The sequence below is a fragment of the Gordonia tangerina genome (assembly GCF_021556435.1).
GTDB lineage: Bacteria > Actinomycetota > Actinomycetes > Mycobacteriales > Mycobacteriaceae > Gordonia > Gordonia tangerina.
The window spans coordinates 57672-115039 of sequence record NZ_JAKGCU010000013.1 but is presented as its reverse complement, the minus strand read 5'-3'; the positions used below and the strand labels follow the sequence as shown (position 1 = coordinate 115039).

General features: G+C 66.5%; 53 protein-coding genes (2 of these 53 cut by a window edge). 31 read left to right on the top strand and 22 right to left on the bottom strand.

Annotated features, from left to right (window positions below):
- The 9 genes from L1892_RS14895 to L1892_RS14855 form a co-directional block, all read left to right on the top strand.
- Positions 1-150, top strand: partial view of an MlaE family ABC transporter permease gene (locus tag L1892_RS14895; RefSeq protein WP_235724407.1) — the final stretch only. 669 nt of this gene lie to the left of the window's left edge; the window shows 150 of its 819 coding nt (coding positions 670-819); its start codon lies off the left edge, out of view; its stop codon occupies positions 148-150.
- A gap of 1 nt (position 151) precedes the next feature.
- Positions 152-1237, top strand: coding sequence for an MlaD family protein (locus L1892_RS14890; RefSeq protein WP_235724387.1), 1086 nt, complete (start codon positions 152-154; stop codon positions 1235-1237).
- Positions 1238-1239: 2 nt separating this feature from the next.
- Positions 1240-2247 carry an MlaD family protein gene (locus L1892_RS14885; RefSeq protein WP_235724386.1) on the top strand — a complete coding sequence of 336 codons (1008 nt, stop codon included), beginning with the start codon at positions 1240-1242 and terminating at the stop codon, positions 2245-2247.
- Positions 2235-3239 carry an MlaD family protein gene (locus tag L1892_RS14880; RefSeq protein WP_235724385.1) on the top strand — a complete coding sequence of 335 codons (1005 nt, stop codon included), beginning with the start codon at positions 2235-2237 and terminating at the stop codon, positions 3237-3239. Before L1892_RS14885 ends, L1892_RS14880 begins: the two co-directional genes overlap by 13 nt.
- 1 nt (position 3240) lies before the next feature.
- On the top strand, positions 3241-4329 hold the full coding sequence (locus tag L1892_RS14875) for an MlaD family protein (protein ID WP_235724384.1): 1089 nt from the start codon (positions 3241-3243) through the stop codon (positions 4327-4329).
- A gap of 20 nt (positions 4330-4349) precedes the next feature.
- Positions 4350-5351 (top strand): MlaD family protein, encoded by a 1002-nt coding sequence (locus L1892_RS14870; RefSeq protein ID WP_235724383.1) that lies wholly within the window; start codon positions 4350-4352, stop codon positions 5349-5351.
- Entirely contained in the window at positions 5348-6304 is a 957-nt protein-coding gene (locus tag L1892_RS14865; RefSeq protein ID WP_235724382.1) for an MlaD family protein, read from the top strand. The genes L1892_RS14870 and L1892_RS14865 overlap by 4 nt, the downstream gene beginning before the upstream one ends.
- A gap of 89 nt (positions 6305-6393) precedes the next feature.
- On the top strand, positions 6394-7125 hold the full coding sequence (locus L1892_RS14860; RefSeq protein ID WP_235724381.1) for a hypothetical protein: 732 nt from the start codon (positions 6394-6396) through the stop codon (positions 7123-7125).
- A gap of 50 nt (positions 7126-7175) precedes the next feature.
- Positions 7176-8246 carry an ABC transporter ATP-binding protein gene (locus tag L1892_RS14855; protein ID WP_235724380.1) on the top strand — a complete coding sequence of 357 codons (1071 nt, stop codon included), beginning with the start codon at positions 7176-7178 and terminating at the stop codon, positions 8244-8246.
- 14 nt (positions 8247-8260) lie between these two features.
- Here L1892_RS14855 and L1892_RS14850 read toward each other — a convergent pair whose 3' ends face one another.
- On the bottom strand, positions 8261-9112 hold the full coding sequence (locus L1892_RS14850) for an esterase/lipase family protein (protein WP_235724379.1): 852 nt from the start codon (positions 9110-9112) through the stop codon (positions 8261-8263).
- 190 nt (positions 9113-9302) lie between these two features.
- Positions 9303-9557, bottom strand: a complete 255-nt coding sequence (locus L1892_RS14845) for a hypothetical protein (RefSeq protein WP_235724378.1) — start codon at positions 9555-9557, stop codon at positions 9303-9305.
- Between the two features lie 138 nt (positions 9558-9695).
- On the opposite strand from L1892_RS14845, the gene L1892_RS14840 reads away from it, so the two are divergent.
- From L1892_RS14840 to L1892_RS14815, 6 genes are all read left to right on the top strand, one after another.
- Positions 9696-11177 carry an acetyl-CoA acetyltransferase gene (locus L1892_RS14840; RefSeq protein ID WP_235724406.1) on the top strand — a complete coding sequence of 494 codons (1482 nt, stop codon included), beginning with the start codon at positions 9696-9698 and terminating at the stop codon, positions 11175-11177.
- Between the two features lie 137 nt (positions 11178-11314).
- Positions 11315-11629, top strand: a complete 315-nt coding sequence (locus tag L1892_RS14835) for a hypothetical protein (RefSeq protein ID WP_235724377.1) — start codon at positions 11315-11317, stop codon at positions 11627-11629.
- Entirely contained in the window at positions 11626-12069 is a 444-nt protein-coding gene (locus L1892_RS14830; RefSeq protein WP_235724376.1) for a Zn-ribbon domain-containing OB-fold protein, read from the top strand. Before L1892_RS14835 ends, L1892_RS14830 begins: the two co-directional genes overlap by 4 nt.
- Positions 12066-13250 (top strand): thiolase C-terminal domain-containing protein, encoded by a 1185-nt coding sequence (locus L1892_RS14825; protein WP_235724375.1) that lies wholly within the window; start codon positions 12066-12068, stop codon positions 13248-13250. The genes L1892_RS14830 and L1892_RS14825 overlap by 4 nt, the downstream gene beginning before the upstream one ends.
- 45 nt (positions 13251-13295) lie before the next feature.
- Complete coding sequence (locus L1892_RS14820; RefSeq protein ID WP_235724374.1) at positions 13296-14735, top strand: aldehyde dehydrogenase; 1440 nt, start codon at positions 13296-13298, stop codon at positions 14733-14735.
- Positions 14736-14764: 29 nt separating this feature from the next.
- Positions 14765-17176 carry a CaiB/BaiF CoA transferase family protein gene (locus tag L1892_RS14815; RefSeq protein WP_235724373.1) on the top strand — a complete coding sequence of 804 codons (2412 nt, stop codon included), beginning with the start codon at positions 14765-14767 and terminating at the stop codon, positions 17174-17176.
- 9 nt (positions 17177-17185) lie between these two features.
- On the opposite strand, the gene L1892_RS14810 is transcribed toward L1892_RS14815, so the two are convergent.
- Positions 17186-18040: an alpha/beta fold hydrolase gene (locus L1892_RS14810; protein ID WP_235724372.1), complete on the bottom strand. Its 855-nt coding sequence runs from the start codon at positions 18038-18040 to the stop codon at positions 17186-17188.
- Positions 18041-18127: 87 nt separating this feature from the next.
- Here L1892_RS14810 and L1892_RS14805 point away from each other — a divergent pair, with 87 nt between their 5' ends.
- On the top strand, positions 18128-19576 hold the full coding sequence (locus L1892_RS14805) for an MFS transporter (RefSeq protein ID WP_235724371.1): 1449 nt from the start codon (positions 18128-18130) through the stop codon (positions 19574-19576).
- Here the strand turns inward: L1892_RS14805 and L1892_RS14800 are convergent.
- The gene (locus L1892_RS14800; protein WP_235724370.1) at positions 19566-20717 is read right to left on the bottom strand and encodes an acyl-CoA dehydrogenase family protein; all 1152 of its coding nucleotides are present in this window, start codon (positions 20715-20717) and stop codon (positions 19566-19568) included. The genes L1892_RS14805 and L1892_RS14800 overlap by 11 nt on opposite strands.
- A gap of 115 nt (positions 20718-20832) precedes the next feature.
- On the opposite strand from L1892_RS14800, the gene L1892_RS14795 reads away from it, so the two are divergent.
- A complete protein-coding gene (locus L1892_RS14795; protein ID WP_235724369.1) occupies positions 20833-21819 on the top strand; it encodes a GNAT family N-acetyltransferase in 987 nt (328 codons plus the stop codon).
- A 15-nt stretch (positions 21820-21834) separates the two neighbouring features.
- On the opposite strand, the gene L1892_RS14790 is transcribed toward L1892_RS14795, so the two are convergent.
- Complete coding sequence (locus L1892_RS14790; protein WP_235724368.1) at positions 21835-22623, bottom strand: SDR family NAD(P)-dependent oxidoreductase; 789 nt, start codon at positions 22621-22623, stop codon at positions 21835-21837.
- A gap of 121 nt (positions 22624-22744) precedes the next feature.
- On the opposite strand from L1892_RS14790, the gene L1892_RS14785 reads away from it, so the two are divergent.
- From L1892_RS14785 to L1892_RS14765, 5 genes are all read left to right on the top strand, one after another.
- Positions 22745-23716 carry a PDR/VanB family oxidoreductase gene (locus L1892_RS14785; RefSeq protein ID WP_235724367.1) on the top strand — a complete coding sequence of 324 codons (972 nt, stop codon included), beginning with the start codon at positions 22745-22747 and terminating at the stop codon, positions 23714-23716.
- A gap of 17 nt (positions 23717-23733) precedes the next feature.
- A complete protein-coding gene (locus L1892_RS14780) occupies positions 23734-24534 on the top strand; it encodes a crotonase/enoyl-CoA hydratase family protein (protein ID WP_235724366.1) in 801 nt (266 codons plus the stop codon).
- A 4-nt stretch (positions 24535-24538) separates the two neighbouring features.
- Positions 24539-25387, top strand: coding sequence for an enoyl-CoA hydratase-related protein (locus L1892_RS14775; RefSeq protein ID WP_235724365.1), 849 nt, complete (start codon positions 24539-24541; stop codon positions 25385-25387).
- Between the two features lie 196 nt (positions 25388-25583).
- Positions 25584-26054, top strand: coding sequence for an SRPBCC family protein (locus tag L1892_RS14770; protein ID WP_235724364.1), 471 nt, complete (start codon positions 25584-25586; stop codon positions 26052-26054).
- 167 nt (positions 26055-26221) lie between these two features.
- The gene (locus L1892_RS14765) at positions 26222-27106 is read left to right on the top strand and encodes an aldo/keto reductase (RefSeq protein WP_235724363.1); all 885 of its coding nucleotides are present in this window, start codon (positions 26222-26224) and stop codon (positions 27104-27106) included.
- A gap of 28 nt (positions 27107-27134) precedes the next feature.
- Here the strand turns inward: L1892_RS14765 and L1892_RS14760 are convergent, their stop codons facing one another.
- The 3 genes from L1892_RS14760 to L1892_RS14750 are packed head-to-tail and all read right to left on the bottom strand — an operon-like array spanning position 27135 to position 30100.
- On the bottom strand, positions 27135-27992 hold the full coding sequence (locus tag L1892_RS14760; RefSeq protein WP_235724362.1) for an LLM class F420-dependent oxidoreductase: 858 nt from the start codon (positions 27990-27992) through the stop codon (positions 27135-27137).
- 21 nt (positions 27993-28013) lie between these two features.
- Positions 28014-29033, bottom strand: a complete 1020-nt coding sequence (locus L1892_RS14755; RefSeq protein ID WP_235724361.1) for an aldo/keto reductase — start codon at positions 29031-29033, stop codon at positions 28014-28016.
- 17 nt (positions 29034-29050) lie between these two features.
- Complete coding sequence (locus L1892_RS14750) at positions 29051-30100, bottom strand: alcohol dehydrogenase catalytic domain-containing protein (RefSeq protein WP_235724360.1); 1050 nt, start codon at positions 30098-30100, stop codon at positions 29051-29053.
- 102 nt (positions 30101-30202) lie between these two features.
- Here L1892_RS14750 and L1892_RS14745 point away from each other — a divergent pair, with 102 nt between their 5' ends.
- Positions 30203-31096, top strand: a complete 894-nt coding sequence (locus L1892_RS14745) for an MmyB family transcriptional regulator (RefSeq protein WP_235724359.1) — start codon at positions 30203-30205, stop codon at positions 31094-31096.
- A gap of 2 nt (positions 31097-31098) precedes the next feature.
- Here L1892_RS14745 and L1892_RS14740 read toward each other — a convergent pair whose 3' ends face one another.
- From L1892_RS14740 to L1892_RS14715, 6 genes are all read right to left on the bottom strand, one after another.
- Complete coding sequence (locus L1892_RS14740) at positions 31099-31548, bottom strand: ester cyclase (RefSeq protein WP_235724358.1); 450 nt, start codon at positions 31546-31548, stop codon at positions 31099-31101.
- A 28-nt stretch (positions 31549-31576) separates the two neighbouring features.
- Positions 31577-32353 carry a maleylpyruvate isomerase family mycothiol-dependent enzyme gene (locus L1892_RS14735; RefSeq protein WP_235724357.1) on the bottom strand — a complete coding sequence of 259 codons (777 nt, stop codon included), beginning with the start codon at positions 32351-32353 and terminating at the stop codon, positions 31577-31579.
- Positions 32350-32934 (bottom strand): TetR/AcrR family transcriptional regulator, encoded by a 585-nt coding sequence (locus L1892_RS14730; RefSeq protein ID WP_235724356.1) that lies wholly within the window; start codon positions 32932-32934, stop codon positions 32350-32352. Before L1892_RS14730 ends, L1892_RS14735 begins: the two co-directional genes overlap by 4 nt.
- A gap of 168 nt (positions 32935-33102) precedes the next feature.
- Entirely contained in the window at positions 33103-34584 is a 1482-nt protein-coding gene (locus L1892_RS14725; RefSeq protein ID WP_235724355.1) for a phospholipase D-like domain-containing protein, read from the bottom strand.
- A 200-nt stretch (positions 34585-34784) separates the two neighbouring features.
- Positions 34785-36173 carry an amidohydrolase family protein gene (locus tag L1892_RS14720; protein WP_235724354.1) on the bottom strand — a complete coding sequence of 463 codons (1389 nt, stop codon included), beginning with the start codon at positions 36171-36173 and terminating at the stop codon, positions 34785-34787.
- Entirely contained in the window at positions 36170-37390 is a 1221-nt protein-coding gene (locus tag L1892_RS14715; RefSeq protein ID WP_235724353.1) for a CoA transferase, read from the bottom strand. The genes L1892_RS14720 and L1892_RS14715 overlap by 4 nt, the downstream gene beginning before the upstream one ends.
- 58 nt (positions 37391-37448) lie before the next feature.
- Here L1892_RS14715 and L1892_RS14710 point away from each other — a divergent pair, with 58 nt between their 5' ends.
- The gene (locus tag L1892_RS14710; RefSeq protein ID WP_372475093.1) at positions 37449-38501 is read left to right on the top strand and encodes an enoyl-CoA hydratase/isomerase family protein; all 1053 of its coding nucleotides are present in this window, start codon (positions 37449-37451) and stop codon (positions 38499-38501) included.
- A 23-nt stretch (positions 38502-38524) separates the two neighbouring features.
- Here L1892_RS14710 and L1892_RS14705 read toward each other — a convergent pair whose 3' ends face one another.
- On the bottom strand, positions 38525-38755 hold the full coding sequence (locus L1892_RS14705) for a hypothetical protein (protein ID WP_235724351.1): 231 nt from the start codon (positions 38753-38755) through the stop codon (positions 38525-38527).
- A 291-nt stretch (positions 38756-39046) separates the two neighbouring features.
- Between L1892_RS14705 and msrB the strand changes: the two genes are divergently transcribed.
- The 3 genes from msrB to L1892_RS14690 all read left to right on the top strand — a co-directional run bounded on the left by msrB (position 39047) and on the right by L1892_RS14690 (position 41125).
- Complete coding sequence (gene msrB / locus L1892_RS14700) at positions 39047-39535, top strand: peptide-methionine (R)-S-oxide reductase MsrB (RefSeq protein WP_235724350.1); 489 nt, start codon at positions 39047-39049, stop codon at positions 39533-39535.
- Positions 39532-40080 carry a peptide-methionine (S)-S-oxide reductase MsrA gene (gene msrA / locus L1892_RS14695; RefSeq protein WP_235724349.1) on the top strand — a complete coding sequence of 183 codons (549 nt, stop codon included), beginning with the start codon at positions 39532-39534 and terminating at the stop codon, positions 40078-40080. The genes msrB and msrA overlap by 4 nt, the downstream gene beginning before the upstream one ends.
- 88 nt (positions 40081-40168) lie before the next feature.
- Positions 40169-41125 (top strand): Gfo/Idh/MocA family protein, encoded by a 957-nt coding sequence (locus tag L1892_RS14690; protein ID WP_235724348.1) that lies wholly within the window; start codon positions 40169-40171, stop codon positions 41123-41125.
- 148 nt (positions 41126-41273) lie between these two features.
- Here L1892_RS14690 and L1892_RS14685 read toward each other — a convergent pair whose 3' ends face one another.
- From L1892_RS14685 to L1892_RS14670, 4 genes are all read right to left on the bottom strand, one after another.
- Positions 41274-42302, bottom strand: a complete 1029-nt coding sequence (locus L1892_RS14685; RefSeq protein WP_235724347.1) for a ferritin-like domain-containing protein — start codon at positions 42300-42302, stop codon at positions 41274-41276.
- Between the two features lie 368 nt (positions 42303-42670).
- Positions 42671-44008 carry an MFS transporter gene (locus tag L1892_RS14680; RefSeq protein ID WP_235724346.1) on the bottom strand — a complete coding sequence of 446 codons (1338 nt, stop codon included), beginning with the start codon at positions 44006-44008 and terminating at the stop codon, positions 42671-42673.
- Between the two features lie 37 nt (positions 44009-44045).
- Positions 44046-44921, bottom strand: coding sequence for a shikimate dehydrogenase (locus L1892_RS14675; protein ID WP_235724345.1), 876 nt, complete (start codon positions 44919-44921; stop codon positions 44046-44048).
- 146 nt (positions 44922-45067) lie between these two features.
- Complete coding sequence (locus L1892_RS14670; RefSeq protein ID WP_235724344.1) at positions 45068-45712, bottom strand: TetR/AcrR family transcriptional regulator; 645 nt, start codon at positions 45710-45712, stop codon at positions 45068-45070.
- A gap of 79 nt (positions 45713-45791) precedes the next feature.
- Between L1892_RS14670 and L1892_RS14665 the strand changes: the two genes are divergently transcribed.
- A complete protein-coding gene (locus L1892_RS14665; RefSeq protein WP_235724343.1) occupies positions 45792-47579 on the top strand; it encodes a bifunctional sugar phosphate isomerase/epimerase/4-hydroxyphenylpyruvate dioxygenase family protein in 1788 nt (595 codons plus the stop codon).
- Between the two features lie 59 nt (positions 47580-47638).
- Positions 47639-49015: a hydroxysqualene dehydroxylase gene (locus tag L1892_RS14660; RefSeq protein WP_235724342.1), complete on the top strand. Its 1377-nt coding sequence runs from the start codon at positions 47639-47641 to the stop codon at positions 49013-49015.
- On the opposite strand, the gene L1892_RS14655 is transcribed toward L1892_RS14660, so the two are convergent.
- Positions 49005-50306 carry a benzoate/H(+) symporter BenE family transporter gene (locus L1892_RS14655; RefSeq protein WP_235724341.1) on the bottom strand — a complete coding sequence of 434 codons (1302 nt, stop codon included), beginning with the start codon at positions 50304-50306 and terminating at the stop codon, positions 49005-49007. The genes L1892_RS14660 and L1892_RS14655 overlap by 11 nt on opposite strands.
- Before the next feature lie 263 nt (positions 50307-50569).
- Here L1892_RS14655 and L1892_RS14650 point away from each other — a divergent pair, with 263 nt between their 5' ends.
- Entirely contained in the window at positions 50570-54004 is a 3435-nt protein-coding gene (locus tag L1892_RS14650) for a serine/threonine-protein kinase (RefSeq protein ID WP_235724340.1), read from the top strand.
- A 15-nt stretch (positions 54005-54019) separates the two neighbouring features.
- On the opposite strand, the gene L1892_RS14645 is transcribed toward L1892_RS14650, so the two are convergent.
- Positions 54020-55165, bottom strand: coding sequence for a metallophosphoesterase (locus L1892_RS14645; RefSeq protein ID WP_235724405.1), 1146 nt, complete (start codon positions 55163-55165; stop codon positions 54020-54022).
- A gap of 423 nt (positions 55166-55588) precedes the next feature.
- Here L1892_RS14645 and thpD point away from each other — a divergent pair, with 423 nt between their 5' ends.
- On the top strand, positions 55589-56476 hold the full coding sequence (thpD, locus tag L1892_RS14640) for an ectoine hydroxylase (RefSeq protein WP_235724339.1): 888 nt from the start codon (positions 55589-55591) through the stop codon (positions 56474-56476).
- A 60-nt stretch (positions 56477-56536) separates the two neighbouring features.
- On the opposite strand, the gene L1892_RS14635 is transcribed toward thpD, so the two are convergent.
- Positions 56537-57368, bottom strand: partial view of an MFS transporter gene (locus L1892_RS14635; RefSeq protein WP_235724338.1) — the 3' portion only. Its footprint extends 665 nt past the window's final position; only the last 832 of its 1497 coding nucleotides appear in the window; its start codon lies off the right edge, out of view; it ends in the stop codon at positions 56537-56539.

Here is a 57368-nt window from a genome sequence, read left to right as displayed (position 1 = left end):
TACGGCTATTTCGCCAACGGCGGGCCGGCGGGGGTCGGTTCGGCATCGGGCCGTGCCATCCGCGCGAGCCTGGTGGCGATCGTCGTACTGAACTTCTTGATGACCGTCGCGATTTGGGGCCTGAACCCCGAGTTGCCCTTCAGAGGATGACATGGCCAGGCACACGAGCCAGGATTTCATCCGCGGGGATCTCCGCGGACAGTTACGCACACTCGGAGTGGTGGGCACAGCCAGTATCGCGGTGATGGTGCTCGTCATCGCGGTCGCGTGGATCGTCTACCCCAAGGCGACAGAGCCCGAGGGCACCCGGGTCCAGCTGGTGATCCCGGCGCTCGGTCCGGGGGTCAAGGTCGGCTCCAAGGTCCTCCTCCGCGGAGCCGAGGTCGGCGAGGTGACCAGCGTATCCTCCCCTCGCGCAGGAGATGTCCAGGTAGACGTCGTTCTCCGGCCATCGGCGACCTCGGTGCTCACCGACAGCCTCGATGTCGACTTCCGGCCTGAGAACTATTTCGGCATCACCGCGGTCAACCTCATCGAGAAGTCCGGCGGAGCGCCCCTGCGCGACGGTCAGGTGCTGGCACGGGACTCGTCCCCCGACTACACGATGTCGACGATGCTCGAGCGAGGGTCGCTCGTCGTCGACGGCACCCTGACGAAGGACATGATCGCGAGTCTGGACAAGGTGATCCGGTACGCCAACGGACTCGCTCCCTTGATCCGGTCGGGCATCATCGTCGCGGACACCGTCGCCAAGACCCAGCGGCAGATGCCCATCACGCTGATCCGCCGTATGAATGCGGTACTCGACGAGTTCCCGGCGTTCAACCGACAGGTCACCAGTGCGCTCTATGCGATCACGGAGAGTCCCTACAACAAGTTGCCGGACGGTAGCCGGGGGGTCGACGACGCGTTCCACAAGGAGACCGACGCAGCGCTCGAGATCGCCTCGAGCGACCTGTTCGGCAAGGCGGGTGCGCTGCTGGCATCCCATGACAGCGAATTGACCCCTTTGACAACACTTCTGGAGAAGATGGCCGATCCACTGCCCGGCGTGATCGGCGGCGGGATGACTATGGACAAGACGGTTGCGCTCATCGACGGTCTGGAGAGTGCGTTCGTCGGGACCAAGGATCAGCAGACCCTCCAGTTGCGCATCGTCCTCGACTCCATGCCCGCCGTCGCAGGTCCGTTGGCGCAGATGGGCGTCACGCAACGCCTGCCGAGAAAGAAGAGGTGACCATGTCGCACAGGACGCAGACGATCGTCTCCGCTGTGAAGGTGCTGGCGGTGGCAACCATCACCGTGCTGTTGTTCGTCCTCGTGATCAATGCCATGCGCAATCCCGTGCAGGTCGAGACCAGCTCGTACTCAGCCGACTTCACCGACGCCTCCGGTCTGAACGTGAACGGGGACGTGCGGATGAAGGGCATGCGGATCGGAAAGGTGACTTCCGTCGAGCTGCGAGAGGTGGACGGCCGGCCGGTGGCCCATGTCGCCTTCACGATGGGTAGCGAGCACCAGCTGACCGATACGACAGCGCTCGCCATCAAGTATCAGAACCTGACCGGTGTGCGCTACGTCGACGTGTCCGAGGGTGAGAATCCCGGGCGGCCCGTGTCGTCGATCCCGGCGAGCAAGACGACGCCGTCGTTCGACATCACCGAACTGTTCAACGGTCTGCAGCCGGTCCTGTCCACGATGAACACGCAACAGGTGAACGAGTTCAGCGAGAACGCCATCGCGCTGCTCCAAGGGGATGGCTCGGGCCTCGGGCCGATGCTGGACAACGCGCAGAAACTCGCATCCTTCGCGGACGACCGCCAACGGGTCATCGAGACCCTCGCCCGCAACATGGGGCGGATCTCAGACTCGATGGGCGGCCGGTCGAAGTACGTACTGCAGTTCCTCCATGCGGTGAATCTGCCGATCAGCAACGCGATGACGGTCCTCGACGAGTTCCCGAAGACCGCGACCTACGGACCGGCGTTGCTCGAGCCGATCGAGCGCATCCTGAAGTCCCTGGGAGTGAGTCCAGAGCTGGACGTCGACGTCCTGCTGACGTCGGTGTTCCACTCCATGACGGATGCACTGAACTCGTTCAAGCTCATGCCGAGCGCGCTGGCCGGGTTGCAGATCTCGGACTCGGGGCGGTCGACGTCCACCGGATGCAGCAAGGGTCGCGCACAACTGCCGACCGACGTCCAGGTCCTACTGAACGGGAGCGGGGTCGTGCTGTGCGCGAAGTGAGACAACGCAGATTAGGCGATCGGGTCAAGAACGCATGGTCCAGCGACGGCCTGTTGGGGGTCGGCGTCATCGTCGTCGTGGTCGCCATCCTGGCAACATTGGGCATCTTCTACCTGCGACCGGCGAACCAGAAGACCATCGCGTTCGAGACGACCGATGCCTCGGCCATCACCACCGGCCAAGACGTCCGAGTGGCCGGTATCAGCGTCGGCAAGGTATCGGATGTGACGCTCGAACCGAACCGCGTCAAGGTGTCTATGCGGGTCGACGAGTCGACCGCCGTCGGTGATCAGTCACGCGTCGAGGTGCGGATGCTGACCCCCGTCGGCGGATATGCAATCACCCTGATCCCCATGGGGACACAGACATCCGGAGGAGTGATCCCCGCCGACCGTGTCGCGGTGCCGTACTCGATCGGTGACGTCCTGCAGAGTGCGCCGACGGTCACCGATCAAGTCGACGCCACCGACGTCAACGCGAATCTCGAACAGGTGGCGAGCGCACTGCAGTCCAACTCGACATCACTGCGATCGATCGTCGAGGGGATGAACGCCGTCACGGGAGTATTCGACCGACAGCGAGCCCAGATGCACCGGGTTGCCGCGCTTGCGAGCGAATACCTGCAGAACTTCAATGCCAACCGGGAGTTCGTGTTCGACCTCATCCGGAAGATCGACATCGTGGTGACGACGTACCACAACAACGCGGCGGGCTTCAACTACACCTATTACCTGCTGGGCATGATCCTCAGTCGGGTGATGCCGTTCGAGAAGTTCTACCTCAAGCACAGCGATCTCGTGCGCACGAACATCTATGCGATCCGTGATGCGATCACCGAGATGCAGAAGCACATGGGGCCCGCGTTGGACAATCTCCTGGCAATGCGTGATCAGCTCGCGAAGTGGTTGACACCGAACGGTATCCGTGAGATCGGCGGCGGCACGATCCTCGCCTCCGACATCTGCGTGCCGATCCCCGGACGGAAGTGCTGAGATGGGAATACACAATCTGAGCAGGCGGTCGCTTGCCGCTATCGGTGCAGTCGTGGTCGTCGCGATCGGTGCGACCCTGGGCCTCGGGATCAGCAGGGCCGCCGACCGCACCGGCGGAGCGGGTACCGGCGGAGACGGTTTCTGTGCCGAGATGACCGATGCCATCGGGCTCTACGTGGGCAACCCGGTCACCCAGATGGGCATGCCGGTCGGTGAGGTCACCGGCGTACGATCTGCCGGCGACCACGTCCAGGTCACCTTCGATCTGCGGTCGGGCCGGGACTACCCGGCCGACGTGCAGGCGGTGACCCGATCAAAATCGCTCCTCGCGGACCGAACCCTGGAACTCGTCGGAAACTATTCCGGCGGACCGACTCTGAGATCCGGAGAGTGTATCGCGCGGTCGCGAACACACACCCCAAAGAGCATTTCCGAGATCACCGGCTCCGCATCCGATTTCATCAAGAACCTGACCAAATCGGGTACCGATGACGTCGGAGGCACGATCAATGGACTCGACAAAGCTCTTGCGGGTACCGCACCGGACGCCGAGAACATGTTCCGCCACGCGGCGGCCGCATCGAAGAACCCGGATCAGTTCATCGCCGACATCGGCGCCTCGATCGCGAACATGGCTCCGCTCACCGACAACGCACTACGTCAGTGGCCGCAGATCATGTCGATCCTGAACCAGATGCCGGACGTGGCGAGCCTGGGAACAGAGTTGTTCGCCTCCGTCTCCAAGTTCGACCGCGGGGTCGGCTGGACCGTGGCGACCATCTACGACATCCAGCGCAACTACGGCTCGATCCTGTGGCCATTGATGCACGGGCCGGTGACTGACCTGATCACCCTGGCGGCGGCACGCGCACCGGATCTGCAGAAGCTGTACGGAATGGTGCCGTCCATCGCCACCGCCCTTCGCCAGCAGGAGAATGCCGCCGGCGGACTCTCCGTGCCCTACAAGGCACCTGGGGTCTCGGTCTCGGCAGCTCAATGCCGCGCGCTCGGTGCGGCGTGCTCAGCCGAAGGCCGTACAGGCTCGGTGAATCTCCTGAACCTCATCCTGCAGAAGGCGGCGACACGGTGACAATCCTGGGAGCGACCTCCATGCGAACGACTTTGCGTACGTGGGGCTGCCTGTTGGCACTTCTACCCGTTCTGCTGGTGAGCGGATGTGCCTTCGGCCCCAACGACCTTCCCTCGGTGCGGGCAGGCGTCAGCCAAGATTTCGACGTCACACTGCAGTTCGACAGCGTCCTGAATCTCCCGGCGGGCGCCGACGTGATGATGAACGGGCTTCGTGTCGGCCAGGTCCGATCGACGGCTGTCACCGATGACGGTGTGGATGTGAAAGTCGGCCTCACGCAGGATGCTCGGGTGCCGGCGGACACGACGGCGATCATCCGGCAGAACACGTTGCTCGGGGACACCTACCTCGCGCTGACGCCGGAGGCGCGTGACACCGGTCAATCCGGGTACCTGGCCGAAGGAAGTGTGGTGCCGAAGTCGCGCACGACGTCACCGCCGCAATTGGAGGACACGATCGCCGTACTCGCGTACTTCGTCAACGGCGGCAGCATCCAGAAGGTCCAGGACACGATGGCGACCCTGAACAAGACGATGCCCCAGTTGAAGGACGTCCGGAAGATGGCGTCGACTGTGTCCGCCGACCTCGACGACCTGGCGGGCAGTACCTCCGAGATCGACCGCCTGCTCGTCGGTCTGGATCGAACGTCCACCTCGTTCACCGATCGGACGGATCAGATCGCCGCGGTGTTCGGTGAACAGGGCGCGGATTTCTGGACCCGTGTCGCCAAGTCGGTTGTCGCGCACATCAGTACGTTGCTCCCGTCGGTGGGTTCGATCTTCGTCGGTGGACTGTGGCTGATCCCGATGCTCACGTCGGTCGCCGAGACCACCGAGGCCGGTCGGGGGATGTGGGACAAGGGCCCGGCGACCGTAGCCCGGCTGTCCGACTTCCTACGAACAACGATCCTGCCGTTCGCGGAGAAGCCGTCGGTCAATGTCACGTCGGTGCAGAATCGGGACGGCGACCAACTCGTCGGGGACGCCACCACGGTCCTGCGGATGCTGGGGGCGGTTCGATGATCACCAAGACCAGAGTCTCCGTGCTCGCCATGCTCGTCCTCGCCGCGTTGTCGGTCGCCTACATCATGAATGTCGGTCTGCACGTGCGCACTCCGAGTGAGCGGTCCGCGTCGTTGGTGGTTCCCGACACGAACGGGATCATGACCGGGTCCCGGGTGTTGTTGCGCGGCATCGAGATAGGTCATGTCGTCGGTATCGACCAGACCGCGACAGGCGTGAAGTTGACCTTGAACTACGACCAGTCCCAGCAGATCCCCGTCGACAGCAGGTTCCGTGTGGACAACCTCTCCGCCCTGGGCGAGGCCTATGTGGCGGTTCTGCCCGAGACGGCCGCGGGTCCCTACCTGGCGGAGAATGCCACGATCGATACGGATCGCGTCTCCGTCCCGACCACGTTCAAGGAGCTGTCCGAGCAGCTCACTGTCCTCCTTCAGCAGACCGACTCGGACGCAGTCCGGCGGATCTTCGACACGGTGGACGAGGGTCTCCCCGACGGCGTCGATGTGCTCGGTACCCTGAACCGGGCTGGCGGATTGCTGTCCGGTGAGCTGACACAGCAGTCGGACTCGTTCATCACGTTGCTCAGCACGATGCAGCCGCTGCTGATGAGGTCGGCCCCCATCCCGGCCCTGATGCGGGAGACCTCGCCGAGAATGCTGGGCTTCGGTACGGGTTTCGAGGAGCTGCTGGCGTCCGTCCGGGACGCCACGGTGACCGGACCGCTGCTCGCCGGTATCCGCGACGGCGGTAGCCCGCTCTTCACCGAGTTGCAGAAGTTCCTCGACGAGAACTCGGCACACCTCAACGTGATCGGGGTCAATCTCCTGCCTGCCGCCCAGGCGGGGGCTGCATCGCTCCGCACCGTCGACGTGGGGGCCGTCCTCGATCGCGCACTGGCCGCAACCACACCGAGAGGTGCCCTCACCGTGCGGGTCCCGGCGGGAGGTCGTTGATGGTCGACCGCACCGACGAGAGCGGCTCAGGAACCGAGAACGACCCAGACACCGGACAAGGTGAACAACACCGGAAGGAGGCCGACGCCATGTCGACCACGACCACCGAGACCACGACCGAGAAGACAGCCGCAACAACCGAAGAGGTCAACCCGGAATTCGGTGACTCGGAATCCGACAACTCAGAATTCGACAAGTCGCCGGCCTCGACCGACTCCGGAGCCGCGGCGAACGAAACGTCCACTGGCGGATCGACCGTTGGATCGAGCAGCGGATCGAACCGGTGGACCAACCGATCGTTCTCGACTCGGTCGATCCTCGTCACCCTGGCCGTCGTCGCGGCGATCGCCGTCATCGCAGTACTGAGCTGGCAACTCGTCGCGGCACGCTCCGAGGTGGATGACCTGAACGCGGCGAGTGCCGACCGGACGAAGGCCGAGCAGGTGGCGCTGGACTACGCCACCGGCGCAGCGCGGATGAGCTTCGAGAACCCGGACGACTGGCGATCGCGGCTGACCAAGGGGACCACTCCGGAACTCGGCGATCGGCTCGACAAGGCGTCGACGTCGATGGAACAACTCATCAAGCCGCTCCAATGGAGTTCGACCGCGCAGCCCATCTCGGCGAAGGTCGAGTCGGAGTCCGGTGGGGTCTACCAGGTCCAGGCGTTCGTCAACGTGTTCACCAAGAACGCGCAGGCACCGGACGGCATCGAGTCCACTGCGACCTACAAGATGACCATCGACAAGAACAATGACTGGGTCATCACCGACATCAGCGGGATCGGGTCGAACCTCGGTGGCCAGGCGGCACCGAAGTGATGCGCCGTCGGATGCAGGTGACGCCGTCCGGATCGATCAGGGAGTGAGTGATGGGTGTTGAGGTCAGTGTTTCGGGTCTGACGAAATCGTTTGGTTCGCAGAATATCTGGCGTGATGTGTCGCTGACGTTGCCCACCGGTGAGGTGTCGGCGTTGCTCGGGCCGTCGGGTACCGGCAAGTCCGTGTTCCTCAAGACCCTGATCGGTCTGCTGCATCCCGAGCAGGGCTCGGTGGTCATCGACGGCACCGACATCACGCAGTGTTCGGCCAAGGAGCTCTACGAGATCCGCAAGCTGTTCGGTGTGCTGTTCCAGGACGGTGCGCTGTTCGGGTCGATGAGCCTGTACGACAACATCGCCTTCCCGCTTCGTGAGCACACCAAGAAGAAGGAAGACGAAGTCCGCGACATCGTGATGGAGAAGATCGACCTGGTCGGTCTGACCGGTGCCGAGGACAAACTTCCCGGTGAGATCTCCGGCGGTATGCGCAAGCGTGCCGGCCTGGCGCGTGCGCTGGTGCTCGATCCGCAGATTATTTTGTGTGACGAGCCGGATTCGGGTCTGGATCCGGTGCGTACCGCCTACATCTCGCAGCTGCTGATCGACATCAATGCGCAGATCGATGCGACGGTGTTGGTGGTGACGCACAACATCAACATCGCCCGCACGATTCCGGACAACATCGGGATGCTGTTTCGCAAGGAGTTGGTGATGTTCGGTCCGCGGGAGGTGTTGTTGACTTCCGAGCAGCCGGTGGTCAAGCAGTTCCTCTCCGGGGACCGGTTCGGTCCCATCGGTATGTCGGAGGAGAAGGACTCGGCGGTGGCCGCGCAGGAGGAGGCGATGGCGGCGGCGGGTATCTCCGGCGGTGGCACCAAGGATGATTTCACCGAGATCATCCCGCAGGTCCAGCCGAACCCGGGTATGCCCGAACGCAAGGCCATTGCCAGACACCGGCAGCGAGTGCTCGAGTTGCTCCCGACGCTACCGCCCAACGCCCAGGAAGCAGTCCGTCGAGGCATGGCCGAAGAGGACGAGATCCGTGCCGAGAACCGGGCACGAGATCATTCGGGTCTCGTGCCGGACGACGCACCTACCGCGCCGCTGCGCGTCGTTGGCTGACGGACCCAGTCGGTCTAGCCCGGCGCGACGGGGTGGCAATGTGGCGCCTGCGCCGAGGACGGGTGCAGTTCGTTCTGTACGAGTCGGAGAGTGATGTCGTCGTAGATGACCGAGCCGTGAAAAACATGATCTTCGGGACAAGCGTCCTGGATCACGGTGTTGGTCACGTTAGGGCCGGGAGTAAGCGTCGCCTCCGCGGGATCGACGACGAGGTCGTGTCTGGAACTGACGGTCACGTATCGGACGTCGGGGAGCGTCAGGCCGTCGCGCCGAATTGCCCGCATGTACTCGGAGTTCTTGGTGCCGTCCACGGCTGCCGGGAGGATGGTCTCCAAAGCTCCAGTGCCGCCCGGGATGTGGGCAATCCACTCGAGAAATCCGTAACCACTCATGCCCTGGACGGGCGAGGCGAGAGCAATGAAGGTGTTCACCCTGCGGGTGCCGCCGAGCTCGTTGAGGTAGTGGAAGGGCACCAGGCCGCCCTCGGAGTATCCGACGACGTCCACCTCGTCGGAACCGGTGCGGGAGGCCACGTGCTCGATGAATGCGCCGACCTCGCGGGCCGACGTCCGGAGGTCGCCGACCTGATGGAAGGGACCCGAGGTGGGGCCGCCGTAGTCCAGACCGAACACGCAATAGCCCGCTGCCGCCAGCTGTGGGGCGTACATGGACCACGTCGCATACTTGTTCAGGAATGCACCGTTCAACAGCACAACGGGACGCGGGTGCTCGGTCGTCGGCCGACATCCTGGGACATTCATCCCGATCGGCAAGGCCTCGGGGTGCTGGATCGAGTAGGCGACAGCTGATTTCCAGTCGGATTGCGGCGGCCCGTATAGATTGTCCGCGCGAGCGTTCGGCGCCACTGCGAGAACGGTGATCGCGACCATCCAAGCAGATGTCAGGATGGCGCGATGAACGAGCTGTGGATGGTCAGTGATCCGGACTCTGCCCATGCGGGTCCTCGGTTCCGAGAGGAGGTCATGTTGCTGTCAGGACGATCACACTACCTACTGTGCGTAGATTTTTGGTCGAAACGCGGCACGTTGCCGAGCGTCAGCGACCGATGATCGCCGGCGCGACGAAAGCCCGGAGTTTGGTGCGGATGCACTCCAGTGCGTCATCGTCTTCTTCGTACTGGCTGATGTACATGATCTCCTTTTCCGAGATCCATTCCGAGATCATCCGCAGATCCAGATCTGCTCGAATGGTGTCGGCGTCTTGTTCATCGGCCAGGATCGGTCCCCACAGCTCGTGGGTCAGTTCGACGGCCCGACCCGACTCATTCAGGAGCTGGACCGACAGCGCCACCCGCTCCTGACACTCCGGCGTGCGCACGTTAATCTAAAGCCATTAGTCTAGGTTTGTGAGGATGATCGTGAAACGCTGTACACCCGCGCACCCGGCCGTCGTGAACATCGAGGCGGCGCGACCATGAGTGGACCCAGCGTGCCACTCGACCCACGCACACCGGTCCTCGTCGGCGGAGGCCAGATCAACGACCGGGACGGTGGCCGCGAGCCGGTGGATCTGATCGCCGACGCCGCGCGCACTGCTGCCGGGGAGGCGGGCAGCGAGCGGCTGCTCGAACTCGTCGACTCCGTCCGGATCGTCGGCCTACTGTCGTGGAGGTACCGCGATCCCGGCGCCCTGGTCGGTGAGCGCATCGGGGCATCACCTCGACACACCGCATACACCGGCAGTGGTGGCAGCACGCCGCAGGTGCTCGTCAACATGGCTGCCGAGGACATCATCGCGGGTCGTTCCGACGTGGTGTTGATCGGCGGCGCCGAGTCGTGGCGTACGCGGATGAAGCTGCGGGCGCAGGGTGCTCGCCCGGACTGGACGACGCAGGACGAGTCGGTGCCCACGGCGCCGATCGTCGTCGACGAGGTGCCGATGCGATCGGCCACCGAGATGCGTGCGGGACTGGACCGACCTGCCTACATCTATCCGTTGTTCGAGCAAGCGCTGCGTCTGCACGCGGGCAGGACCGTCGCCGAGCACCGAGACGCGATCGGTGCCCTGTGGTCGGGCTTCAGCAAGGTGGCCGCGACGAACCCACACGCCTGGACGCAACGTGAGTACACCGCCGACGAGATCGCCACACCGTCGGAAGGCAACCGGTGGATCGTCTCGCCGTACACCAAGCTGCTGAACTCGAACAACATGGTCGAGCAGGGTGCTGCCGTGCTCCTGTGCTCGGTCGAGACCGCCACGGCACTCGGCATCCCACGTGACAACTGGGTGTTCCCGCAGTCCGGCACCGAGTCGCGCGACACGTATGACATCGCCGAGCGCGGTGCGCTGGATCGTTCGCCGGCGATCCGCATCGCCGGCGCCAGGGCCCTCGAGTTGGCCGGCATCGGCATCGACGACGTGGCCCACGTCGACGTGTATTCCTGCTTTCCGTCGGCGGTTCAGGTCGCCGCACGGGAACTCGGACTACCGCTCGACGATCCGGGCCGTCCGCTGACGCTCACCGGAGGGCTCACGTTCGCCGGCGGGCCGTGGAACAACTACAGCACCCATGCGATCGCGACGATGGCCACCCGGTTGCGGGAATCAGCGGGCTCCTATGGCCTCGTGACCGCGAACAGCGGCTACCTGACCAAACATGCATTCGGGGTGTATCGGACCGAGCCGCCCGCCGGTGGATTCCGACGCGAGGACGTGCAGGCTGAGGTCGACCGGGAACCGACCGTGCGCGCAGATCCGACCTACGCGGGGCCGGCGACGGCCGAGTCGTGGGCTGTGCTGTACGACCGGTCGGGTGTGCCCGAGCGCGGCTTCGTGGCTGCTCGCGTCGCCGACGGCGCGCGCACACTGGCGTCCACTGTCGATCCCGAGGCGATGCAGAGGCTGCTGGTCGAGGAGAAGGCCGGAGCGTCCGTCGTCGTGACGGCCGACGGCGGGTTCGACTTCGCCTGAGCCGGTGCTCAACGGTGGCCGCGTTGCCGGTCGCGGGCGCCCGTTGACTCCCCAATATCTAAAGGCTTAAGGTTAATGGTGAGTCGACGCGCTGCGTCGGGGTGCGCCGACGGCGCCGGTGGATCAAGGAGAATCGAATGGCTGCAGAAGACTTCCGCACGCTGTATGAGCGTCACGTGGGGCATGTCGTGGCGGGGGACATGAAGGCGGCGATCGCCGACATGGTGCAGGAGAACATCCCCGCCGTGTTCGAAGGGGTCACCGTGCCGCGCGGTGCGGTGAACGGGTTCGAGATCAAGGACGTGCGGCTCGAGGGTGAGCGACAGGTCGGCGAGACGATCTACGACACCGCAGACGGCGTGATCGGGTTGCGATCGATCTGGGAACTGCACGACGGAGAGTGGAAGGCCGCGGCGCTGGAGAACTTCCCAGTGTCCGGAGCGACGGCATGACCGCCGACACCGACGTGCGCGACCTCCCGTGGGGGCCTGCCGCGGACGGGCTCGACCGGGAGTACTGGGACGGTCTGCTCGCCGGTGAGCTCCGCCTGCAGCGGTGCGGGAGCTGCGCTCGATGGATCTGGGGTCCACAGTGGATCTGTGCCACCTGCCACACCTTCGATCCCGGATGGGAAGCGGTGGAAGCAGTGGGCACGGTCTACAGCTGGGCGCGTAGCCACACCCCATTCATCGCCGAACTCGCCGATCGGCTGCCGTACGTGACGGTCCTCGTCGAACTGCCCGGAGCGGACAACCGACGCGTGCTCGGCATTCTGACCGGCGACGACACCGATGTGCGGATCGGTGAGCAGGTCGTCGGACACATCGAACTCGACGAGGGCGCGACATGGCCGCTGCTGCGGTGGCGCCGACGCGAAGGGGCGCAGTCATGAGCGCAATCGCGTTGCGGGGGACCTCCGCGGTCGTCGGTGTATCCGACCTGCATTACAAACGTGGCGAGGCGCCGCACGGCGAGCTGCGCATGACGCTGGAGGCGATCGTCTCGGCCTGCACGGATGCCGGGATCTCGCCTCGCGAGCTCGACGGTTTCGTCTCCTATGCCGGCGGCGGGCACGACGGTGCCACCATCGGGGGCGCGCTCGGCGTGCACGACGTGCGGTGGTCGAACATGATGTGGGGCGGTGGCGGTGGCACCGTAGCGGCGGCGATCAACAACGCCGCGGTCGCGATCGCGGCCGGGCAGGCAGAGTGCGTCGTCGTGTACCGCTCGATGTCGCAGGACGACACCGGACGTCTCGGCTACGCCAAGTACTTCTACGGTTCGCACTATCTCGCGCACGGCATCGGGTCACCCGCGCAGGTGTGTGCGCTGCGCACGCAGCGGCTGCTCGAGCACGACGGTGTGCCCCGAGAAGCCATGCGGGCGTTGGTGCTCGCCGCATACCGGCACGCACAGAACAATCCGACCGCCGCCGGGTACGGCAAGCCGCTCGACGAGGAGACCTACGATGCGTCGCGGATGATCGCGGAGCCGTTTCACCTGTTCGACTGCTCCAGGGAGAACGACGGCGCGGTGGCGCTGGTGCTGGTCTCTGCCGAGCGGGCCAAAGCCCTGCGGTCCGATGCCGCGTATGTGCTTGCCGGTGCGCAAGGGGCGCCTGGGGGCTATTCGTCGATCATCGACAATGACGATCTCTACACCAGTGCGGGTTTCGCGGGTCGACCGGAACGGCCCGGGGTCGCCGATCGTCTCTGGGCCGCAGCCGGTCTCGGCCCCGACGACGTCGATGTCGTGCAGGTCTACGAGAACTTCAGCGGTCCGGCGGTCGCCGCGCTCATCGATCACGGCCTGGCGCCGACCGGCCCCGCAGCGGGCAGCGTGCTCACTGTCGACAACCTGACAGCGGGGATCGGCAAGCTGCCCGTCAACACCAGTGGCGGCAATATTGCCGACTCGTTCGTCAACGGTGCGGGTCTGGCCGTCGAGGCCGTGCGGCAGATCCGTGGAACGTCCACGAATCCCGTTGAGGGAGCGAGGACATCGTTGTTCATCGGAGGACCGATGGCACCACTGGTGAGCTCGACGCTCTTCGGACATCACGACACTCTCTGACCCGCAACTCGCCCGACAAGGATCGATACGACGCGAAGGATCGACATGGACACAACCCTGGATCGGCGCAGCCTGTTCACCGACGGCCAGTGGGTCGACCCGGCCGGCGACGTCACCTACGACGTGGTCGAGGCGGCGACGGAGAAGGTCCTCGGCACCGCCGCACTCGCGCAGCAGGCCGATGTCGACGCCGCCGTCTCGGCCGCACGCCGAGCGCTGCCGGCCTGGCGCGCGCTGTCCGCCGGCGAACGCGCCGATCATCTCGAGCGTTTCGCCGCGGCGCTGAAGGTTCGCGCCAAGGAGACCGCGGCCCTGACGAGTCGGGAGAACGGCATGCCGATCGCGTTGTCGGTCGGGGTGAACGGCTATGCGCCGGGGCTCATGCTGCGGTACTACGCCGATCTGATCCGCAAGCAGGAGACGGACGACGTTCGTCCCAGCGCCCTCGGCGGCCGCACAGTGGTCCGACGTGAGGCGGTCGGTGTCGTCGCGGCCATCACACCGTGGAACTATCCGCAGTCGCTTGCGGCGATGAAGGTCGCGCCGGCCCTGGCCGCGGGCTGCACGGTCGTCCTCAAACCCGCTCCGGAAACCGCGCTCGACGCCTACGTCTTCGCCGACGCAGCCGTCGAGGCGGGCCTGCCGCCAGGCGTTCTGAACATCGTGCCCGCTGGGCGTGAGGTCAGCGCATACCTCGTCGAACATCCCGGAGTCGACAAGGTCGCCTTCACCGGGTCGACGCCGGCGGGCCGGGCGATCGGCGAGGTCTGCGGGCGACTGCTACGTCCGGTCACCCTCGAACTCGGGGGCAAATCGGCCGCGATCGTCGCAGAGGACGCCGATCTGGACGTGTTCGCCGCCAACCTGCTCGGGGTGTCCCTGGTGAACAACGGCCAGACCTGCCATGCCAGCACGCGAATCCTGGCCCCCCGCAGTCGATACGGCGAGGTCGTCGACGTAGTCACCGACACCGTGCGCGCTCTGCGGATCGGTGATCCGCTGGACACAGCCACCCAGGTGGGTCCACTCGTCAGCGGGGCCCAGCGGGATCGAGTGCTCGGCTACATCGAATCCGGTCGCGCCGAAGGTCATCGGATCACCACCGGTGGCGGCACTCCCGAGGACCAGGCCACCGGATGGTATGTGGCTCCGACCGTCTTCGAGGGTGTCGACAACGGAGCCCGGATCGCGCAGGAGGAGATCTTCGGTCCGGTGCTGACGATCACCCCGTACGCCGACGACGACGAGGCCGTCGCCATCGCCAACGACTCGGATTACGGGCTCGGAGGGACGGTGTGGACCACCGATGAGGAGCGCGGCCTGTCGATCGCCGATCGCATCCAGAGCGGAACCGTCGGCGTGAATCACTACGCACTCGATCTGGCCGCCCCGTTCGGTGGTGTCAAGGCATCCGGCCTCGGCCGCGAACTCGGCCCCGAGGGCCTGGCGCCCTACCAGGCCACCAAGTCCGTCTACTTCCGCTGAGACAGAACACGTTCGATCGGAGATCAGCGATGACCCTTCCACTTCGCGGTGTGCGCGTTCTCGACCTCACCGAGGGACTCGGTGAGTCCGCGGGCCGCTACCTGGCCGATCTCGGCGCCGAGGTGATCCGTATCGAGCCGTCGGTGGGCTCGCGCTCACGCGCGGCCGAGCCGGTGATCGACGGTGTGAGTGTTCCGTTCGCCCTGCGTAATGCCAACAAACTCAGTATCACGCTGGTCCTCGACAACGAGGCCGGCCGGAGTCGGTTGCGCGAACTGGCGCAACGATCGGACATCCTGATCGAGTCGCAACGACCGGGTCTGCTCGCCGATCACGGTCTCGGGGCCGAGGACCTCCGGTCCCTGGTTCCCGGACTGGTGTGGGTATCGGTCAGCGGTTTCGGGCAGACCGGTCCCTACCGCGACTGGGTGGCGACCGAACCGGTGCTCTACGCGATGTCCGGGGTGCTGTCGCGGTCCGGTGCCCCCGGAGTCGAGCCCCTCCTCCCGCCGGCGGGTCTGGTGGAGGAATCCGTCGGCGCTCACATCGCATGGGCGGCACTCCTCGCCTATCACCGAAAAGTCGTGAGCGGTTATGGCGATACGGTGGATCTGTCGGCGTTCGAGGCGATCGTCCACGGCTTCGACCCGGGATTCGGGACGCAGGGTTCCGCGGCCGCAGGACGGTCGGAGGACTATCCGCGGGGTCGGCCGGATGCAGCGAACTTCTACCCCGTGTTCGCCTGCAAGGACGGTCACGTGCGGATCTGTCTGCTCGCCAAGCGGCAGTGGCGTGCGATGTTCGAGTGGCTCGGCTCGCCGGAGGCGTTCGCCGATCCGAGGTTCGACACCATCCCGGCCCGCTTCGCGGCCGCCGACACACTGCATCCCCTGATCGCCGAACTGTTCGCCAGGCACACACAGGACGAGTTGGTCGCCGAAGGCGCACGCCGCGGGGTACCTGTCGGTGGTGTGCACACATTGACGGAGGTTCTCGCCACCGAGCACTTCGATGCCTCCGGATCGTTGATCGACACCGAGATCGCCCCGGGCATGCATGCCCGGGTTCCCTCCGGCTACATCAGCATCGGAGGCGAGCGTGCCGGCATACGAACGCGCGCACCGCAGCTCGGCGAGCACGACGACATCGACATCGCGCCACGCGGACGCCCGGTCGTCGGTTCAGGCGACAGGTCCGCGGCCCCGCTCGCCGGACTGCGGGTCCTCGATCTCGGCGTGATCGTGTTCGGCGCAGAACTGAGTCGACAGTTCGCGGATTACGGCGCCGACGTGATCAAGATCGAGAACGCTGATTTTCCGGACGGCCTCCGGCAGTCAAAGCGGGGGTCCGCGCTGGCCGCCTCGGTCGCGTGGGGACATCGCAACAAGCGCAGTCTCGGCATCGATCTGCGTAGCCCCGAGGGTGCGGACCTGTTCCGTCGGCTGGTCGCAGACGCAGACGTCGTCCTCGCCAACTTCAAGCCGGGAACACTTGCGTCGATGGGCTTCTCGTACGAGAGTCTCGCGAAGATCAATCCCCGCATCGTGGTATCGGAGTCGAGTTCGTTCGGCAGCACAGGTCCGTGGCGCACCCGTCTCGGCTACGGTCCGTTGGTACGTGCGTCGTGCGGGGTGTCGGCGCTGTGGCGCTACCCCGACGACGCCGAGTTGCTCTGCGATGGGCAGACCGTCTATCCCGATCACATCGCCGCCCACGTCGCGGCGATCGCTGTGCTCGCCGCGCTGATCGATCGCCGACACACCGGCCGTGGTACGAACCTCGAAGTCGCCCAGGCGGACACGGCACTGGTTCAACTCGGAGTCCAACTGGTCACCGAGGGACTGCGCCCGGGTACGGTCACCGCGCCGGGCAACAGCGACCCGTACGCTGCCCCGAGCGGAGTGTTCCCGTGCGCCGGTGACGACGAGTGGTGTGTCGTCACGGTCCGCGACGACGATGAGTGGAAAGCATTGTGCGGCATCATCGACAGACCAGATCTTGCCGATGACGGCCGCCTCGCGACCAGGGGGCAGCGCCTCGAACACCGCGCCGAGGTGGACGCCGCGGTCGCGGCCTGGCTGAGCGCTCGTGATCCGCAGGATGCCGCCGCGACACTTCAGTCCGTGGGCGTGCCGGCCGGCGCGATGCTGCGGCTTCCGCAGTTGCTGACCGATCCGCAGCTCACCCATCGTGGTGCCTTCACGACGATCGGTCACGATCTGCTCTTCGCCGACCTGCCCGCATCCGCTCGCGTGGCCGTCTTCGACGACATCGCCGATCCGCCTGCACGGCAGGCGCCACTCGCCGGGCAACACACACGGGAGATCGTTGCGGACCTACTCGGTTTGGGCGATAACGAGATCGACGATCTGGTGCGCTCGGGAGTACTGCAACCCGGTGCGGACGATACGTCGTCGACCGAGGTCGCTGCCACCCGCTAGGCATCAGGATCACACGTCCTCGAGGAACTCGATGAGTCCCTCGCTGAGGACATCGTTGTCGTCTCCGCTGACCATGTGCCCGGCACCGCTGACGTCGATCTGACGCGCGGTGGGGATCAGCTCCAGCAGATCGCGCGCGCCCTCAGCGCTGACGACGTCGGACTGGGCACCGCGGATCAGGAGGGTCGGTACCGTGATCGATCGGGCGGCATCGCGCGCCTGTTCCTCGCGGACGCCGGCGTTCTCCGGTCCATTGGCGCGATCGGTGAGCACTCTCGGGTCCCAGTGCCAGTACCACCGGCCGTCGCGCAGTCGCAGGTTCTTCCGGAGGCCGTCCGGCCGTGGCGGGCGCCGGCGATGGGGGTTGTAGGCGGAGACCGCGGCTGCGGCGTCCTCCAGCGAATCGAAGCCGGCCAGTCCGTCGTGCATGAACGAGCTGATCTTCTCCAGCCCTTCGGGTTCCGCACGGGGGGTGATATCGACGAGGACGAGCGCGCGGGCGAGTGTCGGGTCGGTGCCCTGCGCGATCAGCGAGGTCATCCCTCCGAGTGACGCGCCGACGAGTACCGGGCGGAAATCAAGTTCTGCCACAACGGCGGCCAGGTCGCGGGCGTGAGCCGAGATCGAGTAGTCGCCGTCGTCGGCCCAGTCGCTCTCGCCGTGACCGCGGGCATCGATCGTGATCGCGGTCCAACCGTGATCGGCGAGTCGTCGGCCGGTGTGCTGCCAGGAGTGTCGCGTCTGACCGCCGCCGTGGAGAAGGAGCGCGATCCCCCTACTCGGCGGGTCCACGGGATCCCACCGGTCAGCAGCCAAGGTGACCCCGTCGCCGCGGAGCCGGACGGCTGTTGTGGTGTCTGGCATCTGCCTCTCCTGTCCTCGGCGACGGTCGTAGCCGGATTAAACTAATGATATAAGGTTTAAGGTGTGCGGCACGAGTGGGGTGGCGAAATGACGGGTGCGAGCATCGTGCGGTCGTCGCGTCGTGCGGTTGCGGCGCTGTGCTGCGCCGTCATGACCCTGTCGGTTCTGCAGGCCGCAGTCGTTCCGGTGATCCCGACGATGACCGATCAACTGTCGGTCGGACCGACGGCGATCGGCTGGGTCCTCACCGCAAATCTCTTGTCGGCGGCGGTGTGTACGCCCGTGCTCGGCCGGATCGCCGACCGTCGCGGAGGTCGGCCGGTGTTGATCGGCACCCTGGTGGTGGTCGTCGTCGGTTCGGTGTTGTGCGTGGTGGCGCCGAGCCTGCCCATCCTGATCGTCGGCCGGGTGCTGCAGGGTTCGGCGTTCGCCATCTTCCCGATCGGTGTGGCGGTCCTGCGGATGATCATGGACGAGCGTCGCCTCACCCAAGCGATCGGGCTGATGTCGGGGATCATGGCCGGTGGTGCCGGCCTGGGCATGGTGGCTGCAGGTGTCCTGGTCGCCGGTGACGGGTCCTACCGCCGGGTCTTCTGGATGCTGCTGGCGCTCGCGATCATCTCTCTGGTCCTGGTCGGCGCAGCGGTTCCCCGGACCCCGGCACCCGAGTCGACCGGTCGCGGGTTCGACGTCGTGGGAGCGATTCTCCTGGCGATCGGATTGTGCGCGTTGCTGATCGCCCTGGCGGAAGGGCCCCGACGCGGTCCGATCCTGATGGTCCCGCTCGCTCTCGGAGGGCTGGGCTGTCTCGTCCTCTGGTACGTCCACGAGCGGCGCACTCCGGATCCACTGGTGCCGCCCGGATCTCTTTCGGGCCGAGGCGTCACCCCTGCCCACATCGCCGCGGTGCTGGTCGGTGCGGCGATGTACGTCCAGTTCCTCGGGATCGCACAGTTCGTCCAAGCGGATCCCGAGGTGACCGGATACGGGTTCGGGTTCAGCGTCTTCGGGGCGAGTGTGGCGTTTCTGCTGCCCGGGTCCATCGCTGGGGTGATCGCGGCCGCACTGAGTGGGCGTCTGATCCATCGATTCCGTGCTTCCCGTGTTCTCGCCGCTGTATGCGGCTGCGGCGTTGTCGCATTCGCGATGCTCGCCGTGGCGCGCGATCAGCCGTGGCAACTCATCGTCGCGGCAGTGGTGGTCAACATCTTCGTGAGCGGCGCGTACGCGACCCTGCCGTCGCTGCTCACCGATGCGGTCCCCGCCGCCGAGACGGCAACCGTCAACGGTGTCAACGCGATTGCGCGGATCATCGGTAGCTCGATCGCGAGCGCCACGGTTGCGTCATTGTTCGCCACGATGACGGGAGTCGGCCACGAGCTCGCGTCTGCGGCGGCGTACACGGTGGTCTTCGTGATCGGCGGGCTGGCGGCCGGTGCGGCGGGCGTGATCGGGTTGTCGTCTCGACCACGCCCGCGCGGATCGGACACGCGCGACGCGCCGGTGGCCGCCGTTGCGGCGAGGCCTACTTCTTGATCAGATCCCGGTGGATGATCTCTTTCATGATCTCGTTGGTGCCACCGTAGATTCGTTGGATCCGAGAGTCGATGTAGGCCTTGGCCACCGGGTACTCCAGCATGTAGCCGTATCCGCCATGCAACTGCACACCGGCATCGACGACACGGCCCTGCAGCTCGGTCGCCCACAACTTGGCCTTGGCCGCATCGACTGCGGTGAGAGTTCCCTTGTTGTGTTCGCGGACGCAGCGGTCGAGGTATGCGCGGGAGACCTCGACGGAGGTCTGCAGGTCGGCGAGGGTGAAGCCGAGGCCCTGGAACTCGCCGATCCGCTTCCCGAACGCAGTGCGCTCCTTGACGTAGTCGAGCGTCCAGCCGAGCACTGCCTCCGCCGACATCTGCGCGGCGATCCCGATGCCGAGGCGTTCTAGCGGGAGGCTCTGCATGAGGTACGCGAAGCCCGCACCTTCCTCGCCGAGCAGATTCTCCATCGGGACACGGACGTCGTCGAACGACAGTTCCGCGGTGTCCTGCGCATGCAGGCCGACCTTGTCGAGCTTGCGGCCCCGGGTGAAGCCGGGCATCCCGTCCTGAACGACGAACAAGCTGAAACCCCGGGAGCCGGCCTCGGGATCGGTCTTCGCGAAGACGATCACCAGATCGGCGAGGATGCCGCTGGTGATGAACGTCTTCGACCCGTTGATGACCCAATCGTCACCGGAACGTCGAGCCGTGGTGGTGACGGCGCGCAGGTCACTGCCCGCGCCCGGTTCCGACATCGCGATGGCGCCGATCGTCTCGCCGGTGACGAAACCGGGCACCCACCGGCGTTTCTGCTCGTCGTCGGCGTGCCGGAGAAGGTAGTTCAAGACGATGTCGTCGTTGGTGGAGAACCCGGACTGAAGTGCGGAGGCGCCGACTCTCGCGATCTCCGACTGGATGACGACCCGGAATCGGTAGTCGGTCTCGCCGGGGCCCCCGTACTCTGCGGGCGCCGCGAGCCCGAGAATTCCCTGGGCGCCGGCAGCGCGCCACGTCTCCCGATCAATCAGGCGGTCGGCATCCCATTTCTCGAGGTTGGGTACGACGTTCTTGGTCACGAAACCGCGGACCGATTCTCCGAAGAGTTCGTGGTCGGCGTCGAAGAGATCACTCTGCATGTGGAGATCCTATACCTAACTGCTGTAGGTTTAAACCGTTCCGGCCCGTAGCCCCGCGCCGGGGTGTATACCGAAAAGCGATAGGTGTGTTCGCTGTGACAGGAGTGTTCGACCGATGATCTCGTACGAGTGGCGTCCGAAGCTGTCCGACGACGACCTCGATGCAGTCCTCGAACTCGTCGCCGCCGCGACCGACTACGACGAGGAAGCCGGCTTCTCCCATATCGACCCGGAGATCGTCCCGGTCGCCGACGACGGCAGCGGGACCGTCCGCCACCTGGCGATCAAGGCCCGCCGTGATCTGGGTCCGCAGGAGGACGGTCCGATGGTCGTCGTCGCCTACCTCCACCTGTTCGTCGACGACGAAGGACTCGGCACGGTGTCCTACGCGGTTCATCCCGACTACCGTTCCCGGGGCATCACCACGTTGCTCGTCGAAGAGATCGGACTGGACGTCGGCGGTGTGCGTGGCTGGGACGGCTCGGGTGCAACGGCGTTGCGGTGCTGGGCATACTCGACCCACCCGGCGTCGGAGCGCCTCACGAAACGCTTCGATGTTCCCGCGGTCAGTCGCCAGTGGACGGTGGTCCGGCATCTGACCGGACCGTTTGCCCTGCCGATCGACCGACCCGAGATCCCCGACGGCCTCGTCGTCGGAGAGCCCCGAGAGCTTGCCGGCGGGGACGCCGCGGTCGTCGACATCCTCGGTCGTGCGGCACTTCCCGACGCACAACGCGACCGGCTCGAGTCCGATGTCGGTCGGGGCGGGGGGCAGGTGATCGAGGCGCGTGACGACGCCGGTCGGATCGTCGGGTTCGTCTGGTATTCGACTGATCAGCGAATCCACCTGGAACTCCGTGCTGCGCCCATCCATGCCGTCGTCCTCGACCCGGGCGCGCGTGGCCGCGGCCTCGGCGGCGTGTTGCTGGTGGCGGCCATGGAGCGGCAGAAAGATGCCGGTGTCCAGGTCTCGATGTTGCGGATCGATCCCGACGATGCCTCGGCCGTGCGGATGTGCCGGTTGCTGGGGTTCGAGCAGGAGGACGCGCACTCCTGCTATCAGGTCGGTGAGACCAGTGATCCGCCACCTGCTTTCGCGTGACCGTACGCGCGCCGCTCAGTGACCCGACGTGCCGCCGTCCACGGCGAGCGTCGATCCGGTGATGTACGAGGCGCCCGGGCCCGCGAGAAAGACCACGGCGGCGTCGATCTCGCGCTGGGTGCCCATTCGGCCCATGGGGCAGCCGCGGAGGAACTCACTGCGAGTCTGATCGGTCATCTGCGCGATCATGTCGGTCTCGACGAATCCGGGTGCGATCGAGTTGACCCGAATCCCTTTACGCCCCGACCATTGTTGTGACAGGTCCCGCGTCAGACCAATGACACCGGCCTTGCTCGAGGTGTATGCAGCCTGGGGCAGTGACGACGCGATCAGGCCGAGCATGCTGGCCACGTTCACGATGCTGGAGCCGGGCTCCATCACCCGCGCGCATGCCTGCGCCATCCAATAGCTGCCGAGCAGATTCACGTCGAGTACCGAGCGGAAGTCGTCCGGGCGTTCCCGTGTCGCGGGCGACGTATGTGTGACGCCGGCATTGTTGACCAGGACGTCGACCCGGCCGAACTCCTTCATCGTTGCGCGCACGCTTGCGTCGCACTGCTCGGGGTCGGTCACGTCGGTCGGCACGGGCAGGGCGTGACGGCCGAGTCGGCGGATGTCCTCCGCGACGGACGTCAGCGGATCGGGTCGTCGGCCGGTGATGACGACGTCGGCACCCGACTCGGCCAGCGCGACGGCGATCCCGGCGCCGAGTCCCGAGCCGGCACCTGTCACGATCGCGACCCGACCGTCGAGCCGGAAGAAGTCCTGGATCGACGCGGACTGTGTCTGTGGGTGCGCGGTCATGATTCCTCCGTATGCAGGTCATCCGGTGTAACGGGGCTTTGGGCCGGATGACGTGGTTGATCCAATTAATCTAATACCTTAAGATTAACGGATCATCCAGCACCACCGACAGAGAGCTGCCATGGCACAGAACACGGAGCATGTCCACCACAAGATGCAGGTGGTCGCCAAGGAGTCCGTGGCCGATGGTGTGGTCTCACTGAGCCTGGCCGACCCCGACGGCGGCACGGTGCCCGACTGGCAACCCGGATCGCACATCGACCTGGTCCTCGACGATGACACGATCCGCCAGTACTCCCTGTGTGGAGAGGTCTCCGACCGCTCCCGACTCCGGATCGCCATCTTGCGCGAGCTCGACGGTCGAGGTGGATCCCAACGCGTACACGACGAGGTCGAGGTCGGCGACATCATCGACGTCAAGGGTCCGCGCAATCACTTTCCCCTCGTTGACAATTCCGCATACCTGTTCGTCGCCGGTGGTATCGGTATCACCCCGCTGATCCCGATGATCGCGCAGGCGGAGTCATCGGGCGCCCAGTGGACTCTTCTGTTCGGCGGGCGAACCCGATCGGGGATGGCCTTCGCGCACGACCTGGCAGAGCGCCATCCGGACCAGGTTCTGGTGCGGCCGCAGGACGAGTTCGGACTGCTCGATCTCGCGGCTGCTCTGCAGGCGGTACAGCCGGGGACCGCGGTGTACTGCTGTGGCCCCGAGCCGCTGCTCGATGCCATGGAGTCCCTGTGTGCTACACGCGACGACATCGAATTGCATGTCGAACGATTCGCGCCGAAGGCGCGAGTCGACACCGACACGGCCGGAACGACATTCGAGGTGGTACTCGGCGAAGGTGGACGCGAGATCACCGTCGGGGAGGACGAATCCGTGCTGGACGCACTGCTGCGTGAGGGCGTCGACGCCGACTTCTCCTGCCGGGAGGGCACCTGCGGTACGTGCGAGACCGGGGTGCTGGAAGGCGTTCCAGATCACCGTGATTCGGTGTTGACCGACGAGGAACAGGCCGAGAACAACTGCATGATGGTCTGTGTCTCACGGAGTTGTTCCAAGCGACTGGTTCTCGACCTGCAGAGCTGACGGCGATGAGGAGTCCGATGAACACCACCGATGCACACGAATCCGTTGTCCGATACGACGTGCGTGATCACGTCGCCATCGTCACGCTGAACCGGCCGGATGCGCTGAACGCCGTCAACTCGGCACTGTCGATCGCGGCGGGTGCTGCTCTGGAGCGGGCCGCCGACGACAAGGACGTCCGGGTCGTCGTCCTGACCGGTGCCGGCCGGGCATTCTGTGCGGGAGCGGATCTCAAGGAGATCGCTTCGGGTCGCCGGATCGACGACCCGGATCATCGCGAGTGGGATTTCGCAGGCATTGTGCGCCACTGGATCCCCAAGCCGATCGTCGCGGCCGTCAACGGATTCGCCCTGGGAGGTGGCACCGAGATCGTCCTGGCTGCCGACCTCGCCGTCATCGACGAGGAGGCCTCGGTGGGTCTGCCCGAGGTTCGGCGAGGACTCATCGCCGCGGCCGGCGGACTGCTCAGGATCCACCGTCAGGTGCCGCAGAAGGTCGCTGCGGAGATCGCGCTCACCGGCCGACCGGTCGCCGCGGCACGCGCTTATGAACTGGGACTGGTCAATGCGGTCGCTCCCGCGGGGACCGCCCTCGATGTCGCGCTCGAACTCGCCGCGGTGATCGCCGCCAACGCACCGGTCGCCGTGTCGGAGAGCAAGCGCGTCATGCACGAGACGTCGAAGTCGCAGCGCGGCTGGGACGACGAGGCCTGGTCGGTCAACCGGACCGCCATCCGCACGGTGCTGAGCAGCGAGGATGCCAAAGAAGGTCCGCGGGCGTTTGCCGAGAAGCGGGCGCCGCAATGGAAGGGGCGGTGACGGCATGAGCTCTGCCGCCGAATCCGGTGTGGTGCGCACCGAGCGGGTCGGCTCGGTCGAGGTGGTCAGACTCAACAGACCGACCCGGCTCAACGCCTTCACCGAGGACCTGCGCCGCGAGATCATCGCGGCGTTCGACGAGACCGACGCCGACGACTCCGTCCGTGCAGTCGTCCTCACGGGGACCGGTCGTGCATTCTGCGCCGGGGCAGATCTTGCCTCCGGCGGAGAGACCTTTGTGCTCGATGCCGACGATTCGGGGCGGGCGCCCGCGGACGCCGGAGGGCAGGTTGCACTTCGAATCTACCGATCGACGAAACCGGTCGTCGCTGCGATCAACGGTCCTGCGGCCGGCGTGGGGGTGACCATGACGCTTCCCGCCGACGTGCGGATCGCCTCGGAAACAGCGAAGTTCGGGTTTGTGTTCACCCGGCGCGGGCTGGTCCCCGAGGCATGCTCCACGTGGTTTCTGCCGCGGGTCGTCGGCATCTCGACCGCCCTCGAATGGACCCTGGGTGGCCAGATGGTTACTGCGATCGAAGCATGTGAGCGCGGCATGGTCCGTGAGATCGTACCCGCGGATCAGGTGGTGGCGCGGGCGGTCACGGTGGCTGAAGAGATGGTTGCGGGTACCGCGCCGGTTTCGGTGGCCATGACCCGCTCACTCATGTGGCGGATGCTCGGTGCATCGGAGCCCGAGGTTGCTCACCGCGCGGAATCTGAGGCCATCTTCCGCCGCGGCACCTCGGCCGATGTGAAAGAGGGTGTGCAGGCGTTCCTCGACAAACGTGCTCCTGAGTTTCCGGATCGGGTGTCCGAAGGACTCCCTGGCCACGGCGTTCCGCGCGAGTGAGGTCACCACGACCGCACTGGTGATGGGCCGGCGACGGCTGTCGGTCGCGGCGGGCACACAACCGGGCGCGCTGGCGAAGACGATCTCGACTCGCCTACCGCGAACTGCTTGCGGTACGCGTTGGTCTCGGCTCTACCGGGCCGCGACGCCGCGGCTGCGACAGCCTGAGAAGCCGCGATCGGCGTACGTTGGAACCATGGCACAACACTCCGTCACCAGCGTCGACCGCGGGCCGCACACGGTGGCCCGCCAGGTCATCGTAGACGCCCCCGCCGCCGAGGTGTTCGCGTTGGTGGCCGATCCGCACCGCCATGCCGAGCTTGACGGGTCGGGCACCGTGCGTGACACGCCGGTGACCGGTCCCGACAGACTCGGTCCCGGCGCCCGATTCAGCGTCGGGATGAAGCAGTACGGCGTGCCCTACAAGATCACCTCCACGGTCACCTCGTTCACCGATGACGAGCTGGTGGAATGGCAACATCCCATGGGCCACAAGTGGCGGTGGGAGTTGGAGGCGGTGTCGCCATCTCAGACGCGGGTCACCGAGACCTTCGACTACTCGAGGATCAAGGTGCCCAAGATCATCGAGCTGCTCGGCTACGACAAGAAGAACGGCGCGGGAATCGAGGGCACGCTCTCGGCGTTGGCGGCGCGCTGGCCCGGGTGATCTCGACCCGGTAGGCCCCGTGGAGTCGACCCCATCGAGATTGTGGTGGAAGCCGGGTTTCTGTCGGTCTACAAGGTCAGGTGATCGCGCACCACGACAGGGGTACTGCCATTACCTGTTCCGACAAGCACTCCCTCACGTTTTCTCCGCCCCATAACGTGGTGGCCATGAGTGTTCCAACAGCGATTCTGAACAATGGCGTCGAGATTCCCGCGCTTGGCTTTGGCGTATTCCAGACGCCGCCGGAAGAGACCGCTTCGGCCGTGCGGTCCGCGTTGGAGGTGGGATACCGCCACATCGACACCGCGGCCGCCTACATGAATGAGCGAGGGGTGGGCACCGCGATCGCCGAATCCGGACTCGACCGGTCCGAGGTCTTCATCGAGACCAAGATCTGGATCAGCGACTACGGCTACGAGGAAACGCTGCACGCCTTCGACAAGAGTGCCGGCAAACTCGGCGTCGAGCAGATCGACCTGCTCATCCTCCATCAGGCCCTGCCCGGGGAATTCCAGCGAACCATCGACGCCTACCGCGCATTGGAAAAGCTGTACGCAGACGGACGTGTACGGGCCATCGGTGTCAGCAATTTCATGCCGGATCATCTGTCCCGACTGCTGGAGACGACGTCGGTGGTGCCCGCCATCAACCAGGTCGAGGTGCACCCGTACTTCCAGCAGCGTGACGTGCTGGCCACCGACACCGAACACGGCGTGCTGTCGCAGGCATGGTCGCCGATCGGCGGTATCACCTTCTACCGCGACGGTTCCAAGGGATCGACGTTGGACGATCCGACCATCGGGAAGATCGCTGCGATCCATGGCAAGACGGCGGCACAGGTGATGTTGCGCTGGCACCTTCAGCAAGGCCGCCAAGCCATTCCCAAGTCGGTGACGCCGGCCCGGATCGCCGAGAACTTCGACATCTTCGACTTCGAACTCTCCGAGGCGGAACTGTCGCAGATCGATTCACTCGAGACGGGAATCCGTGGCGGACCCGAGCCGGAACAGGTGACCCTCGAAGCGTTCGGTCGCGACATCCCGGAGGCCTGAGGCCGGCCCTGACGGCTGACCTGTGATGTCAATCCAGTCGTGGCATGGCCTCGGCGAACAGCTCGATGATGCGTGCCGGCTCGGTGATACCGGTGGCGAACACATAGGACGACGTGAATCCCAAGGCTGCCATCGCGTTTGCGGTGGTGACGATGTCGTCGACCGTGTTGCTGGGGCTGATCGGGAAGATGGTGGTCTTGTCGATCTCATCGTAGTCGCGGCCGACGTCGTCACAGTGACCGCGCAGTACGTCCAGTTTGTGAGCCGCGTCGGGTCCGGCAAAGATGTTGCAGGCGTCCGCATACTGAGCCACCAGGCGCAAGGTCTTCTTCTCGCCCGAGCCCCCGATCATCAGGTAGGGCCGGGGACTGCTCAGCGACTGAGGTGAATTGAGGGTCCGGCCCAGCTGGTAGTGCTTGCCGGTGAAGGCGTCCTCCGACTCCGACCACATCTGATCGCAGATGCGAATGGTCTCCTCGAGTCGTTCGAAACGTTCTGCCGTCGGTGGGAAGGCGAAGCCCAGACCCTCGGACTCCTCGTCATTCCAGGCCGCGCCGATGCCGAGACCGACACGGCCGCCCGACAGCACGTTCAAGGTCGTGACGGCCTTGGCCAACAGCGCGGGCTCGCGGTAGGTGACTCCGGTGACCAGGGTATGCAGCAATGCGTGTTGCGTCTGAGCAGCAATGAAGCCGAGAGCGGAATAGGCCTCGAGCATTTCGGTGTCGACCGGTCCGACGGGGCGGATCTGCCAGAAGTGGTCCATGACGCTGATCCGCCGCACGCCGATGTCCTCGGCGTCCCGGACGTGCTTGGTCAGCGCGGGGCCGAGTTCGGCGGGGCCGCCGGACCAGGTGAAGTCGGCGATGTGCAGGGCCAGTTCCATAGCGATTCTCCTTGCGCGGATTCAGTTGCGTCGGCGGGCGATCGGTGTCAACTCGTGTGTCCCGTAGCTGTTGTCCTCGGGGTTGAGTGTCAGCCCCGGTGCGACCAGTTCGTCAATTCGGTCGAGGACGTCCGTGGACAGGGAGATATCGGCGGCGGGCAGATACGACTCCAGCTGTTGCATGGTGCGAGGCCCGACGATTGCGGCGGTGACGCCCGGATGGTTGATGACAAACGCGATCGCAAGATCGATCAACGTCATGCCGGACTGTTCGGCGAGCACTGCAAGGTCTTCCACGATGTCGAGTTTGCGCTGATTCGCGGGGATTGACATGTCGAATCGCGCACTGGGTCGAGCACTCGACGTCGGTGACGATGCGGAGTCCTTGCGCCACCGACCCGACAGCCATCCGCCCGCCAGTGGGCTGTAGGTGAGCGTGCCCATCCCGTGTCGCTGCACGGCCGGCAGTACGTCCTCCTCTATACCGCGAACCAGGATCGAGTACGGGGGCTGTTCGGTCACGAACCGCACGAGGCGATTGTCCTTCGCCGCCCATTGGGCCTCCACGATCTGGGAGCCGGAGAACGACGAAGACCCGATGTAACGCACCTTGCCGTGCTGTACCAGATCGGTGAGCGCGCCGAGCGTCTCGTCGATGTCGGTATCGGGGCTGGGACGATGCACCTGGTAGAGGTCGATGTGATCGGTGTCGAGGCGGCGCAGCGAATCCTCGACCGCGCGCATGATCCAGCGGCGCGAGCCACCGCGGTGATTGGGGTCGTCGCCCATCGGCATGAAGAACTTCGTCGCGAGGAACACGTCGTCGCGTCGGTCGCCGAGTGCTTTTCCGACGATCTCCTCGGACCGACCGGCGGAATAGACATCGGCAGTGTCGACGAAGTTGATTCCCGCATCTAGTGCCGCGTGGATGATGCGGACCGAGTCTTGTTCGTCGTCATTTCCCCACGGTCCGAACATCATCGCACCCAGGCACAGTGGGCTGACCTGAACTCCGGTGCGGCCGAGTGGGCGGTACTGCATGTGCGTGGTCCTTTCGATCACGGGCGGACAGCGACCTTCAAGGCCTCGCGGGTATCCATCGCGGTGTAGGCCTTGGGTGTCTCGGTCAACGACATCGTCCGGTCGAATACCTTGCCCGGCACCACGGTACCGTCGAGCACCGCGGGCAGTAGCTGTTCGATGTAGGCCCGCACCGGCGCGGGACCGCCGGTGAGGGTCACGTTGGGGCCGAAGAGGCTGCCGAAGCCGACGGGCGCCTCGTCGTATTGCGGAACGCCGACGCGGCTGATGACGCCGCCGGGCCGGACCGCGCCGATCGCCTGGTCGTAGGCTGGTCGATGTCCGACCGCTTCCAGGACGATCTGGCTGCCCATGCCGCCGGTGAGGGCCCGGATCTGCTCGATGCCCTCGTCGCCGCGCTCGGCGACCACGTCGGTGGCGCCGAACTCCCGGCCCAGATCGGTCCGGGCCCGGTGTCGGCCCATCAAGATGATCTGTTCGGCGCCGAGTTGGCGAGCCGACAACACTGCCAGCAGGCCGACGGCGCCGTCACCGATCACGGTGACCGTGCTTCCGGCAGTCACCCCGCCGCGCACGGCCGCATGCCAGCCGGTGCCGTACACATCCGAGAGGGTGAGCAGCGACGCCAACAGTGCGTCGTCGGCGTTCGCGTCCACGGGAGCTTTCACCAGCGTGCCGTCGGCGAGGGGCACCCGAACGGCCTCGGCCTGGGCGCCGGCGGTGCCGAGCTGGGGGTCGCTCCAGAAACCGCCGCGCACGCACGAAGTCTGTAGACCGGCACGGCAGTATTCGCACGTCCCACACGAGACGGCGAACGGGGAGATGACGAAGTCGCCGACACGCAGCGTGGTGACGTCGGACCCGACGGCCTCGATCACCCCGATGAACTCATGGCCCATGGGCGAGCCGTCGGGGGTGGTGGGCATCGAGTGATACGGGTGCAGATCGCTGCCACACACGCAGGCACGGGTCACCCGGACCAGCGCATCGGTCGGTTGCTCGATGATCGGGTCGGGGACATCGATGACGCGGACGTCGCCGGCGGCGTACATGTAGGTGGCTTTCATGAAAACCATCAGACCGCGTGTGCGCGGGTGTGGGGAGTCACGGTTGTTCCGGGTATTGCCAGTACCTCCCTGGTACATGGCATCGTGCTTACCCTGGGGCCCATGGATAGCACCGACCTGCGCACCCAGATCCGCGAGTTCCTCGGCTCGCGGCGCGCACGGATCACCCCTGATCAGGCGGGGTTGCCGGCGTATGGCGGCAATCGCCGGGTCAAGGGGTTGCGTCGCGAGGAGGTGGCCCTGCTCGCCGGCGTGTCCGTCGACTACTACGTCCGGATGGAGCGCGGCAATCTGACCGGCGCATCGGAGAGTGTGCTTGCCGCGCTGGCCGGTGCGCTGCAACTCGACGAAGCCGAACAGGATCACCTGTTCGCCCTGGCGCGCCAGTCGCAGGCGGGCGCGCCAGGGCGTCGGACCCGCCCGCCGGCCACCACGGTGCGTCCGGTCATCCAGCAGGTCCTCGACGCCATCTCCGACGCACCCGCCTGGGTGCGTAACGGCCGTCACGACATCGTTGCAATGAATCAGCTTGCGCGGGCGTTGTATTCGCCGGTTCTCGCCCATACTCGGCGGCCTGCCAACACGACCAGATTCATCTACCTGCATCCCGATGAGGCCCAGGAGTTCTTTGTCGACTACGACCAGGTCGCCCGAGATGCGGCTGCCATGCTGCGCCTCGAGGCCGGTCGAAACCCGAATGACAAGGCGTTGATCCAGCTGGTCGGGCAATTGTCCACGCGTAGTGAGCTGTTTCGTCAGCGCTGGGCATCGCAGGATGTGCGATTCCACCGCAGTGGGCGCAAACGGCTCCGGCACCCGGCCGTCGGGCAACTCGACCTCGACTTCGAGGGGATGGAATTGCCCTCCGAGCCCGGGCTGCATCTCAACATCTACACCGCGGCGGCCGGCACGCCGACCGCCGATGGTCTCAAGCTTCTCGCATCCTGGGCGGCGAGTCAGGAGGCGATCGATACCGAGGACCACGCGACCGGATGAGGTCAGGCATCTCCCTGGAGTTGTTGCGCCATTCCCATCACGTCCATGATGATGCGACTCTCGCACATCTTGCCGTCATGGAATCGATCGAATGTCCAGGCTTCGACCGTCACCGAACGGCCCGTTGCTCCGATGCCGAGGAAATCTTCGCGGTGGGTGCCGGTCCACGTCGACCAGGCGGCCACGCGGTCCCCCTCGGCCACCATCTCGTGGACCGTCCACGTCAGGTCGGGGAAAGCGCGGAACATCTGAGCCAGGAAGTCACGCAACCCGTCGCGTCCTGGACCCTGCCCGGGCGGCGGGTTCTGCTCGACGAAGTCGTCTGCGACGATGTCGCCGATCGACCCCAGATCCTGCCCGTTGATGATCTGGTTGATGAACCGCCGATCGGCGGCCTTGTTGTCTTCGGCCAGAGTGGTTGCGGTGCTGGGTGCTTCGGTTGCGGGTGACATGATCGAACTCCTGGAGGTGGGTAGGTTCTCAGAGCGGAAGTTTGTTGGCGAGTACGCCGTCGCCGTCGGCGCGGCCGGAGAGGATGCGCGCATACTCGATCGCGTCGACACTGATGGTCGCTGCACCGCTGCGGCCCTCGAAACGTCCTCCGGCGGGACCCTGGAGATCGAGGCTGAACGGCTGCTCGTGGAGTTGTGACCACTCGGCGAGAATGTCCTCCACGATCCGCCCATCGTGGTCGGCGGTGGGCTGCAGCGCAACACCGGTCGCGCGCGAGAGGTCGACGCGATGCATCCACGTGTCGCGGGTGAAGCCGATGCCGAACAGGTAGCCCAAAGGTTTCCAGCCGAGGTCGACTCCGAGGGGGGTGCCGATCGGCAACACCGGAAGTGCGCGCACCGGCGCGGGCATCCGAGTCCGGGCGCGCAATGCTGCGGCGGAGTGCTGTTCCCACAGCGCCGGCAGGTCATCGGTTCGCCACTGGGTCCGGGCTCGCAACCGTGCCTCGTTGAGCCCGTCGACCCAGTGGTCGCCACCAATCTCTGCGGTGAGCGGCCGTCCCGACCGAACCTGCCAGAGGAACTCCACCGGGTTGGCCTGTGCCTGGGCTGAGGCGATCAGGTGGACCACGACGTCGCGCACCGTCCAGCCGGTGCAGTCGGTGGGCCTCCCCCAGTCGTCGGGGTCGATGAGTTGGAGCAGATCGAGCAGGCGCGCATTCTCGGCGGCGGTGAGTCGCATCGCCTCGGTATGCTGGATTCGCTTGATTTCCGTTGCGGGCCGAACGCTTTCGGAAGTGTTCATGGTGTCACTCTCTCTCGGGGGAAGTGGTCGACGACGAGACCGACCATCGTCTCCACATGTCGGGTCCAGCGGGTACCGCCGGGATCGTTGGCGATCTGCTGCGCGCCGATGCCGGCGATGACGGCGGTGTACGCGTCGAGTTGGGCAGGGTCCGTGGCGCCGGCCGCGACGAGCAGGCTCTGGGTACGCCGCACCAGAAGCTCGGCCCGCCGATACGAGGCCTCCGACGGCTCGAATCCGGGAATGGTGCGCTGGAACAGAAGTTGTTGGCGCGGAGGATTTTCGACGACGTAGTCGACGATCGTCTGGGACAGGCGTAGGAGTTGCTCACGTGCCGACCCGGTGGCGGGCAGAGAGTCGATCCGCGCGAGCAGGTGCTCGTAGGCTTCGGCGAACATCACATCGAACAGGTCAAGCTTCGATGACACATAGCTGTACAGCGAGGGCTGCCGCATTCCGACGCGCCTGGCGACCTCGTGCAGGGTGACCGCGCCCAGACCGCTCTCGTTCGCTACTTCCCACGCGGCGTCCACGATCTGCTGACGTCGGGTTGCGCGCTTGTCCTGGGTGGCGGGGGGCATTCGAACGCTCCTATCGCTGATAGCTATAAAACAATCATTGATAGGTGCGTCCGGAATGTCAAGGTCTGGTTTTCGGGTGCCTCGGATGACGGCGAGTTGACGACGCAGGCACTCACTCTGGGAGGCCGAGCTCGCCGAACAGGGGTCGGCCGGCTGCGAGACGCTCGCTCAGCGCCGTCCCAGTTTGGAGAGCGGCCGCCCCGCCAGGAACCGGATCGAGCGCGTGAGAATCGGGTTGCCCTTGGCGGTTTCGGGGTCGACGAGATCGTTCTCGGCCAGGGGACTGTCTTCATCGGCGACGGTGGAGGCGTCGAAACGCATGAGGGTTTTGCCTTTTCCGCGCAGAGCCTCGATGGTCGCAACCAGTGAACCCCGGTCGTCGAGGTCGTTGCGCGCCCGTTCGACGGGCACGTCGAGGTGTTCGGCCAGCAGCCGGTCGCGGACCTCGAGGATGGCGCGGCGATGCTGGTCGGCGAGCGGATCGTCGGCGGTGACCTCGACCGCCAGGTCGCATTCGCTGTCGAGGCCCAGGGAACGGTTGTTGAGATTCGACGAACCGACCCGCAGCAGCATGTCGTCGACCACGAGCACCTTGGCGTGTACGTAGATGTCCGCGCCGGCCGCGGTCACCGGGTGATAGGCGCGAAAGCGGTCGTGTGCGTCGGCCTGCCAGAGCTGATGCAGCAGTCGTCGGCGGGCGCCGTCCATGGCTTTCTGCTCCAACCAGCCCTCCGCGTTGCGAGGCAGCACCACCACGATCTCGGGGCCGTCGGGGTCGCGCAGCCGCTCGGCCATCGCGTCGGCCAGGGTGCGTGAGGCCAGGTACTGACTCTCGATGTACAGGGTGTGTCGCGCGGCGCGGATGGCGGTCAGATACAGCTGCTCGATCTCCCGGACCTCCTCGCGGTCGGGTAGTTCCGGCAGGGTACGGGCGACGCCCACGTCGATCGACCGCATGGTCGGAGTGAGGTCGGTGGGCCATGGATCGGCGTCGATGCCGGTGACCTCGGGCAGTTCCTGGCCCGTCGCGGCCCGCCAGCGGTCCCGGGCCACCGCACCGACGATGCGTGCGGCCTGCCCGTCGACGGCCGTCGTTGCATCGTGCCACGGTCCGTACCGTTTGTGGTTCGGGGTGGTGCGACGCTCGTCGTCGTCGCGGTGTTCGGGGCTGTCCCACCGGTCAACGGTCATGTCGATACCGCCGCAGAACGCGAGTCGGTCGTCGATGACCGCGATCTTCTGGTGGTGGGCGGCATGCAGCGGGTGGTGGGTGTCGATCTCGAGATGAACGTTGGGTTTGGTGAGCAGATTGGTGATGAACACCGGCGCCATCCCGCGGCTGATCGCGGTGAGCGCCCCGACGCTCCATTTCAGGAGATACACCTCAAGACCGGGTCGATGGCCAGGCAACCAGTTCAGGAAGGCGCCGAGTTCGTTGGGGCCCTCGAGGGTGGCGCCTTCCGGCTCGAGCAGGATGCGGGTGTCGAAATCCCAGCCGATCAGCATGATCCGGCGTTGCGCGCCCAGCATGGCGGCTTTGGCCAGGCGGAAGTACTCGCCGGCGTCGATGATGCAGGCGAGCCGATCGGCGTGGCCGATGTCGTGGCAGTTGTGGCCCGGCCGCAGCAGCGGATGCTCGGTGTCGGTCATGTCCAGCCTTCCCTGGGCCACCGGCGCGCGGGCTGTTGCGCGTGGTGTCACCCGATCGCCGACGGTACCCGGACGCTGCGGGTGCCCGGCAGTCGCCGCCGACGAGCAGGGTCTGCCCAGTCGCCCCTGTTTCCCGACATCACCTTGCGTCCGAAGCAAGGTGATGTCGGCGAATCGGGGTGATGTCGTCGAACCGTGGGTCATTCGACAAGGACCTGGCCTGCGATGACCGTGCATCTCACCCGCTGCGCGGCGGGCGCGGCCAGCGCGTCGGCCAATGGCCGGTCCAGCAGCACCAGGTCGGCGTCCGCGCCGACCTGGACCCGCCGGGGCGGGCCGCCGGGGTCGTCGAGCGGGGCGAGGTAGCCGTCGAGTGCGTCGGCGGCAGTGACGCGTTCACCGGCGCCGACGATCTCGCCGGTCGGTGCGCGCCGCTGCACGGCTGCAGCGATCACCACCCACGGATCAAGCGGACCGTAGGGGGCATCGCTCGACATTGCGGTGTGGACGCCACCGGCGAGCAGACTGCGACAGCGGTACAGATCCGGCAGATCCCCGGCATCCACCCGGCGCAGATAGTCGTCGCCGCGGTCGGCGACGAACCCAGGCTGGGTCACCACCCGCAGGCCCCGCGCGGCCAGATCGGCGATGGCGTCGGCGCCGATGATCGAGCCGTGCTCGATCCGATCCCCGGCGAGCACACCGACATCGTCGAAGACGGCCAGCAACAGTGCCAGCGCCACCCGGCTCACACAGTGCACCGCGACCGGCCGACGGCGCGCATGTGCGCGGCGAATGGTGTCGGCGAGGTCCTCGAGGTCGGGGAGCGCGCTGTCGGCGATGACGATCTTGTACGGCCCGACGGTGATGGTGTCATCGAAGCTCGGCGTGTCGTCGATGCCGACACCGAGAAGCTGAAGTCGTTGCGGCACAGCGCCGATGCGATGGGCCGTCACGAGTGCGTCCAGCGTGGCCGAGCTGAGATCGGGAGTCGCATCGGTGACACCGGTGATGCCGGATCGCGTGAGTTGCTGCCCGACCGCGCGCAAGTCGGGGGGTGGGGAGTGGGGGAGATGTGCCCGCAACCAGTCGTCGGCGCGCCACAGGCGTCCGGTCGGAATACCGTTGGCGTCACGTTCGATTCCCGGATGGGTGCCGCGATCGAGCCCCACGAGTTCGGACGCTGGGCTGTTGAGAATCCACAGTGCGCCACTGCGGTGCTGAATGCGAACCGGACGGTCGGGTACGAGGAGATCGACGGAGGCTCTGTCGAGCAACCCGCCCACGGTCTCGGTGTAGCCGACACCCCGAATCCAGTCGCCCTGCGCAGCAACCAAGGCCGATTCCAGCGCGTCGAGATCGGTGACGTCCGGCGGGCCGCACCGAACCGAGTCGGCGGCCGCCGCCATCGCATGCAGATGCAGATGGTGATCGTGCAGACCCGGCAGGAGTGCACCACCGCGGCCGTCGATGATGGTGGCGCCCGCGGCGGTCCCGGGCGCGGTGATGTCGGCGACGATGCCACCGCGCATCACCACATCGCGTCGACCCTCCGGCAATTCGACGTCGCGGAACACCGTGTCACTCATCGTCGTATCCCGAGATCGTGCAGCACCGCATCGGTGTCCGCGCCCGTGGGCGGCGCTTGGCCGACGGGCTCGCGGCGGCGCGGCCTGGCGATCGGCACCGGACCGTCGGCGGTGTCGACGAACCAGGACCCACTCGCGCCGCATACACCCGCGTCGTGGTGGCCGGTGAGCGTCGCCGCGACCACCCCACTCATCGAGATGTCGTGCAGCGCATCATCGTCACCTGAACTCATCGCCAGTGCTGCGGCGGTCAGCCCGGTCAACGGGTCGGCGATGGCGTCGCCGACGAAGACCGGTCCGCGCTCGTCGTGGGCGATGAGCCCGGCCGAGGCCGCCACGTCGTCGCCGAACCCGATCCGATTCGACGCCCGACCGCACGCGGTGATCGACAGCCATGTCGTGCCGGAACGAACGAATTCCTCTGCGTCCAGACCGAATCCGCGCAGCGCGCGTGGTCGTGACGCCTCGATGACGATGTCGGCCGCCGACGCCAGGCGATACAACGCGGCGCGGTCGTCGTCGACGTCGGGATCGAGCACCACCGACCGGTGCCCCCCGTGCAGCAGCCGATAGAAGTCGGCGTTGCCGCGGCGGGCGCCGTCGGGCCGCGTCGGCGTCTCCACTTTGATCACCGAAGCGCCGGCGAGTCCAAGGAGGTGCGCACACAGCGGCCCGGCCCACAGCGCACTGAAGTCGACGACGAGCAGGCCGGCGACTGATCGGGGTCGACGGCCGGTGACATCGACGACCGGGGCGTCGCGGACGCCGACGCTGCCCGCCGCCACCCCCAACAGTTCGGCCCGTTCGTCGAGTTCGGTACCCGGATGGTCGCGTAGCCACTGGCCGACGGCCCGCCACGGGTCGTTGCCGAGGTCGTCCGATCCGATCAGCGCTCCGTACAGCGCGGGGTCGTCGGGACGGGCGATCGACACCGCCGCCCATCCGTCGGCGGTGGGTAGCAGTCGGCAGGCGCCGCCCGCCGACGACGCGCCCGACCGTCGGTGCCCGGTGAATGCGGCCCGCTCGGCCAACAGCTGCGCCCCGTCGAGCCGGACGGCACCCGCCGTGGCGGTGGCGATCAGATCGGTGAGCTCGCTCGCCCGCGTCGCCGCGACCCCCGGCGGAATCACCGGCGGGCCGTCGGGGTGGCCGGTCAGCCACGCCACACCGCTGCGCGCCCAATCGCGAACCGGATCTCGAGGCGTGGCGGTCGACACCGGGGCGATGCTACCTCCCGGTGCGATCACGTCGGCCCCATCAGGACAGGATGGAGAGATGACACCGCAGGTAACGACCATGACTGTGGACGAACTCGCCGATGGGGCCGACGCAGTGGGCGCGCTGAACGCACAGGGAGAGACCGTGCGGCCGGTTGTCGTCATCGATCTCGACGACGCCGATCAGTCGACTGTTGCACGTGCCGCCGACGTGGCCAGCCGGGCCGACCGCATTCTCGTCGGCCGCGCCTCAGGTGCACCGGATACCGCGCTCGAACCGTTGACGGCGGCCCTGGACCTCACCTACGGCGACGCCTCGGGTGGCCGCGAGATCATCACCGTCGACGACGTCGAGGAGGCGATCACCGCATTCGTCGCGGCCGCCGAGGCCACCCCGCAGGCGGCATCGGTGGCGGCGCAGGTGGTCCGGGCCTCGGAATCGATGTCGATACCCGCCGCGCTCGACGTGGAGTCGCTGGGCTATTCGGCCCTGCAGGGTGGCGTCGAGTTCGGTCGCTGGCTCGAGGAACGTCGCGCGCTCGGACGGCCGTTGCCGCCGCCACCGGCCGGCGACCCGGTGCTGGTGGACCGCCGCGCCGACGACCTGCACATCACGCTCAACCGGCCGGAGCGGCGCAACGCCTACGGGGTGGCGTTGCGCGATGCGTTTGTCGACGCGTTGCGGATGCCGTTGCTGGACAACACCATCGATCGCGTCGTCGTGGACGGCGCCGGCCCGTGTTTCTGTGCGGGCGGCGACCTCGACGAGTTCGGTCACACGCCCGACGCCACCACCGCACATTTCGTGCGCACCCGCGGCGGCGCGGGACGATTGGTCGCCCGGCTAGCCGACCGCATCGAAGTACGGCTGCACGGCCAATGCGTCGGCGCCGGTATCGAAATCCCGGCGTTCGCCCATCGCATCGTCGCCGCGCCGGACACGATGATCCGGCTGCCAGAGGTGTCGATGGGACTTCTCCCCGGCGCCGGCGGCACCGTCAGCGTCCCACGGCGGATCGGCCGATGGCGCGCGTTGCATCTGTTCGTCACCGGATCGCCGATATCGGCCGATGCGGCGCGGGAGTGGGGTCTGGTCGACGAGCTCCGCTGAGTCCGGCCACCAGACCCGGGACCTCAGGCCGGCATCGCGTGCCCCGGCCCGGCCTCGATCCGGCCGGCCGCCACCACGTCTATCGCGTCCCGCACCGCCGGATCCAGCGTGGTGTCGGTACTCAGCGCTTCGCGCAACCGCGTGAAATAGGCGACCTCGGTGAGCCCGAATCGCACCAAAATGTCGTCGGGGTCGCCGCCACCGTAGCGGTACCAGCTCTCGGCGTAGGCGACCAGTTCTGTCGCATCGTTCATGCCACCATGGTGGCGCACCTTTGTGAACTGCAGATTGCGAGTCGTTCCAGTGGATGACGAGACCTCGACTGCCTATCACCGTTCGCCGGCCGATGATGCCGGGCCGACGCGGGTCGTCTCCGACCACGCAGGTCGCCTCGGATCGCGCGGGTCGTCGACAACCCGCGGCGTCCCGCCGGAACCGCGCCGTCCCAGACGGCCCGCGCAACTCGTTGTGGCAGCCGGGACCAAATCGGGGGTGAGGTTTGTTGTGCAGGGTGACGCCGCAGCCAGCGGCGCGAAGGAGGAAACGTGAGCAACGAGTACCGCAAGACCGACGAGGCCGTTCGCGGTCTCACCGACGCGCAATACCGCGTCACCCAGCGCGACGGCACCGAGCCGGCCTTCCACAACGAGTACTGGGACAACCACGAGCCCGGCATCTACGTCGACGTCGTGTCGGGGCAGCCGCTGTTCTCGTCGACCGACAAGTACGACTCGGGTACGGGATGGCCCAGTTTCACCAAGCCGATCGACGAGGACGCGGTGACCACGAAGTCGGATCGCACGTTGTGGATGCGACGCACCGAGGTTCGTTCCGCGGGCGCCGACAGCCACCTCGGGCACGTCTTCGGCGATGGCCCACGCGAGGCCGGCGGGCAACGTTACTGCATGAACTCGGCGGCGCTGCGCTTCGTTGCGGTCGCCGACCTGGAAGCCGAAGGTTACGGCGACTACCGGAAGCTGTTCGACATCACCGACGATCAGACCGACACCACCACGGAAAGGGACGCCTCATGACCACCGATACCGGCCAGATCACCCGCCGCCCCGGCACCGAGACCGCCGTGCTTGCCGGCGGATGCTTTTGGGGGATGGAAGACCTCATCCGCCGACAGCCCGGCGTGCTCGACACCCGGGTCGGGTACACGGGCGGGTCCAATGATCACGCCACCTACCGCAATCATCCCGGTCACGCGGAGGCGGTCGAGATCGTCTTCGATCCGACGCAGACGTCGTTCCGCGACATCTTGGCGTTCTTCTTCCAGATCCATGACCCGAGCACCAAGGATCGGCAAGGCAACGACGTGGGTTCGAGCTACCGGTCGGCGATCTTCCCACTGACCGCGGAGCAGGAGACGGTCGCGCGCGACACGATCGCCGACGTCGACGCATCGGGGCTGTGGCCGGGCGCGGCGGTCACCACCATCGAGCCCGCCGGTCCGTTCTGGGAGGCCGAGCCGGAGCATCAGGACTACCTCCTGCGCTATCCGAACGGCTACACCTGCCACTTCCCGCGCGCCGGGTGGGTGTTGCCCAAGCGTGCGGACGCCGGCACCACCTAGTTCCAGCGACACGGCGCCCACCGCTGAGCCGGCGGTGGGCGCTGTCGTTTCGCGGCGAGCCGATGATCCACGCTGCGAGAATGGGCACATGATCCGGATCGCCACCGTCGGTACCAGCACCATCACCCGGAACTTCCTGGACGCGGCCGCATCGGTCGACGAGGTGGCGGTCACCACCGTGTACTCCCGCGACCCGCGACGTGCCGCGAAGTTCGCCGCCGACACCGGGGTGACCCATTGGACCGACGACCTCGACGGTCTACTCGCCGACGCGGAGATCGACGCGGTGTATCTCGCCTCGCCGAACGGTGCGCACGCCGAGCAGGCGAGACGGGTCGTCGACGCCGGTAAGCACGTGCTGGTGGAAAAGCCGGCCGTGCCCACGGTGGCGGAATTCGACACGCTGCTGGAGGCGGCCGCAGCCCGAAAGGTGGTGGTGCTGGAGGCGATGCGCAACGTACACGACCCCGCGCTTCGCCACGTCGCCGCTCTGATGGCAACGGTGGGTCCTGTGCGGCGGGCGTCGTTGTCGTACTGTCAGCGCTCGGCCCGCTACGACAAGGTGCTCGCCGGTGAACACGTCAACATCTTCGACCCGGCGCTCGCGGGCGGGGCATTGCTGGACTTGGGCGTGTACACGATCGCCGCCATGGTCGAGTTCTTCGGCGAACCGAATCGGGTGACGGGGTCATCGGTGCCGATCGCCAGTGGCGTCGACGGCGCGGGCGCCGTGCTGGCCGCTTACGACGACTTCGTCGTCGACCTGTCGTATTCGAAGATCACCGCGTCGGATCGGCCCGACGAGATTCAGGGCGAGCACGGCACACTGACCTTCGACCACGTGGCCCAACCGACCGTCGCGCAGATCCGGATGCACGACGGCACCGTCACCGACCACACCTTCGGCGGGCCGTCGAACAACATGGTCCACGAGATCCGTCGATTCGCCGACCTGGTGGACGGCGATGCCGATCCGGCGAGCGATCAGCGGCGCACGCGGGCGACGCTGCGGGTCGTGGAAGAAATTCAGCGTCACCAGATCTGACGGTCTGTGCTTGACCCTGCTCGCCTCATCGGCCGACGGCGAGGTTTCGGTGGCCGTCTGGGGTGTCGACGACAGTGCCGCCACCGGCGCTGAGCCGGTGGCGGCACTGCGGGCCCTTGGTGGGCCAGGAGTTGGTGGACAGTGTCGATCAGGACACGCCCACCACATCCTTGGCGATGTCGGCGAGCCGGTCTTCTGCGGCCGACACGACGCGCTGTCGTTGCTTGTGTGCCTCCTCGTAGGCGAGGACGACTCGGATATCAGACGGCTCGGTCAATTCCTTGACCGCCGAGACCGCTTGGCCGACATTGAGGTCGGAATAGTCATTGATGGGCAGCTCGGTTGATTCGACGATGCCGGTGGCCTCCCGTACCTGGTGGATACCGGGGGCGACGTCGGACGCACCGTTGGCGCGTGCGCTGCCCTCGACGGCTTCGAGCGCTGCATCGCGACCGGCGGCCACACTACGAGCGGTCGCCTCACCGATGTTCATCACGGTGTCACCGGCGTGGTCGGCGGTGTCGGCGACTGCGCTGACGCGCTGCCCCAACCGGTCGCGTACTTCAGCGGCAACAGATGGGGATTTGCGGAGCGCAGCGGCTACTCGATCGATACCGTGCGCGGTCAGCGAGGCCGGCAGTGTGATGGCGCGGGTGGCCAGGCCGCTTGCCCACTGGGTAGGCGTACGACGCAGCGCCGCCGGGCCACCGAGCGCTTCTTCCGCGAGGACCGTGGTGATCCACTCAACTGTCTCGGTGTGTGCCTGGACCAATCGATCGGCCATGGTGGCGAGCTCGGAGTCCTGGTTCCCGGTGGCCAGCGCCTTGAGATACTTGGCGCGACCCACCAGCTGCTGTTCCAGGGCCAGGTCACTCAGCAGCGCCTCGTCGAGGGGCTGCGCTTGATCAACGACACTCTTCACCAGCGCGTTGGCCCGACCGATCGCAGGGCGAATCATGTCGGCGAAGCCGCCACGCTCACGAAGAGCGGTCTCGATGTCGTGCGCGCGGGAACGACCCTTACGGGCGTTTCCTGCGAGTTCGTCGCGGACGGCGTCGGTTCGTGCCTGCGCCTGGCGTATCTCGGCGATCTGGATCTCGGCGTTGGTCAGCGTCAGAATCGTCCGCAACTGCTGCGCAATCGCGGCGCTGGTCGGTCGGGTCTGCGTGGAAACCATGATGTGGAATCGCTCCCTTCGTCATGTGTTGGGTGCGTACATCTCCAGCGTGGCCAGGCTGCGGTGTTCCGAAACCTTCAGTGGGCAAAATGCGGGCCGATCCTGGCGTCAGAACCGCGGCCGACCTGCCGAACCGGCCGTGGGATTACCTATGTCACATCGGTCGCCGACTCCCGAGCCGCCGACAGCGAGAGCCGCCATCCGATCAGATGGCGGCTCTCGAGTGGTGGACGGCCCCGGACAGTGCGCCTCTCGGCACGTGGCCGCTCGCAGCGGCGAAAAGGGGTGGGGCCCGGGGGCAGAGATTCCGGGGCCGTCGCAGTCATCAACGGCGGTCCGTCGGAATCTATTCCGCCAGAGGTCACCGATCAGTTCAGCACGAGCTCTTTGAGTTCCTCCGGGCTGGTCCGACCGAGCTGGGCCGTCGGCACATCCTTGGTCTCGCGGGCGGTGAGTGCAGCACCGGCCGCGATCAGGCACACCACCGCGGTGAAGATGCTGATGACCACCCAGCCGCCTTCCCGGACGCCGCCGAGCGCGGTCACGATCGACGGCGCGAACCCGGCCATCAGGAAGCCGAGCTGGGTGCCGATCGCCATGCCGGAGAACCGAACCGGGGTCGAGAACATCTCGCCGTAGAACGACGGCCACACCGCGTTGGCGGCCGCGTATCCGAAGGAGAAGGTGGCCACCGCGAGTGCGAAGGTGATCAGGTGATTGTCCTGGCTCATCGACAACATATAGAAGGGCATCAGGACCGCCGACGACGCCGCGCCGTAGATGAACACCGGCTTGCGACCGATGTGGTCAGCGAGTTTGCCGAACACGGGCTGGGTGAGCAGGGCGACGACGTTGGCCACCACGACAAGCCACAGGGTGATGTCGGAGTCGAGGCCCACCTCGTCGCCGTAGGCCAAAGCCAGGTTCGCGAACACCGTCGACACGGCCGCGATGAACGCGCACAGGATGACCCGAACCACGGCGCGCCACTCGTAACGCATCAGCGGGATCAGCGGCATCTTGGCGATGGTGCCCGCTTCCTTGGCCTCGGTGAACTGCGGCGTCTCATGCAGCTGACGGCGGATGAAGTAGGCGACCACCACCACGACGGCCGACAGCCAGAACGGTACCCGCCAGCCCCAGCTGTACTTGGCGTCGTCGGGTAGGGCCATGAACGGGATCATGATCAGCGAGGCGAGGATCAGGCCGCCCTGAGTGCCGGTGAGGGTCCACGAGGTGAAGAACGCCCGCTGGTTGTCGGGGGAGTGCTCCAAGGTCAGCGAGCTGGCCCCGGCCTGCTCTCCGGCAGCCGAAAGGCCTTGCATCAGACGGCAGATCACCAGCAGGCCGGGGGCGAGCCAACCGATGGTGTCGAAGGTCGGCAGGCAGCCGATGATGAAGGTCGACACGCCCATCATCACCAACGTGAACATCAGGACACGTTGTCGGCCGATACGGTCGCCGAAATGCCCGAGGATCACCGCACCGACCGGTCGCGCGATGTAGGCGAAGCCGAATGTCGCGAACGACATCACCAACGACGCCTGGCTGTCCGACGGGAAGAACACGTGCGGGAAGATCAGCGCCGCGGCCGTCCCGAAAAGGAAGAAGTCGTAGTACTCCACGGCGCTGCCCATGAAGCTGGCCAGCGCGGCACGTTTCGGTGTTCGCTGCGGCGCGGCGTGCGGTTGAGACGTTGCGGTCATCGGGACTCCTTGATCTGATTCTGCTCGGCGCGCAGGGTCATCGGGGCTGGTTCGTGGCCAGCCGGCGGAAATGTTGGGACATGCGATCGGCGTCGGGGGTGAGTCCGGTGATCAGCGCGAAGGCGTCGACGGCCTGGTGCACGGCCATGTGACCGCCGTCGAGGGTGCGGCAGCCGGCCGCTCGGGCCGCAGCCAGCAGCGCGGTGTCGAGTGGGCGGTAGACGATGTCGGCCACCCACAGGTCGGAATGCAGCAGCGCCGGGTCGAAGGCGACGCCGGGATGTGCGGCCATCCCGGTCGGGGTCGCGTGCACCACGCCGTCGCTGTGCGGCAGCAGGATCGAGAGTTTGTCGAACGACGACGCGTCGACCTGCGCCAGCGGGTGGCGGCCGACGAGTTCACGCGCCACCGCGGAGGCGCGGTCCACGTCGAGATCCACCACGGTGAGGTGGGTGCACCCCAGCCGGAGCAGGGCGTCGGCGACAGCGGTTCCGGCGCCGCCCGCGCCCACCAGCACGACATGGTCGAGACGCGCGTCGGGGAGGCCCTCGGTGAAACCGTGGGCGAAGCCGGTGGTGTCGGTGTTGTGGCCGACGGCGCCCGCCTCGGTGAACAGCACGGTGTTGACCGCGCCGAGGTCGGCCGCGACGGGATCGATCGCATCGAGGTGCTCGATGACGAGTTGCTTGCAGGGGTGGGTGACATTGACCGCGTCGAAGCCCAGCATCCGTGCCCACGTGAGTACCTCGCCCACCCGCTCCGGGGCCAGCGACAGTCGGGCCAGGTCGATCGTGCGGTACACGTAGTCGAGGCCGTGGGCGCGCCCCTCGGCCATGTGCATGGCGGGGGTCAGCGATGGTCCGACGCCGGTGCCGATCAGGCCGACGAGATGGCTGGACGTGGGGTTGCTCATGCGGGCTCTCCGTAATGTACGAACTAGTACGTTCGCAAAGTAGAGCATTGTGGTGCGCGTCGCGTCAAGGGCAAGGATGTGACGGGGCTCTCCACAAGCGCTCTGTGAAGCCGATCCGGTGAGCGGATGAACCCGATGACCTGGGGTTACGGCTGGCTGGTCAGCCAGCCCACCACCACGTCACCGATCATCCGGCGCAGATGGGCGCGTTGAGAGGTCTCCGTGAGGTCGACGTCGAACAGGAAGCCGAAGGTGTACTGATTGGCTACCTGGAACACGCAGTACGAACTGATCACCAGGTGGACGTCCAGGGCGCTGGCGTCGTCGCGGAAGACGCCGCTCGCGCGTCCGTCGTGCAGGATCTCGTCGAGCAGCGACGTGGCCGGTGCGGAGAGCTGGGGTAGATCGGCGAGCTGCCGGATGAACTCGCCGCGATGAATGTTCTCGATCGACACGAGGCGGATGAAATCGTCGTTGGCGATGTGATGGTCGAAGGTGACCTCGGCCAGCCGGCGGATGGCCTCGACTGGATTGCGGTGGTTGACCTGCAGTTTCTGCTCGGCCTCGCGGATGCCGCGGTATGCCCGCTCGAGGACGGCGAGGTAGAGCTGCTCCTTGCCGCCGAAGTAGTAATAGATCATCCGCTTGGTGGTGCGGGTGCGTTCGGCGATCTCGTCGACGCGGGCGCCGGAGTAGCCGGACTCGGCGAACACCTCGGTGGCCACCGTCAACAGTTCCGCGCGGGTGCGTTCGGCATCGCGCTGCAGTTCGGCTTTTGGCTTGGCGGCCACGTCGGCCGACTCTACTGGGTGAGCCTCCGGGGCGCGGCAACCCTTGCGGCGTTAATTAACCGATTGGTACATTGCAGTGATGAAGACCTCCATCGCCACCGTCTCGTTGTCGGGCTCACTCGTGGAGAAACTGCACGCCTGCGCGGCTGCCGGATTCGACGGAGTGGAGGTCTTCGAACCCGATCTGATCGCCTGCGAACACTCTCCGGAGGAGATCCGCGCGCTGGCCGCCCGCCTCGGTCTCACCCTGGATCTCTACCAACCGCTACGCGACTTGGAGGGCGTCGCCGACGATGTGTTCGCCGATAATCTGCGCCGCGCGGCCGCCACCTTCGCCACCGCAGGTCGGCTCGGCATCGACACCGTCCTGGTGTGCAGCAACGTCGCCACCGCGACAATCGATGACGACGCGGTCAGCGCCGCGCAACTGCGGCAGATCGGTGACGTGGCCGCCGATCACGGCGTCCGGATCGCCTTCGAGGCGCTCGCGTGGGGTCGTTTCGTCGACGACTACCGTCGCGCCTGGCGCATCGTCGAACTCGCCGACCACCCTGCAGTGGGGGTGTGCCTGGACAGCTTCCACGTGCTCTCGCGTGGGCACGATCCGGCGGACATCGAGCAGATTCCCGGCGCCAAGATCTTCTACCTGCAACTCGCCGATGCCCCCGCCCTTCAGATGGATGTCTTGTCGTGGAGTCGTCATCACCGGCTGTTCCCGGGTGAGGGGGCATTCGACCTGGCCGGTTTCGTGCGCCATGTCCTCGCGGCCGGCTACGTGGGCCCGCTGTCGCTGGAGGTGTTCAACGACACCTTTCGGCAGACCGACCCGGGCCGCACCGCCGTGCACGCGCTGCGATCGCTGCTGTGGCTGCAGGACGCGCTGCACCTCGCGCCGGTTGCGGATGCCAAACCGCCCAACGGGTTCGATTTCGTGGAGATCAAAGCCGAAGACACCAGTGAGGTGGAGGTGTTGCTGGGGCAGCTCGGATTCATCCCCGGTGGCCGGCATCGCAGCAAGCCCGTGACGCTGTGGCAGGCCGGCTCGGCGCGAGTGGTGCTCAACGAGCAGCAGGCTCGCGACGAGGTGCCACACGTTGCCGCCATCGGCCTGCAGGTCCCCGACGCCGACGCGACGTCGCGCCGGGCGGCCGACCTGATGGCGCCGGCCGCATATCGCCGCACCTATGCCTCCGAGCAGCCGTTCGGCTCGGCCGTCGCGCCCGACGGCACCGAACTCTTCTGGGTTACCCAGCCGCCCACCGGGACAGCCGACTGGGTGAGCGAGTTCCGCGACGGAGTACCCGCCGCCGGCGGCCCGGTCCACGCCGTCGACCATGTGAACCTGACGCAACCGTGGCAGACCACTGAGGACGCGGTGCTGTTCTTCACCAGCGTGTTCGGGCTGAGCGCCGACGACCCGACCGAGGTGCCCGGCCCCACCGGGTTGGTCCGCAGCCAGGTCTTGCGCACCGCCGACGGAGCGGTACGTATCCCGCTCAACGTCGCACCGCTCGCGGTCGCAGACGGGTCGTTGGCCCAACACATCGCATTCGCCTGCGACGACATCGTCGCGCTGGCGCGCACCGCACGCGATGCCGGACTGGAATTCCTGAGCGTGCCCGACAACTACTACGACTACGTCGCCGGACGCTTCGGGGTCGACGACGACACCGTCGCCGCGCTACGGGAACTCGACCTGCTCTACGACCGCAGTCCCGGCTCGCAGGGGCACTTCATCCACTTCTACACCCGCACGGTGGGTTCGGTCTTCTTCGAATTCGTGCAGCGGTTCGACCACTACGACGGGTACGGGGTGGACAACGCGCCGGTCCGACTCGCGGCGCAACGCGGCCGGACCCGCAGCTGACCCGCGTCGGCGTCACCGGTCAGTCCTCACCGGTCAGCCCTGACCGCTATTGTCGTCCCATGTCGGAGAACCGTCGCAGACACTGCGTGGTCGTGGGTGGGGGACTGGCCGGGCTCGCCTCGGCGGTGTGGCTGGCCGAGGCGGGACAGCAGGTGACACTGCTGGAACGACGCGGCTCGCTCGGTGGGCGCACGATCGCGATGCCCGTGGCGACCGTCGACGACGTCCCCGACAACGGACAGCACGTGTTCGCCAGCGGCTACGAACACCTGATGCGCTATCTCGACAGCGTTGGTACCCGCGAGCACGTCGCCTTCCCTGGACACATGACCGTCCGCATGCCCGGCGGCGCCACTCGACGCTCGGCGTTCGGCGGGCTCGACGGACTCCGAACCGCGGTGGGGGACCTGCCCGGCGTTACCGGCCTCGATCGGCTGCGCACCGCGCGCGCCCAGGCGACACTGATCCGGCAGGCACTGCGGCAACCGGACTGGCTCGACGACATCACCGCCGACGAGTGGTTCCGACGCATCGGTATGCCGCAGTCGGCACGTGACGCGTTGTGGGACGGCATCGTGATCGGCCTGACCGGTGACAAACCCACCATCTCCTCGGCCAAGGTGCCCGCGGATCTGCTGGTGACCGGCATCCGGCGGGCACGCGCGACACGGACCCCCATCTCGATCGGCTATCCCACCGTCGACCTGGACACACTGTTCATCGACGGGGCGCAGAAAGTGTTCGCCGACAACGGGGTCGACGTGCGGCACCGCGCCGTGGTGGCGTCGATCGACGTGTCCGACGGGGCCGTCAGCGGCGTCACCCTGACCGACGGACAGAAGGTCGCCGCCGACGCGGTGATCTGTGCGGTGCCGGTGTGGGGTGTGAAAGGCCTGCTCGATCAGGTGCCCGGCCACGAGGAGATCTACGCGGCGGTCGACGCGCTGTCCCCGGTGCCGATCGTCAGTGTGAACCTCTACCTGGATCGCTCGATCGGGATGAGTGATTGGGGCGAGATCCTCTACGGCGGTGAGGGTGTGCTGGAACAGGTCTGGGACCGCCAGCGTATGCACGGGCGTTCGGCGGAGCGCCATCACCTCTACTCGACCACGGTGTCGGCCGCCTACGACCTGACGTCGAAATCCAACGCCGAGATCACCGACATCCAGATGGCCATGTTGCGCAAGTACTTCCCGGACGCGGCCGATGCCGAGGTGATCCATAGTCACGTGGTGCGGATGCCGAAATCGACCTTCGCGCAACGGCCCGGCACCGCCGGCATCCGCCCCGATCAGCGCACCGCGGTCACCGGCCTGGCGCTGGCCGGTGACTGGACCCGCACCGACTGGACCACCACCATGGAAGGTGCCTGCCAAAGCGCCGCGCGCGCCGTCGAGGTGGTACTGGAGTCCGTTCAGCGTGGCCTCAGGGCTTAGGGTCCCGCGCCTTTTCTGTCCGAAAGTCCTCCCGCTCCAACAGCCACGCCACCGCGAGGCCCGCGAGCAGACCCCAGAATGCCGAACCGATGTTCAGCACGGTCAGGTCCGAGATCGACACCAGAAAGGTGACCAGCGCGCCCATGCTGAACCGCGAGCCGAACGCCGAGCGGAAGGCGCCCAGCAGCGCACCCAACAGCGCAAGCCCGCCGACAGTGGCGATGAAGGCCGACGGCATCGCCAGCATCAGTGCCACGAAGACCGGGGCCGCCAGACCGACAGCCACGGCGAGGACGCCGAAGGTGAGCGCCGCGGTGTATTGACGCCGCCGTTCGCCACCGGCAACCAACAGCGCGTTGGTCGGCCCGGCGAGGCAGGTCGAGATCGACCCGACGGCGGCCGCGAGCATCGACCACGCGCCGCACAGCATCGTCACCACATTGACCGGGGTGCGATGCCCGGCGGCATTGAGCACCGCGGTGCCCTGGCTGTTCTGCACCACGATCACCGTGATCGCCAAGGGAACAACCAGCTCGAGCAGCGCGCGAAGACTGAACTCGGGAGTCTGCAGCACCGGGGTGGCGATCCACGAGGTCGGGCGTTCGGTGAAGTCGAAACGCCCGCTGACCGCGACTGCAACCACTCCGGCCAGGCAGGCCCCGATAATGGGTGGCATCCATCGCGTCAGGCTGCCGTGACACTGCAATGCGAAGAACACCAGGACGATCGGCACCGCCACCACCGGATCGGCACCGATCGACGTGACCACACCGACCCCGAACTGCAGGAACACTCCTGCGACCATCGCCATCACGATCGGTTCGGGCAACGCCGACATGAGCCGACGCACCCGCCCGGTCATCCCGACCGCGAGGATCAGCGCACCGGTGACCAGGAAGGCGCCCAGCACCTCCGCCCAGGACAGGTGACCCAACGCCGATCCGACGAGCACGGTGCCGGGGATCGTCCATGCGAAGGCCAACGGCATGCGATAAATCCAGCTCGCGGCGACCGTCAGGATGCCGTTGAGCACGAATACGCCGAAGATCCACGACGACAACTGGGCCGCAGACAGCTGACCTGCTGATCCGGCCGCGAGGATCACCGCCACCGGACCCGAGGCCGAGAAGATCAGCCCGACGATCCCGTTGCTGAGGTAGGTGCCGCCGATGTCGCGCAGCGCCGTCCGCGGTCCCACCCGCGGTCGGGCGATCGGTTCCACGAACGGCTCGGAGCCCACATCTCCGCCGGGCACCGCGCGCTCGCCCGCAATGGCGTCGGGAGCAGGCATGACGGTTCCTTCTGGTATCGCATCAGAGATGGGTTCGCGGTCGATCGTCATGCTAGGTGGCTGCGGCGCCCGGTTTAAGGACAGAGATTCGAGTGGTTGATCGACGATCCTTATCATTGCCGCGCAGGCGACTCGGCGCGCACCCGACGCGGTGGCGCCCCCGCCGGGTGCACGTGTCCGTTTCGGGGAGACCGTGGCCGTTATCGGACTACGCTGGATTGTGCACTGACAACGCGCCCGACGCGCGATCGAGGGCACAAACGATGGCCGAATACGATCCGCAGACCACTCAGCGCGATGTCGTACCCGACATCGCCGGACAACTCGTGGGCGCGGGATTCGTCGAACCGATCCTGATCGGCCACGGCGGATTCGGCGCGGTCTACCGCTGTGAGCAGGCGGAACTGGACCGGACGGTGGCCGTCAAGGTGCTCACCGATCATCTCGACGAGGAGAACCTCGAACGCTTCGTACGGGAACAGCGCGCGATGGGTCGGCTGTCGGGGCACCCGAACATCGTCAACATCCTCGAGGTCGGCAGCACGCCGGGCGGGCATCCCTACATCGTGATGCAGTTCCACCCGCATGATTCGCTGGACTCCCGCATCCGGAAACACGGGCCGCTGGCCTGGCAGGATGTGCTGCGGTTGGGAATCAAGGTGTCGGGCGCCCTGGAAACCGCCCACCGGTCGGGAACCCTGCACCGCGACGTCAAACCGGGCAACATCCTGCTCACCGAATACGGCGAACCGCAGCTCACCGACTTCGGGATCGCACGTATCGCCGGCGGCTTCGAAACCGACGCCGACATGGTGACCGGTTCGCCGGCGTTCACCGCACCCGAACTGTTGTCCGGGGCGGCGCCGTCGGTCGCGACCGACGTATACGGCCTGGGAGCGACCCTGTTCTGTGCACTCACCGGCCATGCCGCCTTCGAACGTCGCAGCGGCGAGCAGGTGGTCGCGCAGTTCCTGCGGATGTCGGCCGAACCGCTCCCGGATCTTCGTGCGGCGGGTATTCCGGCGCCGTTGTCGCGTGCGGTGGAGTGGGCCATGGCGCGCGACCCGGACGATCGGCCGGGAACGGTCGTCGAATACGGCGAGGGCCTGCGTGACGTGCAACGGCAGCTGGGACTGTCCGTCGACGAGATGGCGCTGCCGATCGAGTCCGCCTCCGACCCGATCGGTGCCGGCCCCGACCGGCGGGTGCGGGCCGGGATCACCACGGCCCCGCCGACTCCGTCGACCAAGTTCCGGCCGCCAGTGCGGCCACGCGCGCAGGTGCCGCGGGATCGGCTGATGGAGATCCTCCGGGCGGGCGAACGTCGCCGGCTCATCGTCATCCATGCGCCCGCCGGCTACGGGAAGACCACTGTGGCCACCCAGTGGGGCGAAGAACTCGTACGCGACGGCGTGGCGGTGGCGTGGTTGACCGTCGACGACGACGACAACGACCTCGCGCGGTTCCTCGCCAACATCGTCGAGGCGTTGCGGCGTGCGGCGCCGGTGGTGGTCGGGGACCTCGCCGAGGTCATCGAGGAGCACGGCGCGAAAGCCGAACAGTACGTGCTGACGTCGCTGATCAATGAGATCCACGCCCGGCATGAGCAGTTGGCGATCGTCGTCGACGACTGGCACCGGGTGAGCGATCCGGCGTCGATCGCCGCGATGGACTTCCTGTTGGAACGCGGATGCCACCATCTACAGGTCGTGATCACCAGCCGATCGCGGGCGGGGCTGCCCATCAGCCGGATGCAGGTGCTCGACGAACTCGTCGAGATCGATATCGCTGGTCTGTGTTTCGATGCGGCCGAAGCCCATTCGTTCCTCGTCGACGTCGCCGGACTGCCGTTGCAGGGTGCGGAGGTCACGGAGTTGCGCAACTCCACCGACGGATGGGTGGCGGCGTTGCAGCTGGCCTGTCTGTCGTTGCGGGGAGCCGACACCCCGGCCGAACTCATCAGCCACATCTCGGGCCGACATCATGCCATCGGCGACTTCCTGGCAGAGAACGTACTGTCCACCCTGGAACCCGAGGTACTCGAGTTCCTGCTGACCGTCTCACCTCCCGAGCGTCTCTGCGCCGGTCTCGCCTCCGCGCTCAGCGGTCAGCCGCGAGGACAGGCTTTGCTGGAGGACATCGAAACCCGAGATCTGTTCTTGCGCAGGGTGGATCAGGAAGGGGAGTGGTTCCGCTTCCACCCGTTGTTTGCCGAGTTCCTGCGGCGCCGACTCGAACGCGACATGCCCGATGCGATCATCCGCCTACACGGCACCGCGTCGGAGTGGTTCGCCGCCCACGGGATGCCCGCGGAGGCCGTCAATCACGCACTGGCTGCGGGTGATACCGACCGCGCGGTGGCGTTGGTGGAAGCCGACGGGCGCACCCTCATCGAGCATGCGCACATGGCAACGCTGTTGGGGTTGGTGGATAAACTGCCGCCCGCGGCAGTGGCCAAGAGTCCTCGGGTGCAACTGTTGCTGACCTGGGCGAATGTGCTGCTGCACCGGACCACGTCGGCCGAGGGCGCGTTGTCGCGGGTCGCAGCCGCCCTGGCGGCCAGCCCCGACCACGGCGACCCGGACATCCGTGTGGAGGCCGACGTTCTAGAAGGATGCGTTCGGGTCACCGCAGACCGCACCGACGGCATCGACGAGTTGGTGGCCGAGGCGCTGGCGCGTCCGGAGACGTTGCCGGCGTTCGTCGTCTCCGCGGCCGCGAACGTGGCGACCATCGCGGAGACGTTCCGTTTCGATTTCGACGCCGCGCATCGTCGGCAGCAGCAGGCCACTCCCTACCACCAGCAGAACACCGGGCCGTACGCCGTCATGTACGGCCATGCGCTCGACGGGATCGCCTACTTCGAACAGCTCGAACTCGACCGAGCCGAAGAATGCTTCCGCAGCGCACTGCGGGTGTCCGTCGACACCCGGTCGGCCACCAAGTCGCAGGGCGCACGGCTGGCCTGCGCAGTGTTGGCCGATGTGCTCTACGAACGTGGTCGTGTCGACGAGTCTCGACGGTTGATCGAGGAGAGTTCCAAACTGGGCGCCGACGAAGGCGTCATCGACATGATCAAGGCACGCTTCATCATCGGCGCGCGGTTGGCCGTGCTCGACGGGGACCGGGCCGGCGCGGCCGCGTTGCTCGACGAAGGGATCGACATCGCCGACCGGCTGGATTCACCGCGCTTGAGGGCGTTTGTTGAGGCGGAGTACGTGATCCAAGATCTGCCGGCGCGGCGTGGCGTGCACCCTCGGGTCACCTACGACACTCGGACCTTTCCCGATGTTGGGATCGCCGCCATCGTCGCCCAACTCGATGCGGCGAGCGCCATCCGGCTGCTGCGCGACAGTTCCGACGCGGCCGATCGTGACCAGGGACTGCGTTGGGCGCAGGACTGGGTGGACCATCTCGCGACGACCGGCCGAGAACGTGCGAAGCTGCGCGCCGCGCGTTTGCTGGCCACCTGCCTGGCGGCGGCCGGTCGGATGGACGAGGCGAAACAGCAAGCAGCACAGGTGGTGGTGCGCTGCGTCGACACCGGTATGGTGCGCTATCCGCTCGACGGGGGAGTCACCTTCCTGCGGTTGGTGGAGGCGATCCGCTCCGACATCGGCAAGGACACCTGGAGTGACTCCACCCGCCGACCGCCGGTGCGGTTTCTGGACGAACTGCTGGGCAGAGTCGAGCGTTGAGGTCCACCGCGACACCTACCGGCTCTGCAGCGTCAACATGCTGATCTCCGGCGGAGCGCCCACCCGCACCGGCGGGCCCCAGGCACCCGCTCCGCGGGTGGTGAAGATGGTGGTGTCGCCGACCTGATCGAGGCCCTGCACGGTGGGTTGTTGCAGCGGAACGAGATACATGATCGGCCACATCTGGCCACCGTGCGTGTGGCCGGAGAACTGCAACTCCACGCCGGCGTCGGAGGCCTCGGGCGCCTGCAACGGCTCGTGTGCGAGCAGCAGGACGAATCGGTCCTGGTCTCGCCCGGCGAGCGCTGCTTCGAGGTCGGGCTCATAGGGCGCCGGCGCCGTCTCGTCGTGGACCCCGGCGAGGTCGATGGTCGCCCCGTCCACGGTGATCTCGGTGCGCTCGTTGCGTAGCGTGCTGATCCCCAGCCGTTCCCACTCGTCGAGCCAGGCGCCGCCGTCGTCGAAGTAGAACTCGTGATTGCCCGACACCCCGAACACGCCCAGGGGAGCGGATAGCTCGGCGAGGGGGGCGAGGTCGTCTCCCACCTGGGCGACGGTTCCATCGGTGAGATCGCCGGCGATGAGTACGAGGTCGGGTTCCTGGGCGTTGACATCGTCGACGACCTGCTGCACGAGGCCCCGACCGCGGGCAGGGCCGACGTGCAGGTCGGAGATGAGCGCGACGCGGATGCCGTCGAACTGCTCGGGCAGATCCGGTACTGCGACCTCGGTGTGGGTGACCTGCGGCCGGGCGGCTTCGACGACGCCGTAGCCGACGGTGGCGACCGACGCGACCACCACGACAGCGGTACCGGTTTGGACGGTCCGACGGCGCAAAATGTCGACGCCCGCGCGGCGATCCGCACCGCGCACCCGGCCGACCAGACGCAGCACCACGGAGATGAGCCCGACCGCCAGCAACCCGAGGACCAGGTAGACCACTGTCGCCCCCCACACCAGGCCGACGAATGCAGGTGCACGAGCCCATCCGGGATCGAACAGTCTGCCCGTCCCGAGGCCGATGAAGGCGAGTACGGCGAGGACCACCAGTGCTGCGTCGGCGACCACCGACCACGGTCGTTTGAGGCCGGTGGCCCGAACGAGCCTTCGGTGCAGTCCGAACGTGATGAGGCCCAGCAGCAATGCGAGGACCGCCGCCATGATGATTGCCACGGACGCGGACATTCCTTTCGTCGGCAGGCCTACCGCATGCCGACGAGCAAACGTAGCCACAAGTGTCGCCCTCGATGGCTGTCGCTGTGTCGACGGCGGAGTCGCGAGTTTAGTCGAAGCCACGTTTGGTAAGGGGGGCGCTTGTGGCGGAAGTCTCATTTATCGCTTTTCTCGGCCGGTGGAGTGCGTGGTCGCGACGTCTTCGCAGATAAGCCCGCGAAACCGACCGATTCGCGCCATTGTCGGAGGTCGTCGCCATTTTAGGTCTGCCTTGCACCCCGTCTTTTCGGGTGGCAACCTCGGTGTGGCGCACGAAGCTGAAACACCACGCTGAACTGCCCGCAATATTTGCGAAACATGACAACAGAACACGGCGAAGATGCCGATTGAGGGAAAGGATCAGCGAAGATCGTGATAACTCAAACAGCAACGAAACCAGTTGACGTTTACCGGACCCGGTTGGCCAAGCGTGGCCAGATCGAGCCACGGCCGCATCCGACCGTCTGGGGGGACACGTCTGGACGCGGACCACTCTCGGCCGACCAGCTCGCGGCGTACGACGAGCGCGGCTTCCACACAGCGACAAATGTACTGAGCGACGGAGACATCCGGACCTGCATGGGTGAGGTCGATGCCATCACCGAGCGGCTCGGCGACGACGAGCGGGTGATCCGCGAATCATCGTCGGGCGACGTGCGGTCACTGTTCGCGGTGCACCAGCTCAGCGATGCCATCGCCGAGATTTGCTCGCGCCGCGACATCGTCGGCGTTGCCGAGCAGATCCTCGATGACGAGGTCTATGTCCATCAGAGCCGGATGAACCTCAAGCCAGGGTTCGCGGGTGGGCCGTTCTACTGGCACTCCGACTTCGAGACCTGGCACGCCGAGGACGGCATGCCCAAGCCGCGGGCGCTGAGCGTGTCACTCGCGCTGACACCGAACTACGAGTACAACGGCGCGCTGATGATCATCCCGGGGTCGCACAAGAAGTTCCTGACTTGCGTGGGAGAGACTCCGGGTGACTATCACCGCGAATCGTTGACCTCTTACCGGCCGCCCTTCGGCACGCCGGAGGAGGACGACGTGACCGCGCTGGCCGAGGAGCATGGCATCGATATGGTCACCGGCCCTGCGGGTTCCGCGCTGTACTTCGACTCGAATTGCATGCACGCGTCGTCGGGCAACATCACCCCATTCCCGCGGAGCAACCTGTTCGTGGTGTTCAACGCAAAGTCGAACGCCATCGGTGAGCCGTTCGCGGCCGAGCAGGCGCGCCCGGATTACCTGGCACACCGCTGACAAACACACGAGCTCCCCCTCTCAAGAGTCCTCGAGAGGGGGAGCTCGTCGTACCAGTGCTCAGGTACGCGCCGCGGTCACCGTCTCGCTCGCCGCGGGGGCGGTCTGGTGGTCGGCCTTCTTGCGTAGGACCGGGATGAACATCGTGATGGCGACGCCGACGAATGCGGCGATCGCGCCGATCAGGAAGCACCACCGGAACGCCGAGTGGCTGGGCACATCGAAGGAACCGTAGGTGACGGTCGAGCTGGTCAGCACCAGTGCCATCACCGCGGAGGCACTGGTGGTGCCGATCGAGCGCATCAACCCGTTGAGGCCCACGGCTGCCCCGGCCTCGCGGATCGGCACCGAGTTCATGATCAACGTGGGCATGGCGGCGTAGCCGATGCCGACACCCGCCGAGCAGATGACCGAGGCCAGCGCGAGCTGCCAGGGCGCGTTCATCAGTAGGAAGGCGCCGAGGTAACCCAGTCCGAGCACGGTGGCACCGATGGCCATCGTGAACTTCGCGCCGATCGTGTTGATCAGCGTGCCCGAGACCGGCGCGAACACCAGCATCATCAGGCCACCGGGAGCCATCCACAGGCCGGCGGCGAGCAGCGTCTGGCCGAGGCCGCCCATCGCCACCGGGATCTCCAGCAGCTGCGGCATCACCACGGCCTGGGCCATCATGCCGAAGCCGATGGCGATGGCGGCGATGTTGGTGAGCAGCACGGCCGGGCGGGCGGTGGTGCGTAGGTCCACCAGCGGATCGGTATGGCGCAATTCGTAGGCGGCCCAGATCAGCAGCAGCACGAGACCGCCGAACAGCAAGCCCAACGTGCTGGCCGATCCCCAGCCCCAATCGTTGCCCTTCGATACGGCGATCAGGATGCCGGACAGGCCCAGCGCA

Excerpts from the sequence above, each read along its gene's own strand:
- L1892_RS14890 (WP_235724387.1), top strand. The coding sequence starts at position 152 with ATGGCCAGGCACACGAGCCAGGATTTCATCCGCGGGGATCTCCGCGGA.
- L1892_RS14885 (WP_235724386.1), top strand. The coding sequence starts at position 1,240 with ATGTCGCACAGGACGCAGACGATCGTCTCCGCTGTGAAGGTGCTGGCG.
- L1892_RS14875 (WP_235724384.1), top strand. The coding sequence starts at position 3,241 with ATGGGAATACACAATCTGAGCAGGCGGTCGCTTGCCGCTATCGGTGCA.
- L1892_RS14870 (WP_235724383.1), top strand. The coding sequence starts at position 4,350 with ATGCGAACGACTTTGCGTACGTGGGGCTGCCTGTTGGCACTTCTACCC.
- L1892_RS14865 (WP_235724382.1), top strand. The coding sequence starts at position 5,348 with ATGATCACCAAGACCAGAGTCTCCGTGCTCGCCATGCTCGTCCTCGCC.
- L1892_RS14860 (WP_235724381.1), top strand. The coding sequence starts at position 6,394 with ATGTCGACCACGACCACCGAGACCACGACCGAGAAGACAGCCGCAACA.
- L1892_RS14855 (WP_235724380.1), top strand. The coding sequence starts at position 7,176 with ATGGGTGTTGAGGTCAGTGTTTCGGGTCTGACGAAATCGTTTGGTTCG.
- L1892_RS14835 (WP_235724377.1), top strand. The coding sequence starts at position 11,315 with ATGGCTGCAGAAGACTTCCGCACGCTGTATGAGCGTCACGTGGGGCAT.
- L1892_RS14830 (WP_235724376.1), top strand. The coding sequence starts at position 11,626 with ATGACCGCCGACACCGACGTGCGCGACCTCCCGTGGGGGCCTGCCGCG.
- L1892_RS14825 (WP_235724375.1), top strand. The coding sequence starts at position 12,066 with ATGAGCGCAATCGCGTTGCGGGGGACCTCCGCGGTCGTCGGTGTATCC.
- L1892_RS14820 (WP_235724374.1), top strand. The coding sequence starts at position 13,296 with ATGGACACAACCCTGGATCGGCGCAGCCTGTTCACCGACGGCCAGTGG.
- L1892_RS14815 (WP_235724373.1), top strand. The coding sequence starts at position 14,765 with ATGACCCTTCCACTTCGCGGTGTGCGCGTTCTCGACCTCACCGAGGGA.
- L1892_RS14810 (WP_235724372.1), bottom strand. The coding sequence starts at position 18,040 with ATGCCAGACACCACAACAGCCGTCCGGCTCCGCGGCGACGGGGTCACC.
- L1892_RS14805 (WP_235724371.1), top strand. The coding sequence starts at position 18,128 with ATGACGGGTGCGAGCATCGTGCGGTCGTCGCGTCGTGCGGTTGCGGCG.
- L1892_RS14800 (WP_235724370.1), bottom strand. The coding sequence starts at position 20,717 with ATGCAGAGTGATCTCTTCGACGCCGACCACGAACTCTTCGGAGAATCG.
- L1892_RS14795 (WP_235724369.1), top strand. The coding sequence starts at position 20,833 with ATGATCTCGTACGAGTGGCGTCCGAAGCTGTCCGACGACGACCTCGAT.
- L1892_RS14790 (WP_235724368.1), bottom strand. The coding sequence starts at position 22,623 with ATGACCGCGCACCCACAGACACAGTCCGCGTCGATCCAGGACTTCTTC.
- L1892_RS14785 (WP_235724367.1), top strand. The coding sequence starts at position 22,745 with ATGGCACAGAACACGGAGCATGTCCACCACAAGATGCAGGTGGTCGCC.
- L1892_RS14780 (WP_235724366.1), top strand. The coding sequence starts at position 23,734 with ATGAACACCACCGATGCACACGAATCCGTTGTCCGATACGACGTGCGT.
- L1892_RS14775 (WP_235724365.1), top strand. The coding sequence starts at position 24,539 with ATGAGCTCTGCCGCCGAATCCGGTGTGGTGCGCACCGAGCGGGTCGGC.
- L1892_RS14770 (WP_235724364.1), top strand. The coding sequence starts at position 25,584 with ATGGCACAACACTCCGTCACCAGCGTCGACCGCGGGCCGCACACGGTG.
- L1892_RS14765 (WP_235724363.1), top strand. The coding sequence starts at position 26,222 with ATGAGTGTTCCAACAGCGATTCTGAACAATGGCGTCGAGATTCCCGCG.
- L1892_RS14760 (WP_235724362.1), bottom strand. The coding sequence starts at position 27,992 with ATGGAACTGGCCCTGCACATCGCCGACTTCACCTGGTCCGGCGGCCCC.
- L1892_RS14755 (WP_235724361.1), bottom strand. The coding sequence starts at position 29,033 with ATGCAGTACCGCCCACTCGGCCGCACCGGAGTTCAGGTCAGCCCACTG.
- L1892_RS14750 (WP_235724360.1), bottom strand. The coding sequence starts at position 30,100 with ATGAAAGCCACCTACATGTACGCCGCCGGCGACGTCCGCGTCATCGAT.
- L1892_RS14745 (WP_235724359.1), top strand. The coding sequence starts at position 30,203 with ATGGATAGCACCGACCTGCGCACCCAGATCCGCGAGTTCCTCGGCTCG.
- L1892_RS14740 (WP_235724358.1), bottom strand. The coding sequence starts at position 31,548 with ATGTCACCCGCAACCGAAGCACCCAGCACCGCAACCACTCTGGCCGAA.
- L1892_RS14735 (WP_235724357.1), bottom strand. The coding sequence starts at position 32,353 with ATGAACACTTCCGAAAGCGTTCGGCCCGCAACGGAAATCAAGCGAATC.
- L1892_RS14730 (WP_235724356.1), bottom strand. The coding sequence starts at position 32,934 with ATGCCCCCCGCCACCCAGGACAAGCGCGCAACCCGACGTCAGCAGATC.
- L1892_RS14725 (WP_235724355.1), bottom strand. The coding sequence starts at position 34,584 with ATGACCGACACCGAGCATCCGCTGCTGCGGCCGGGCCACAACTGCCAC.
- L1892_RS14720 (WP_235724354.1), bottom strand. The coding sequence starts at position 36,173 with ATGAGTGACACGGTGTTCCGCGACGTCGAATTGCCGGAGGGTCGACGC.
- L1892_RS14710 (WP_372475093.1), top strand. The coding sequence starts at position 37,449 with ATGACACCGCAGGTAACGACCATGACTGTGGACGAACTCGCCGATGGG.
- L1892_RS14705 (WP_235724351.1), bottom strand. The coding sequence starts at position 38,755 with ATGAACGATGCGACAGAACTGGTCGCCTACGCCGAGAGCTGGTACCGC.
- msrA (WP_235724349.1), top strand. The coding sequence starts at position 39,532 with ATGACCACCGATACCGGCCAGATCACCCGCCGCCCCGGCACCGAGACC.
- L1892_RS14690 (WP_235724348.1), top strand. The coding sequence starts at position 40,169 with ATGATCCGGATCGCCACCGTCGGTACCAGCACCATCACCCGGAACTTC.
- L1892_RS14685 (WP_235724347.1), bottom strand. The coding sequence starts at position 42,302 with ATGGTTTCCACGCAGACCCGACCGACCAGCGCCGCGATTGCGCAGCAG.
- L1892_RS14680 (WP_235724346.1), bottom strand. The coding sequence starts at position 44,008 with ATGACCGCAACGTCTCAACCGCACGCCGCGCCGCAGCGAACACCGAAA.
- L1892_RS14675 (WP_235724345.1), bottom strand. The coding sequence starts at position 44,921 with ATGAGCAACCCCACGTCCAGCCATCTCGTCGGCCTGATCGGCACCGGC.
- L1892_RS14665 (WP_235724343.1), top strand. The coding sequence starts at position 45,792 with ATGAAGACCTCCATCGCCACCGTCTCGTTGTCGGGCTCACTCGTGGAG.
- L1892_RS14660 (WP_235724342.1), top strand. The coding sequence starts at position 47,639 with ATGTCGGAGAACCGTCGCAGACACTGCGTGGTCGTGGGTGGGGGACTG.
- L1892_RS14655 (WP_235724341.1), bottom strand. The coding sequence starts at position 50,306 with ATGCCTGCTCCCGACGCCATTGCGGGCGAGCGCGCGGTGCCCGGCGGA.
- L1892_RS14650 (WP_235724340.1), top strand. The coding sequence starts at position 50,570 with ATGGCCGAATACGATCCGCAGACCACTCAGCGCGATGTCGTACCCGAC.
- L1892_RS14645 (WP_235724405.1), bottom strand. The coding sequence starts at position 55,165 with ATGGCGGCGGTCCTCGCATTGCTGCTGGGCCTCATCACGTTCGGACTG.